Annotated in this window: 53 protein-coding genes and 2 pseudogenes (1 of these 55 running past the window's edge); 18 read left to right on the top strand and 37 right to left on the bottom strand. The window is 39.5% G+C overall.

Annotated elements, in window-relative coordinates; genetic code table 11:
* The 6 genes and pseudogenes from CU053_RS02335 to CU053_RS02360 all read left to right on the top strand — a co-directional run.
* Positions 1-274: pseudogene (locus CU053_RS02335) on the top strand (hypothetical protein); the annotation flags it as partial.
* A 5-nt stretch (positions 275-279) separates the two neighbouring features.
* A complete protein-coding gene (locus tag CU053_RS02340; protein WP_100550400.1) occupies positions 280-954 on the top strand; it encodes a PD-(D/E)XK nuclease domain-containing protein in 675 nt (224 codons plus the stop codon).
* Between the two features lie 513 nt (positions 955-1,467).
* On the top strand, positions 1,468-1,950 hold the full coding sequence (locus CU053_RS02345; protein ID WP_100550399.1) for a hypothetical protein: 483 nt from the start codon (positions 1,468-1,470) through the stop codon (positions 1,948-1,950).
* Positions 1,951-2,018: 68 nt separating this feature from the next.
* Positions 2,019-2,480: a hypothetical protein gene (locus CU053_RS02350; RefSeq protein ID WP_100550398.1), complete on the top strand. Its 462-nt coding sequence runs from the start codon at positions 2,019-2,021 to the stop codon at positions 2,478-2,480.
* A gap of 32 nt (positions 2,481-2,512) precedes the next feature.
* The gene (locus tag CU053_RS02355; protein WP_100550397.1) at positions 2,513-3,028 is read left to right on the top strand and encodes a hypothetical protein; all 516 of its coding nucleotides are present in this window, start codon (positions 2,513-2,515) and stop codon (positions 3,026-3,028) included.
* Between the two features lie 3 nt (positions 3,029-3,031).
* Positions 3,032-5,491 (top strand): TcfC E-set like domain-containing protein, encoded by a 2,460-nt coding sequence (locus CU053_RS02360; RefSeq protein ID WP_100550396.1) that lies wholly within the window; start codon positions 3,032-3,034, stop codon positions 5,489-5,491.
* Between the two features lie 247 nt (positions 5,492-5,738).
* Here the strand turns inward: CU053_RS02360 and CU053_RS02365 are convergent, their stop codons facing one another.
* Together CU053_RS02365 and CU053_RS02370 are read right to left on the bottom strand one after the other, a co-directional pair.
* Positions 5,739-6,512: a substrate-binding periplasmic protein gene (locus CU053_RS02365; RefSeq protein ID WP_100550395.1), complete on the bottom strand. Its 774-nt coding sequence runs from the start codon at positions 6,510-6,512 to the stop codon at positions 5,739-5,741.
* A gap of 66 nt (positions 6,513-6,578) precedes the next feature.
* Positions 6,579-7,343, bottom strand: a complete 765-nt coding sequence (locus CU053_RS02370) for a malonyl-ACP O-methyltransferase BioC (RefSeq protein ID WP_100550394.1) — start codon at positions 7,341-7,343, stop codon at positions 6,579-6,581.
* Positions 7,344-7,646: 303 nt separating this feature from the next.
* On the opposite strand from CU053_RS02370, the gene CU053_RS02375 reads away from it, so the two are divergent.
* Positions 7,647-8,978, top strand: a complete 1,332-nt coding sequence (locus tag CU053_RS02375; RefSeq protein ID WP_100550393.1) for a sensor histidine kinase — start codon at positions 7,647-7,649, stop codon at positions 8,976-8,978.
* Positions 8,979-9,326: 348 nt separating this feature from the next.
* Here the strand turns inward: CU053_RS02375 and CU053_RS02380 are convergent, their stop codons facing one another.
* The gene (locus CU053_RS02380) at positions 9,327-10,949 is read right to left on the bottom strand and encodes an alanine-zipper protein (protein WP_158106939.1); all 1,623 of its coding nucleotides are present in this window, start codon (positions 10,947-10,949) and stop codon (positions 9,327-9,329) included.
* A 98-nt stretch (positions 10,950-11,047) separates the two neighbouring features.
* Positions 11,048-11,836 carry a hypothetical protein gene (locus CU053_RS02385; RefSeq protein ID WP_158106940.1) on the bottom strand — a complete coding sequence of 263 codons (789 nt, stop codon included), beginning with the start codon at positions 11,834-11,836 and terminating at the stop codon, positions 11,048-11,050.
* Positions 11,837-12,129: 293 nt separating this feature from the next.
* Here CU053_RS02385 and CU053_RS02390 point away from each other — a divergent pair, with 293 nt between their 5' ends.
* Genes CU053_RS02390 through CU053_RS02400 form a run of 3 tightly spaced genes read left to right on the top strand, consistent with a single transcriptional unit; the run spans position 12,130 to position 14,609 of the window.
* On the top strand, positions 12,130-12,858 hold the full coding sequence (locus tag CU053_RS02390) for a helix-turn-helix domain-containing protein (RefSeq protein WP_158106941.1): 729 nt from the start codon (positions 12,130-12,132) through the stop codon (positions 12,856-12,858).
* A 44-nt stretch (positions 12,859-12,902) separates the two neighbouring features.
* Positions 12,903-13,760: a LuxR C-terminal-related transcriptional regulator gene (locus CU053_RS02395; protein WP_100550389.1), complete on the top strand. Its 858-nt coding sequence runs from the start codon at positions 12,903-12,905 to the stop codon at positions 13,758-13,760.
* A 27-nt stretch (positions 13,761-13,787) separates the two neighbouring features.
* On the top strand, positions 13,788-14,609 hold the full coding sequence (locus CU053_RS02400) for a helix-turn-helix transcriptional regulator (protein ID WP_158106942.1): 822 nt from the start codon (positions 13,788-13,790) through the stop codon (positions 14,607-14,609).
* A 72-nt stretch (positions 14,610-14,681) separates the two neighbouring features.
* Here CU053_RS02400 and CU053_RS02405 read toward each other — a convergent pair whose 3' ends face one another.
* The 10 genes from CU053_RS02405 to CU053_RS02445 form a co-directional block, all read right to left on the bottom strand.
* Positions 14,682-15,263, bottom strand: coding sequence for a hypothetical protein (locus tag CU053_RS02405; protein WP_100550387.1), 582 nt, complete (start codon positions 15,261-15,263; stop codon positions 14,682-14,684).
* Positions 15,247-16,332 carry a secretion/conjugation apparatus DotM-related subunit gene (locus CU053_RS02410; protein ID WP_100550386.1) on the bottom strand — a complete coding sequence of 362 codons (1,086 nt, stop codon included), beginning with the start codon at positions 16,330-16,332 and terminating at the stop codon, positions 15,247-15,249. Before CU053_RS02410 ends, CU053_RS02405 begins: the two co-directional genes overlap by 17 nt.
* The gene (locus tag CU053_RS02415) at positions 16,325-16,621 is read right to left on the bottom strand and encodes a hypothetical protein (protein WP_100550385.1); all 297 of its coding nucleotides are present in this window, start codon (positions 16,619-16,621) and stop codon (positions 16,325-16,327) included. The genes CU053_RS02410 and CU053_RS02415 overlap by 8 nt, the downstream gene beginning before the upstream one ends.
* The gene (locus tag CU053_RS02420) at positions 16,618-18,963 is read right to left on the bottom strand and encodes a type IV secretory system conjugative DNA transfer family protein (protein WP_100550384.1); all 2,346 of its coding nucleotides are present in this window, start codon (positions 18,961-18,963) and stop codon (positions 16,618-16,620) included. Before CU053_RS02420 ends, CU053_RS02415 begins: the two co-directional genes overlap by 4 nt.
* Entirely contained in the window at positions 18,956-19,213 is a 258-nt protein-coding gene (gene icmT, locus CU053_RS06465) for an IcmT/TraK family protein (protein ID WP_100550383.1), read from the bottom strand. Before icmT ends, CU053_RS02420 begins: the two co-directional genes overlap by 8 nt.
* Entirely contained in the window at positions 19,206-20,339 is a 1,134-nt protein-coding gene (locus tag CU053_RS02425) for a type IV pilus twitching motility protein PilT (RefSeq protein WP_100550382.1), read from the bottom strand. Before CU053_RS02425 ends, icmT begins: the two co-directional genes overlap by 8 nt.
* 6 nt (positions 20,340-20,345) lie before the next feature.
* Entirely contained in the window at positions 20,346-21,104 is a 759-nt protein-coding gene (locus tag CU053_RS02430) for a type IV secretory system conjugative DNA transfer family protein (RefSeq protein ID WP_100550381.1), read from the bottom strand.
* Between the two features lie 2 nt (positions 21,105-21,106).
* Positions 21,107-21,592, bottom strand: a complete 486-nt coding sequence (locus tag CU053_RS02435) for a DotD/TraH family lipoprotein (protein ID WP_100550380.1) — start codon at positions 21,590-21,592, stop codon at positions 21,107-21,109.
* Between the two features lie 56 nt (positions 21,593-21,648).
* On the bottom strand, positions 21,649-22,062 hold the full coding sequence (locus CU053_RS02440) for a hypothetical protein (RefSeq protein ID WP_233263318.1): 414 nt from the start codon (positions 22,060-22,062) through the stop codon (positions 21,649-21,651).
* Between the two features lie 174 nt (positions 22,063-22,236).
* Positions 22,237-22,848 (bottom strand): hypothetical protein, encoded by a 612-nt coding sequence (locus CU053_RS02445; RefSeq protein WP_199244185.1) that lies wholly within the window; start codon positions 22,846-22,848, stop codon positions 22,237-22,239.
* A gap of 242 nt (positions 22,849-23,090) precedes the next feature.
* Between CU053_RS02445 and CU053_RS02450 the strand changes: the two genes are divergently transcribed.
* Positions 23,091-23,693 (top strand): helix-turn-helix domain-containing protein, encoded by a 603-nt coding sequence (locus CU053_RS02450; protein ID WP_100550379.1) that lies wholly within the window; start codon positions 23,091-23,093, stop codon positions 23,691-23,693.
* A 5-nt stretch (positions 23,694-23,698) separates the two neighbouring features.
* Here CU053_RS02450 and CU053_RS02455 read toward each other — a convergent pair whose 3' ends face one another.
* The 15 genes from CU053_RS02455 to CU053_RS02525 form a co-directional block, all read right to left on the bottom strand.
* Positions 23,699-24,463 (bottom strand): response regulator, encoded by a 765-nt coding sequence (locus CU053_RS02455; protein ID WP_100550378.1) that lies wholly within the window; start codon positions 24,461-24,463, stop codon positions 23,699-23,701.
* Between the two features lie 360 nt (positions 24,464-24,823).
* Positions 24,824-25,642, bottom strand: coding sequence for a helix-turn-helix domain-containing protein (locus CU053_RS02460; protein ID WP_100550377.1), 819 nt, complete (start codon positions 25,640-25,642; stop codon positions 24,824-24,826).
* 102 nt (positions 25,643-25,744) lie between these two features.
* Positions 25,745-26,494 carry a hypothetical protein gene (locus CU053_RS02465; RefSeq protein ID WP_100550376.1) on the bottom strand — a complete coding sequence of 250 codons (750 nt, stop codon included), beginning with the start codon at positions 26,492-26,494 and terminating at the stop codon, positions 25,745-25,747.
* Between the two features lie 33 nt (positions 26,495-26,527).
* Complete coding sequence (locus CU053_RS02470) at positions 26,528-27,715, bottom strand: hypothetical protein (protein WP_100550375.1); 1,188 nt, start codon at positions 27,713-27,715, stop codon at positions 26,528-26,530.
* A 32-nt stretch (positions 27,716-27,747) separates the two neighbouring features.
* On the bottom strand, positions 27,748-28,044 hold the full coding sequence (locus CU053_RS02475; RefSeq protein ID WP_100550374.1) for a hypothetical protein: 297 nt from the start codon (positions 28,042-28,044) through the stop codon (positions 27,748-27,750).
* A 141-nt stretch (positions 28,045-28,185) separates the two neighbouring features.
* On the bottom strand, positions 28,186-28,992 hold the full coding sequence (locus CU053_RS02480; RefSeq protein ID WP_100550373.1) for a hypothetical protein: 807 nt from the start codon (positions 28,990-28,992) through the stop codon (positions 28,186-28,188).
* 61 nt (positions 28,993-29,053) lie between these two features.
* Positions 29,054-32,029, bottom strand: a complete 2,976-nt coding sequence (locus CU053_RS02485) for a DotA/TraY family protein (RefSeq protein WP_100550372.1) — start codon at positions 32,027-32,029, stop codon at positions 29,054-29,056.
* Complete coding sequence (locus CU053_RS02490; RefSeq protein WP_158106943.1) at positions 32,029-32,469, bottom strand: hypothetical protein; 441 nt, start codon at positions 32,467-32,469, stop codon at positions 32,029-32,031. Before CU053_RS02490 ends, CU053_RS02485 begins: the two co-directional genes overlap by 1 nt.
* A gap of 91 nt (positions 32,470-32,560) precedes the next feature.
* Entirely contained in the window at positions 32,561-33,190 is a 630-nt protein-coding gene (locus tag CU053_RS02495; protein WP_158106944.1) for a DotI/IcmL family type IV secretion protein, read from the bottom strand.
* Positions 33,180-33,650: a type IVB secretion system protein IcmW gene (locus CU053_RS02500; protein ID WP_100550369.1), complete on the bottom strand. Its 471-nt coding sequence runs from the start codon at positions 33,648-33,650 to the stop codon at positions 33,180-33,182. The genes CU053_RS02495 and CU053_RS02500 overlap by 11 nt, the downstream gene beginning before the upstream one ends.
* Positions 33,643-35,511, bottom strand: coding sequence for a hypothetical protein (locus tag CU053_RS02505; protein ID WP_100550368.1), 1,869 nt, complete (start codon positions 35,509-35,511; stop codon positions 33,643-33,645). Before CU053_RS02505 ends, CU053_RS02500 begins: the two co-directional genes overlap by 8 nt.
* 132 nt (positions 35,512-35,643) lie before the next feature.
* Positions 35,644-36,597 (bottom strand): hypothetical protein, encoded by a 954-nt coding sequence (locus tag CU053_RS02510; protein ID WP_233263319.1) that lies wholly within the window; start codon positions 36,595-36,597, stop codon positions 35,644-35,646.
* A gap of 15 nt (positions 36,598-36,612) precedes the next feature.
* On the bottom strand, positions 36,613-37,398 hold the full coding sequence (locus tag CU053_RS02515; protein ID WP_100550366.1) for a hypothetical protein: 786 nt from the start codon (positions 37,396-37,398) through the stop codon (positions 36,613-36,615).
* A gap of 162 nt (positions 37,399-37,560) precedes the next feature.
* Positions 37,561-38,736, bottom strand: a complete 1,176-nt coding sequence (locus CU053_RS02520) for a DotG/IcmE/VirB10 family protein (protein ID WP_100550365.1) — start codon at positions 38,734-38,736, stop codon at positions 37,561-37,563.
* Positions 38,729-39,592, bottom strand: a complete 864-nt coding sequence (locus CU053_RS02525) for a DotH/IcmK family type IV secretion protein (protein ID WP_233263320.1) — start codon at positions 39,590-39,592, stop codon at positions 38,729-38,731. Before CU053_RS02525 ends, CU053_RS02520 begins: the two co-directional genes overlap by 8 nt.
* Before the next feature lie 296 nt (positions 39,593-39,888).
* Between CU053_RS02525 and CU053_RS02530 the strand changes: the two genes are divergently transcribed.
* The 3 genes from CU053_RS02530 to CU053_RS02540 all read left to right on the top strand — a co-directional run bounded on the left by CU053_RS02530 (position 39,889) and on the right by CU053_RS02540 (position 42,640).
* Positions 39,889-40,350 carry a universal stress protein gene (locus tag CU053_RS02530; protein ID WP_158106946.1) on the top strand — a complete coding sequence of 154 codons (462 nt, stop codon included), beginning with the start codon at positions 39,889-39,891 and terminating at the stop codon, positions 40,348-40,350.
* Positions 40,351-40,688: 338 nt separating this feature from the next.
* Entirely contained in the window at positions 40,689-41,081 is a 393-nt protein-coding gene (locus CU053_RS02535; RefSeq protein WP_100550363.1) for a lipase family protein, read from the top strand.
* A 254-nt stretch (positions 41,082-41,335) separates the two neighbouring features.
* The gene (locus CU053_RS02540) at positions 41,336-42,640 is read left to right on the top strand and encodes a hypothetical protein (protein ID WP_100550362.1); all 1,305 of its coding nucleotides are present in this window, start codon (positions 41,336-41,338) and stop codon (positions 42,638-42,640) included.
* A 132-nt stretch (positions 42,641-42,772) separates the two neighbouring features.
* Here the strand turns inward: CU053_RS02540 and CU053_RS02545 are convergent, their stop codons facing one another.
* The 4 genes from CU053_RS02545 to CU053_RS02560 all read right to left on the bottom strand — a co-directional run bounded on the left by CU053_RS02545 (position 42,773) and on the right by CU053_RS02560 (position 48,545).
* The gene (locus tag CU053_RS02545; protein ID WP_100550361.1) at positions 42,773-43,537 is read right to left on the bottom strand and encodes a response regulator transcription factor; all 765 of its coding nucleotides are present in this window, start codon (positions 43,535-43,537) and stop codon (positions 42,773-42,775) included.
* A gap of 259 nt (positions 43,538-43,796) precedes the next feature.
* Positions 43,797-45,272, bottom strand: a complete 1,476-nt coding sequence (locus tag CU053_RS02550; protein ID WP_100550360.1) for a hypothetical protein — start codon at positions 45,270-45,272, stop codon at positions 43,797-43,799.
* Positions 45,273-45,372: 100 nt separating this feature from the next.
* Positions 45,373-48,303, bottom strand: a complete 2,931-nt coding sequence (locus CU053_RS02555; protein WP_100550359.1) for a hypothetical protein — start codon at positions 48,301-48,303, stop codon at positions 45,373-45,375.
* Positions 48,304-48,395: 92 nt separating this feature from the next.
* Entirely contained in the window at positions 48,396-48,545 is a 150-nt protein-coding gene (locus CU053_RS02560; RefSeq protein ID WP_158106947.1) for a hypothetical protein, read from the bottom strand.
* Positions 48,546-48,596: 51 nt separating this feature from the next.
* Between CU053_RS02560 and CU053_RS02565 the strand changes: the two genes are divergently transcribed.
* The 3 genes from CU053_RS02565 to CU053_RS02575 all read left to right on the top strand — a co-directional run bounded on the left by CU053_RS02565 (position 48,597) and on the right by CU053_RS02575 (position 52,397).
* Positions 48,597-49,802, top strand: coding sequence for a hypothetical protein (locus CU053_RS02565; protein WP_100550358.1), 1,206 nt, complete (start codon positions 48,597-48,599; stop codon positions 49,800-49,802).
* Between the two features lie 219 nt (positions 49,803-50,021).
* The gene (locus CU053_RS02570; RefSeq protein WP_158106948.1) at positions 50,022-51,740 is read left to right on the top strand and encodes an AAA family ATPase; all 1,719 of its coding nucleotides are present in this window, start codon (positions 50,022-50,024) and stop codon (positions 51,738-51,740) included.
* A gap of 225 nt (positions 51,741-51,965) precedes the next feature.
* Positions 51,966-52,397, top strand: coding sequence for an endonuclease domain-containing protein (locus CU053_RS02575; RefSeq protein ID WP_233263321.1), 432 nt, complete (start codon positions 51,966-51,968; stop codon positions 52,395-52,397).
* A gap of 480 nt (positions 52,398-52,877) precedes the next feature.
* Here CU053_RS02575 and CU053_RS02580 read toward each other — a convergent pair whose 3' ends face one another.
* From CU053_RS02580 to CU053_RS02595, 4 genes and pseudogenes are all read right to left on the bottom strand, one after another.
* The gene (locus CU053_RS02580; RefSeq protein WP_158106949.1) at positions 52,878-53,468 is read right to left on the bottom strand and encodes a hypothetical protein; all 591 of its coding nucleotides are present in this window, start codon (positions 53,466-53,468) and stop codon (positions 52,878-52,880) included.
* 14 nt (positions 53,469-53,482) lie between these two features.
* Positions 53,483-54,652: pseudogene (locus CU053_RS02585) on the bottom strand (hypothetical protein).
* Positions 54,653-55,200: 548 nt separating this feature from the next.
* Positions 55,201-56,241, bottom strand: a complete 1,041-nt coding sequence (locus CU053_RS02590; protein ID WP_158106950.1) for an Rpn family recombination-promoting nuclease/putative transposase — start codon at positions 56,239-56,241, stop codon at positions 55,201-55,203.
* Positions 56,242-56,342: 101 nt separating this feature from the next.
* A complete protein-coding gene (locus tag CU053_RS02595; protein ID WP_158106951.1) occupies positions 56,343-57,173 on the bottom strand; it encodes an Rpn family recombination-promoting nuclease/putative transposase in 831 nt (276 codons plus the stop codon).
* A gap of 258 nt (positions 57,174-57,431) precedes the next feature.
* On the opposite strand from CU053_RS02595, the gene CU053_RS02600 reads away from it, so the two are divergent.
* Positions 57,432-57,671, top strand: the 5' portion of a protein-coding gene (locus tag CU053_RS02600) for an aminotransferase class V-fold PLP-dependent enzyme (RefSeq protein ID WP_199244186.1). Its footprint extends 984 nt past the window's final position; only the first 240 of its 1,224 coding nucleotides appear in the window; it begins with the start codon at positions 57,432-57,434; the stop codon falls past the right edge of the window.

Raw genomic sequence — 57,671 nt, forward strand, 5'->3', positions numbered from 1 at the left:
TTATAGCGTGATTAAATCTCAGGATGTGAATGTCAAATTTGCGATGCTTACAGGTGTATCAAGATTCAGTAAAATCAGTATTTTCAGCGAGTTGAATAACTTAAAAGACCTTACCCTGGATAAGCGTTATGCCGATATTTGCGGCTATAACCAGGCAGAGTTGGAGCAGTCATTTGGATCCTACTTGAAAGAGGGGGAGGTTGATTTAGTCCAGCTTAAAAAATGGTATAACGGCTACAACTTTGCWGKSAGWSRRCRMCRSMAACCTTTTTAGTCAGGATGATTGAAAAGCATCGTTATTTTATTCCTGATTTGGAGGATATTGTTGTTGGGGAGCTGATGTTATCTAAGTTTGATATTGACAATATGCCGATTGAAACCTTGCTCTTTCAAACGGGCTATCTCACCATTAAAGAGGTGACCTCGCGTGGCAGTAGAATGGCGTATCGTTTGGGTTACCCAAATTATGAAGTCAAATGTAGTTTAGCTGATGCTTTAGCTTCCATTGCTTGCAATGACAGCGCAAAAAACCAAGTCATTGATCAGCTTGTCAAGGCTTTAGAGAACAATGATTTTAGACCCTTGGAGTTTGTGTTAAGTAGTCACTTCGCCTCTATCCCCAATGACTGGTATCGCAATAATCAAATTGAGAATTATGAGGGATTTTACGCGAGCATCGTTTATAGCTTTCTCACTGCCTTGGGATATGACACCATCCCTGAGGATGTGACCAATCACGGCAAAATCGATCTAACGATCATCATGCACGATAAGATCGTCATTATCGAGTTTAAACTCGCTAAGTTGGGGGATGCCAAGAGTGCTATTCAGCAGATTAAAGATAAAAAGTATGCAGAAAAGTACCTTAGCAGCAACAAGCCTGTTTATTTGATCGGTATCAGCTTCGACTCACAAGAACGTAATGTGATTGATTTAGTATCTGAGTCGTTTTGACGCGTAGGGGTGAAAAATATTTCGCCCTTACGCGTCATATTCTGGCGTGACCAGTAAGACAAGTTTAAAACCCGTTTGACATGGATCATCAGCCCTGTCAAGCACAGTATTTATGTTTTTTTACTTGTGCTCGCTTTACAACGCATAATAGGGTAAGGACAATAAAACATGATTGGCACGTTATGGTAGGAGAAATCATGTCCCACATGCGTGGTTTTCACACCTAATAACTTCCGTGAATTTGGCATTGGTCAATATCTTCACCCATGATGGCACATTGCGTAGGGGCGTACTGCATACGCCGCTGTAAAAGTGGGCAGTGACTTTGTCAAAACCGTAAATTTAAAGGAAAAAATGGCTTAGGACCAGATTTCCGCCCAAACAAAATACTGTCATTCCCGCGAAGGCGGGAATCCAGCTTTCAAACAACTCCAGCGACTTCGCGCAGGGTGACAGTGGACGGAAACATGGTCAGAGCAGGAAAAAATTAACTTAATGAATGGCAGGTGATTTATGAAGAAAGCTTTGATTCCCCTTTTAACAGTTGGCGTATTATTTTCCGCAATCAATTTCGCAGCCGAGTCAGGCAAAGCTGAAGTCATCGTTGAAGCTAAAAGCATTTTAGGTGATCTTAGCATGACTCAAAAAATTGTGATTTCAGCTGCTGATGTCACCGCGGGCAAAGATAAGATTTTTGAATTAGCCGAGTTCTGTACTTACACCAATAATAAAGATGGTAAAGTAACCATTGACATATCAACCAATGAGAAAAAATTTGCCGTTATTGGCACTAACAGCGAAGGCGAATTACCTTACACCTTAACCATTAACAAAACTGCGGTCAATTACGGTAAGAACCTGTTGTATGTAGATAGCAACGACCTGCCTTCAGGCTGCAAAACGAAAGAAATTGTTACCATGACATTCAAGGGCAGTGATATTCGTAATGCAAAAGCAGGAACTTATAACGCCTCATTGAATTTAAGTGTTGCGTAATTCCAAGTAACTTCAGAAATAAACCTAGGGAGTTAAAGCACCCTTATTGTTTTGGTCAGGAATAAAATATGAGATTATTACAAATTTTAACTGTAAGTTTTTCACTTATTAGTTTCTCTGCTACGACCTTTGCTGGCGCCGTTCTTGATATTGTCAACCCAGAGGTTAGTATTAATCAAAAGAGTCAGCGTGGCTACATTCCAATCACAAATATTGGTAATGAAAGTGGCACCTTCATTGTTCAAGTGAAAAACATTACAGATCCACAACATGTGATTACGTATAGCAACAAAGAACTTAAGTCATTACCTGTTATTATCAGCCCATTACTGATTCCTAATTTAGGCGCAGGCAATAACAAAAGGGTCTCTGTTCGCAAAAAGGGGAAGATTGAAACACCGATGAAACTGCAAATAGTGATCAGTGAATACAAGAAACCCGTTGATAATAACGGCGACATTGCTGATGATGCAGCTGGCATTGATATTCAAGGCTCCATCCATTACATTGCCAATATCGACGTAGCCTAGAGGCTAAAAGTTATTAACCAGAGGCATTTAAGATGCGCATAACAAATCTGACGTTCAGCCTTTGCATATGCCTGCTGGCACTCTTCCCACTTATCAGCTTTAGCGCTCAGTTTAGCAACAACTCTAAATATTTTGATCGCCAGGCTACAGATGAAAAAGAAGATCCTCGCTTTGTCATTGGAAACCTTTCGCTTAATGAGAAAATTGTCATCAGCGCCAGAATGATTACAGAAAACACAGATCAGGTTATTCCACTTGGAACTTTTTGTGCGTATCAAAAAGGTCATAATCCCTTTCCTTTGCGCATTACTACTAACGAAAATGGCTTTATAGCTAAAGGGTTAAATGGTCAAGGTAATCTCCCCTATCACATCCTTGTGAATAAAGTTGAGCTTAACTATAACCAAAAGCAAATGATTGAAACCAATAATTATGCTTTTGACGAATGTCAACTCTATGAGAACCTTGCCATAAAGTTCTCCAAATATACCATTCAAAATGCTAAGGCTGGTCGCTACGAGCTGTCACTTATTCTACAAAGCACATAGGCTATGATTCATAGCAAGAAAAAACGTTTATGTTTACTATTAGGTATCACAACACTATGCCCTTTGTTTTTACTAGGGTTCTCGCCCAAACTGAGTATTGCCTCTGATTTACCTCCTGGCTTTGAAGATTTTGTCGAAGAAGATGAAACCAGCCTGGTAACCATCATGTTTGGCAAGGAAAAGCTGCTAGAAACACCTGCCACATTTAATGACGATAAGATCACCTTTAACGAACCTGATCTAATTCTAAGCAAGCTTAAACCTTATATTTCTAAAACAGCACAGCACTTATTGCTTGAAGAAATAACACAAACCCAAAAAACCAATGCGGATCGCTTATGCACTAAGGGTCCAAATTGCGGCTTTGTCAGACCTCAGGTCTTCGGTGTGATTTTTGATCGCAATAACTACCGTGCGCATATTTTTATTAATCCTAAATACTTACTCGCACAAGATTCTGTTCCCGCTAAATTTTTGAAAGATTCAACCGCAGGATTTGGTGTACTTAATTTATTTCAGCTTGGAGCATCTGGCAATAATGATCAGAACCAATCTATGGCACTTAATCATAATGGTTATCTAGGCTATGGTAATTGGCACCTCGATTATAAAGATAACCTCACTTATTCGCTTACACCTGGACAGCCACCGATCAGGCAATTTCAATTTCGAGATTTTGATCTCAACTGGCGCCGTAAAGAATACCACTTATCCCTTGGCTTACAAGATACGGTTGGCACAATGATTATCCCAAGCTTACAGATTGTTGGAGCAAGCTTACAAACCAACCTTGAGCTTTTGACTAATTTAAATGAACAAATCGCAACACCCGTTGAAGTAAACATCATCGTACCAAGTTATGTGGATGTCTATCGTGGCAACACATTAATTGGCACACAATACTTTCCACCAGGCAATCATTTTTTGGACACGCAAAGCTTTCCATCTGGCGCTTATATACTCAGGCTTGAGACACGCACACTCACCAATCAGACCTCAAACAAACAGGTGTACTTCATTAAAACGAATGCACTGCCATTATTGACCCTGCCAAACTACGCTATAAGTTATGGGCGCTTGGCTGAGCCAACTTCTGATACGGTTTTTCCAACCCTGACTGATCTTGATGTTTTGACCCTGGAAGCCAAACAACGCCTGAACAATTTTTTTGGCATTGGTGAGCACTTAACCATGTTTGCTCAAAGAGAGGTGCTTAGCGAATTTATGTTGATGATGGAGTTGTCTCACTTGAGTTTTTATAACTCTTTTGCACTGAGCAACTTCGGTGACCTGGGTGTTGCGTTCTCGATAGCTGGGAATATTTCAGGCGTAACACTTAATACGTTTTTTCGTCAAATGTGGGTTAAGGAAAATAATAACCGCTATATCAACCAATATTTTGAAGATACACAGACAAGCAATACCAACCTTGGCACATCGCTATCCTTCAGATGGCATGACATTAATTTTATGACTTCATTAAGCTACGCCTATGTCGATAATAATTTTCAGCACGATTTTGGTTTTGATGTTTCAAAAACCTTTAGTTTGGCTGACAATAATGATTTGACACTTTCATTATCACTTGATCACTCTGAAAGCAATAAGAGTGCTTTTATACAGCTTAGCTGGAATTTTGGCACACCACGTGGCTGGTATGTGGCAGCGGAGCTTGAAGGTCAGTTCAGCCAACAGCCTGATCAGGGAACTCAAAGACAAGAAAACACCAAATTGAATATTGGCAAAGAATTCATCCATGCGGACTATCAAAATGATCTTGGTTTAAGCTCTGAGATAAATCATAACACGCAATATTATTCTCAATATGCAAGCACGAACAACCGCTATTTCAATACCCTGCAACAGTTGAATCTGGCACAGGCTAAAAACAATAAAGATGTGATCAGCTACAATATTCAAACTTCAACTTCATTTGCCTACGCACCCCTTAGTAATTGGGGAATAAGTAGCTCAGACAATCGCAGTGGTGTCATGATTTATGTTGCTGCTGATGTTCCTAGTAAGTACACCGTCTATGTCGATGGCAAGGAAAGCATTGTGATCAATAATAATCAAAGCTACTTTATATCTATGCCTATATATCAAGAACACAACATTCAAGTGCAGACACATGAGGTAACCCTCAGTGTGCCTAATAATGATCGCAATGTTATTCTTTATCCAGGTAACGTTGAAACCATCAGGCTAAACGCTAAACCTGCCATTTTAGTCATGGGAAATTTTATTAGCTCAACAGGAGAAATATTAAGCCATGCCAAAATCAGCGGAGGATTAGAACCTGGTGAAACTGACACGGATGGCTTTGCGCAAATCGACGTTCTAACGGGGGCTAAGCTTATTCTTGAAACGATGGATGGTCAAAAGTGTAGCGTCAACTCAGGTACCTTGGCGAGTGAAGATGGCATTGCATTTAAGGATGAGATTGTTTGCACAGTGGAATAGATAATTCAAGTCACCCTTATGAATCACTGGGGTTATACACTTTTGCTGGTCTTAAAGACTACCCCGTCTGCACGCCTGACCACTTTAAAGTGGTCAGGCGTGCAGCCACCCCTTCACTTGTGAAGGGGAATTTAGCAGGTCAATTGTTGATAGAATCAAGCCCCCAAGACCAACAGATTTAATTCCCCTTCACAAGTGAAGGGGTGGCAACCGAAGGTTGACGGGGTAGTCATAGCGTAAAAATCTACTAAGGATCAGCTGTATCAGTTAGGCTTAGGTTATCAAAAGCCTCACTTAACGCTTTTATGCTAGGGTATTGCGCATTTTTGAAGCTTGAGTTCTTAGAAAAAACGGTGTAATACGTCTTGCTAAAAATTGGCGTTGGATGAACGACTATTCCTTCCAGTTTAATATCTTGAGTCAAATGCTCCACCACTTCAGGAATAGCTGGAATAAGTTGAATCTTATTTATAATAAGCATTCTTAACGCCTGCTCTAAGGTGTTATAGGTTTCAATGCGCTCACTATTGTATGGCTTAGCCAAACAGCGTAATAGCGCGCTTGAGTAACTATTATCCTTAACAAGACCAATTTTGATGTTAAGTAAGCTGAGATTAGGGCACAGATCAAAATACTGTTTTTCATGATTTTTGTTGCTTATCCATACATAGTTCACTTGAGTCATTGAGCTTCGTGGATAGTATACATAAGACTCGCGTGCTGTTTTTTTTGAAACCATCAAGGCTCCATCCATCTTCCCTGTTTGCACAAGCTTCCAGCACTGTTGCCACGGCATAATATGTACTTGAAGTTCAAGTTTAAGTTGAGCAAACATTTTTCTATTACGCTCAACATCAGAGCCCAATAGGTTACCATCATGCTTGTAATCATAAGGTGGCCATGGTTCTGTGCAGAATTTTAGCATCGATCCATTTGCCTGAGCACCAACGACAGCTGGCACAATGAACCAGGTTAAACTGAGCAGTTTTAAATATGGATGCGTTTGCCTGTTTTTTCTCATTTAAATACTCCTCTGAATGAGCTTCAAGAGTTTAACAACTTAACCAAATGAAATCATCCAGTTGTCTTACGTCCTATTTTTAATTGCGCTTCTTAGCTGCTCAAAGCTGATTAGCGCCTCATTGGGTGTGAGCTTTCTTGCCATGCTTTCTTTAGCTTTATAACCATAGCCATAAAATATTTCATAACTTACCACTAAGCCTTTGGTATGAAGATTATTGCAGAAGTTTTTCCAGCGATTTTTTCCTGTTAATGTCTTACGCATTTTTGTATCACTCAAGGGCTCATTCAGCTCGCGAATATCCTGCCATAAAGTTTCAAGATCATCATACTGCAGGCTTAAGGTTTCGGCATCCATCACTGGCGTTTTAAACTGCTCCCTTACCAGCAAGTCCCCCACATCGCGCATGTCAAGCATTTGGTTAATATGAGGCATACCATCACTTAGCTGCCAGGCTTTTTTGAGCTCTTGCAAGCTCCCGCTGCCAAAACTGGTAAATACAACAATACCTTCTGGTCTTAGCCGCTTATGCCAATCTCTTAAGGTTTTGGCTAGACTCGTGGCTTGATGAATTTTGCAGTTTGATATGATCAAATCGCACTCTTCATCATCTACTAACCGATCGGTGAGTCTTGCATTTGGATACAACTGCCTAAGCTTTTCTTGCTCAGTTGAATCAACTCCCTCCAGAAAAATAAGCGCAGGGTCAACTTTGATAAAACTGAGCTTATCTAAAAGCCGCTGGGTAATTTCATTTTTGATAAAGCTTTGTGCTCTATATCGTTGCTTATGACGAGCAAGCAATTGTTTAAATAAGGGTTGATCAAACATGCTAAAAAGCTGCCTAAGTTTAAGATACACGCATTCTACCATTCACCGAGCATCTTAGTGGGTAAGTATCTGCCGAATTTTTTAAAAAAACCAGCCATTTCATTTCGGACAGTCTGTCCATTTAATACAATCTGGTACAATTTATAGTGAAATCATGTAGGTAAGCTCGCGTTTTTGTGCAAAGATAACGTCACAATCAGGTTGGATTACAAAAAATACTAAACAAATGCAAATTATACATGACACAGCTACAATGCGCTGCCAGATGGGAACTATCCTGCCTGAATTAAAGGGAGTAGGCTAATGGGGAAGCTTATCAGCAACGGCAAACACTATCTTCGATTTTGGGCTTTTCCTGCTTTACTGATTATGTTTGTGATCTTAAATCTATTTTTCATCGTGCTCTCGTACCAGCAATATCGATATCATCAATATCACAAGACGTTGTACTCGCTGACCAATACCACTTTTAAAGTCTATCTGCAGCAATACCATGCACAGCAGTTGAAGTTTGAAGCGATTGATCCTGTGCCCAGCTATATTACCTACGAATTTACTGCTAAGCCCACATTTTCCCCTGTCATTGAGCTCGACATACCAACCAAACAACAAAAAAACAGTCACCTTTTATACACTGAAATTAAAAATCAGATCAAAAATGAACTGGGGGAACTTCCCTTTTTCCATTCCAAACAGATTTCTATCTGTTACGTTGATCTTATGCAATGCGCAAACTTCACCATTGAATTGCCAAATCGCTATTATCTGTACTTTTTGCTGTTGACTTTTGCTATCTTTATGGTGCTCATTATCCCCTTGCACTTTCTATACAGTCAAAGACTGCTTCAACCATTTTTGCGCATGCAACAAATTGCAGACAAACTGGACATTAATAACAATCCCTCCGTAATACAGCCTTTTAACGTTAAAAATTTAGCGGATTTAATGGAACAAACCTGTCACAAACTCAATAAGCTAATGGATGAAAAAATATATACCATTAAGGCCATCTCTCATGATTTAAAAACACCTATAACGAAGGCCAAGTTATATACCTATAACCAGGTGCCTGAAAAACATCACCCTGAGCTTCTCAAATATTATGACGACATGGAATACTTGCTGACACAAATTGGTCATTATACAAAAAAGCAATACTTGAACGAAAAGCAACACAAAATTGACGTGGTCGACTTTAGTGAGTCGATATGTCATGAATATCAACTAAATGGCTTTGAGGTCAGCTTTTCAACCACACTGACAACAGCGCTGATCACCATTCAACATAAGGCATTTAAACGCGTTATGCAGAATCTGATCGACAACGCTTTAAAGTACGCAGGCAGCGTTACAGTCGTGCTGAAATACGATAATAATGAACTGTGCTTATTCTTTACGGACAAGGGTCCTGGCGTTGCAACGGAGCATTTAAGCAAACTATGTGATCCTTTTTATCGCGTCGATGCTGCTCGCAGTCATAACGTCTCAGGTTCAGGGCTTGGTCTTGCCATTGTCAAAGAGATTCTTGTACACAATCAAGCTAAATTAGTGATTTTCAACAATAACCCACCACCTGGGTTAAGCGTCAAAATCTCATTTAGTCATGTTATTTTGGTACAATCAATGGAAACATAATCTGGAATGCGCCTGTAAATCATCAACTTGCCCCACCTCTCCCCCTTGCGGGAAGCTCGGAAGGCGTAGCACTGGAAGCGCAATATATTTTGGATCTTAGGGGCTACACTTCTCCCTTTTGATGGGAGAAGTCGCCAAAGCGTATGCTTTGGCGGATGAGGGTGGCTTTATAAGTGCATTTCACCCATCACTCGTAAGGCTACTATCCCCGCACCTTCCTTGTGATCAAGTTCAGTCTTAATCTGTTCGGATAACTTGGATTTGTAAGATACGATTTTTAATATTCATCTGATTTAATTTCTCTTTACCCAGTGGATTTAAGACCGTACCCGTCCACCTACGCCACTGTTATCCTATTAGTTTCCCATTTTTTGTGTAGCTGGCAATAGCTGTAAAGCCTGGACAAAAACCGTCTGTTGAAAGTATTTCTTTATCAAAATCAGTTACAGTTTTCAGTATCTTTATATTTAATGGTATTAAACGCTCCTGCGAATAATCGTCATATTGGGTGCAAGATCCGATTTTATTTAATTCAGAATTATTAATTTCAATGTCATCTGAGTAAAGGAAAAAACCTAAATCTCTTGGGTAAAAATTCCAATTCTTTCCATGTAATAATAAGCCCTCTTTTGCTGTTACATTATTGAAATATAGCTTAAGTTTGGCTGTCTTATCAGTAAAAATTGTGTCCCTTAAAATAAACACGAAGTTATCTCCTTCTTTATCGGCATCTATCACAACGTGATTAAAATAAATTGGTTTTGGGGTTAGGTTTTCTGTCTTAACCCTAACCAAGCCGCGACCATAATCAGCTTTTTCAGCTACTAAAACTTTTAGGTTTTCAAAGCTATTCGCCTCTCCAATCATCAAATATCCATTAGGATAAAAGTGTAATATCGCTTGATTTTCACCTTGCATAACTAAACCAGCAGGGATCGTTACTTCACTTGTGATTCGATACTCAATTGGAGCAAGCTTAATCACAACAGGATGATCCGCATCCAGCTTGGGCGAAATATTTGGATCGTTTTGCGCAATAGCGATCAGATCCTGCAAACTTTGTCCTTTATGTCCATAAATCACACGATCTTGAATGGTAAATCCTTGTTTTGCCACCGTATCAACACGAGCTGAAAGATCTTTGACCTTGGTGTCATATTTTTGATCAAGCTCATTCACAAATTGCATGGCTTTGTCTGCAGCAGTACTTGCCTTATCTGCGGTGGTACTGGCTTTATCAGAAGCATTCCTGGCATCTTTTGCATTGCTTTCAGCGGTACTCAGTCTTTGATCAAACTGATCTACCTTATCAGCAGAAGCTTTAGCGCTATCCGCTGTTTGTTTGGCAGTATTTGCGGTCTCGGTGGCAGTAGTTGCAGCTTCGCTTGCTTTATCAGCGGCGGCTTTAGCCGCATCTGCGGTAGCTTTAATACCATCTGCCGTTTGTTTAGCCGTATCAGCTATTTGTTTTGCTTCGGTTGCCTTGCTCTCAGCAGCACTGACTCGGCTATCATAGCTATCTACCTTGGTGGAAGCCGTTTGTGCGGTTTGTGTGGCACCTTTAGCTTGCTCGTTGGCAGAGGACGCAATTTGTTTGGCAGAAGTAGCATCGCTTTCTGCATTAATAAGACGCGTATCAAAGCTTGCGACCTTTGTTGCTGCTTGCTGTGCGATGGTATTCGCATCATTAGCTGTTGTTATGGCAGTGTCGGCTTTATTGCTGGCTGTTTTTGCTGCCGTTTCCGCATTGTTAGCATGAGCTTCGGCATTGCTGGCATGGGTTTCTGCTTGAACAGTCTGAGCAGAAATCTCATCAATCGAATCTTCAATCGAATCTGCCCAGCCATAATTAAGTGCATCAATTAAGCTCTTAAGTGTTGGCAGATGTGTAGGATCAAGATAGGGAAGCTTAGCATTCCCCATAGAGGTCATTGCTAGAGCAATACCCCCGATAATAAGTTTTGTTTTCATTATTTCTCCTGTCGTTACTAATTTTTAATTCAACATTCAACATTCAACATTCAACATTCAACATTCAACATTCAACATTCAACATTCAACATTCAACATTAAAAATGATAACCAAGACTGAAGGACAGATTGAGCATATTGGGCACATAACTGCTGCCGTAATAAGGCGCATAAGTATTTTTTCCAAGACCAAAAATATATTGTGCCTCCAGCGCAAGACTTAGGGAGTATGGCAGTAAATATTGATAACCCAATGAAATAAATGGGCGGATATTGGTTTTATTCATTCCTTTTAATGCTGGATTGTGATAGGCGGGGATAGTGGTTGTAGGACTGAACTTGGAAAAAACAATGGCAGGTCCCGTGGATAACAAAATTTCACTATCGATACTGGCGATAGGAAAGTGCGCGGTCATTGATGGATTAATGCCAGAAAAAGCCATTTTAATTTCTCCATTGGAGAATATTGAGCCACCATTATCAAGATTAAATGAAGCTGTTGCGCTACTTGCATACCAATAGCGCACGCCAAAAGATAAATATTGCCATGGGCGAATACCAAACTCGGCAGCAAAGTAAGGAGAATAGCGTTTAGCGGGTTGGTAAACATCAGATGTACCCGCTCCAGGCAGCTCAACCGTTTGTTTTGACTGCGGAAAGCTTTTGTACGAAGCGCCACCGTAGACGCCAACATAAAACCAATCCTGGGCAGCCAGTGTTGTTCTTCGATCATCCTGAGCCAGAGTGATACGAATAGCAGTATCCAAATCGCTTGATCTTGCCGATGCTGGATTGCCTGCTGATTCCGAAATAATATCCGAATTTGCGTAAACAGTTCCATTTGTAACACTTAAAATGGGTAATAGTATCAAGTGAAGTTTTCTCATCATTAGCACCTTAGTTGCTTAAAACATGGGGGATGATAAAAATAAATCAAAGGGTGCGCGACATTAATTCAAAAAGATGGACAAAATGATGACTTTTGAGTGAAAAGATGCTTTTTACTGAAAATTTCCCTTCCTGCTAATCAAAAGAAAAAGAGTGGCTATTAAGGCAAAAATCAGTATAATTCGTGCTAAAAATGACTTCAATACACTCTAACTCAATGCCTGCAATTAAAGATGTACATAGATGGAGTTTCCCGAAGCATAAGAATGCGCTCAAGAGACTAATTAAACCAATGACTGATAAATTATGTGCAACTGGATTATCTTATACTCGGTTATTTGAAAATGGGCAGGTGATTGATTTACCCGTATTGGAGTGTGAGCTACATGGAGTATGGTTGGAAGGAAATCCCAACCAAGACCCTGCGTTTCTTTTAAACAATGTAACAAAAATTCCAAAAATGATGTGGTATCACGAATTAGGCTCTTTTTTGTGCACAGAAGATCAATCTCACTACGCCTTTATTGAAAATATGCGTCCATTTGACCCTTGCCTGTCGTACATTAAATATAACAAGGATAATTCGATTAGTCGCCTTTCCGTAATTACTTCATGCCCAATACTTGGATTTTTCAGTGATAAACATCATGTGCTGGATCAATGTATAACTTCGATTGAGTCTTATTTATTTGATCCTAAGACAAGATTTGCTCAAGATTTCGACATTTCTAATGACATTACCCCTATTGTTTTTAAGGGTGTTAAAGATAGTGTTATCCTTGATGTTTTATCTCAGTTTACAACTCAGGAACTGGCTTGTTTCAAATTAATTTACACAGGGCATTATGAGTCAAAAGAAATTGCATCGAAACTTCAAAAATCGCCAAGAACAATCGAAGGGATTATTGCACGACTTTTACATAAGCTAAATTGTAATAATAAGTATGAGCTGGCAGTAAAGATCAGCAAAATGCACGATGTAATGCGATTCGTGCTTGTAAGGGTAAGTGCTACCACATGACAATAGTTAAGTCAATACGTAACATTACGCTATTTTAAAGGCAAATGAGCAGGTACAATATTGATCAGTTTGTAGCAATTAAATACGGCAAACAACTCATGGAGGTTATGAATACAATGAATGGTTCAATACAAACCCGTCCTTTAGCGGATATATATAAACAGCAATGGAAAAAATATGAACACATCTTAACCAGGATAACTAAATCGCTTGATTTTCCTTTCCAAATTGAAGGTCTGGCTTATACCGAAACCTTTAAGTCGGGGATAGCAATTAGTATCCCGTTAAAATATTGCGACGCTTTTTCTGTCTGGACGCAGTCTGAGAGAGCTTACATATCCTCTTTTTCCGCCATAGCTAAGCGTCCCAAAGTGGTAACGCTGGACGAACTTCACGCCTACGCCAAAGACAAGCTCCCATACCACTTATCCCTCATCACGCAAGATCAGCTTATGCTATTGCCTATTCAGTACAACCACAATTCAAAGGGCTCGATTGCAAACTTATGTATATTTGTCAAAAAAAGTGAGTATTTTCATGCTTATGTCCGATATGCACATCTGGATGTGACCAGTTTAACCCAGCATGTAAGGCAATTGCTTCATCAGGAATATCAAAATGTGATTACTGAGTTTCTGGTAGATACCGCACCAGATTACAATGATTTAAAAGAGATTTCAGCGATAAACACGGTGGAATTGACTGCAGCAGAAAAATCATTTTTGCACGCCATCTACGACGGGAGCTATGAAACAAAGCAAATTGCAGAACGCCTAAACAAGTCAGTTAGAACGATTGAAGGAGTAATGGGGCGAGTCGTAGATAAACTTGAATGTAAAAATAGATATGATCTTTTTGTAAAAGTTAAAAACAATCATTCATTTTTAAGTTGTATTATTTAGATGTCTTGGGGTATGGAGCTGCCTTCAATGAATACAGTTCAAACAATTTATACGCATTCGTATAGGAAATATGAGCGAAAATTCAATACAATACTTAAAAATGCAGCATTCAACTTCAAAATTGAAGCAATGGCGTATCAGCGTTGTTATGCAGATGAGAAAGTGTTATCAGTACCGCTATTGGCAGACGATAGTTTAGATGGATACTATAACTCACCTAATGCAGACAAAGCGATTTTCCTTGATTTCAGAAATTTGCTGCTATCCCCTACCATTAATAGCATGTGTTATAAAAATGCGGTGTATCAACTTTATAACCAGTCCTTTTGTTTCGATCACATTATTTCTAATGAATCACGATCAGCTTTACCATGGCATTTGCATTATCACAACGATCATTCAATTAGCTTTCTTTGTGTTTTTGTCAACAAAACGGATGCTATTCTTGCTAACAAAGTATTTTATAGCGGATATTTTAATCGATTACATCAGGCGATTGAGCAGTCGGTTTTAGCAAATACACGGGAATTTGATTTAAATGATTTTATTTTCAATAACTCAAGTCCAACCGTACCATTGCTGTTGGAGTCTGTCCCCAAAGCACAATTCGCTGAGCTCAGCTATGCTGAGAATCTTTGTTTTTTAGCTATTTATCAAGGTCATTATGAAGTGAAAGAAATAGCAGGATATGTTAATCGCTCGCCAAGAACAATTGAGGGGCACATCGCTTCAATGATCCAAAAGTTAAAAGTCAATAACCGTTATGAGCTTTTTATCAAATTAGCTCAAGCACACGAGCATATGCGTTATTTAGCGCACTGGTTTTGGATAAAGAACTCCAGCAAATAATCAGTGTCACACTCGCACGTAGTGATAGGCTGAAATGTAGTCACAGCCACGATTCTTTTGTCTTTGTACTTTTCATCTGAACCATTGATCTGCCAGATTAAAGCTTCTCAAGAACTCAAAACTCGGCAGCCAGCGCAGATGTGATAGGAGTGAGTGGTTGTCGTCATACGGCTTAAGTAATAGCGCCAGTTGGTCTTTGAAACTGGTTTTAAAGCCAACGATTTCATCCAGTAGTTGAGAACGCTCGGCTAACTCTGAAATGGCTTCCTGAATAGCAAAAATATCTTGTTTTTGCTTAATCATTTTTTGCCAATGATGATAATGTTGATGAAGCCTTTGCTGAGACTCCGTTGGTAAATAAATAATATATTGTTCTGCTTGTGTGAGCTGAAAGTTAAAGTCCAGATGTTGCACATAAGTGCAAAAATCGCATGCAAGAACCATGTTTTTCAGGGCATTGTTGGTGTAATCATGATTAAGATTAATGATATGCAACGGGGTATTTTCATGCTGGCAAAAGTGACAACATGTTTGCTGTTCAAACATTTTTTGAAAACACTCACGATATTTCGGTGCACGCGTACGCTCTAAAAACAAGCGGCTATTATTGGGGATGGCTAAGATCTTTAGTGACATGTTAGGATTGATCATCATGTAATGACTCGTGAAGTTGATATTCATGCTGTAGCGCAGTTATAACATTATCAATCATGGCAGAAGAAAAAGACGCATTCAGGCTTTCTTCAAATTGCCAATGAGTAGTAATAGCGGCACCTTCGACAAAAAAGGTTTTTCTGCCGACATTGTTAAGTGCATACCATAAAGTACGATTAACAGTTTTAAGCCATAAAAATGAGGAAGAAGGAACTATTCCCCCTTTTCTTGCCGTACTTAATAAGGCACACAACAGTGTTGAGGTATAGTGATGTTTGCTCATAATTGTCTGGATTTCTGCATGAGCAATACATTCGCTTAAGTGTTTATTTAAAAAATGATTCAGCTTTTGTGTAGTAAAAAACTTTTTCACTCCATTGGTGTTACCATGACCAAACTCACTATTCAAATAGGTCAAAAGTTTATCTGCTTGCTTACGCTTGTCTAAAATACACAAGGGAAACACAGTAGCCAACCCATAAATTTCTACATCTTCTTTGGTTAATCCATTCAAAGCTCTGCCAAGCTGTTGAGTCAGATTCTCATAAAGAAGATTAAGATCAAGCTTGCCATTAGCGATTAAATGATGGTGTTGCAAATACTCAACAGGTGTTAATGCGGTCTCAAGTTTTACTTTGGACTGAGTTTGGCTGCTATTTGGCGTATAAACTTTGGTAAAATGGTGTGCAATAAATTGGGATAGACTCTGCATTGAAAAGGTTTTTCGGTATTTGCGATCAGGATGGAAGAAAAAAAGCACCAAAATAAAAACAACCCCAAGCACCCAGAATGAAGTTGTCAATGCTTCACTGGTATTGTATCCAAGATACTTGAGTTGCTTCAGTGTTACCGTTGAATCCAGGACATGGTTGCACCAATTCATTAGCATGCTGTAGTGACCATCCCATAGCATAATAATGGACAGCTCAAAACGCTTTATCATAAATATTGCTCTAATGAATTGGTTGTGAAATAGCCAGTAAAGCAAAAGTAATGTTAATAAAATAATGGCAACCATGTAGGTAGGTGCCATGCCATTATCATTACCAGTATTAGGTGAATTAGCCATGGTTATTCTCCCCCAATATTCTGTCAACATCGACGACATTGTCATCTGCCAGATTCAGTAATGCGTCGTAGATAAATAAAATTTGCATGAGATCATATTGGTGATTACTGCTGCTTTTTGTCAGTGAGCTATCAAAAACATAAAGATAATTTTTATCCGCATGGGCAATCAGTGTTTTAACCAGTAGATCAGTGAAGTTAAGCTGTGTGACATCTTTTTTTTGTTTATTCTCAATAAAGACGAGATCATGCTCATGGCATAAGTGTTTAATGATGCTGATTAATGTCATTTTGTACCCTTTTTAGAGGTGGTGTTGGCTTGAGGTGGTATTTGCTTAAACAGATCATTCAATGTATTTTCTGAGCTCTGTTGCAGGTATTGGTTTGAGAGGTTCTTTATGTGCCGTAATTTCTCAGTAATGAGCGCTTTATTTTCATTGAGTTTTAAACCTTGCATTGTATTTAACTGATAGAACAGCTTGTATAACTGTTCGCCATTAACCAGATGCAAGGCTAAAGCTGACTGAGTTAAATCAAAATATTCATTGTTCAATTTAGCTTCAAGCTCAATGGGATCAAATAGAACACTATCGGTTAAAAGCTCATTGCTTAGCGATGAATCCTGGTGATTTTGGGTTGAAGCATTGGCGTTTTGCTGCAAGTTGGCATCTGTACTACCATTCATCTCATGACTAACTAAGTCTGCATCTACCCCGTCTAAATAGTTGCTTGTTGTCATACCTTCCTGCAATAGGCTCGAGCTTAGGGGTAAAACATCCATTTTTTTATAGTCATGCTTTCCAAGGGCAATTTTAACGGAACGTACAAAAGCGATTCCATAAGGTTCTACCTTTAAAAGGTGGTTAATGGAGATGTGTTTGGTTTTTTTAGGCGCCGCATAAAAAGAGCGCATGCGTACGATATTTGATTTAAAGAAAACATGGGCCTCGCCTGGGAGCTGATCTTTTAGATCCATCAGATCAATTCTTGCACGTTTCTCAATACCTGCTTCTTTAGAATCTTTGTAACCTAAACTATTGCCATCCTGCCCCATGTTATAACTTCTAACGGTTGAAACATAAGCCTCTCCTGCTGTTTTGTTAAAAAAGTCCCAGGTTTCGGTGGGATCTTCAAGCTTCATGCACAACTTAATATTTGTATTTGCAAAAATTGAAGCTGCTTCTTCTTTCGATGCTTTTTGGAATGCGGGGATGTCTTGCCCTGCAAAGACAACAGAGAATCCAAGTGAGCGTGCCTGGGCAGGAACCACAGCAAACCCTTGTACAGCGTAGTAACCATATTCATCCAGGATACATAAAAATGGGGTGTCAGAATTAGAAGGTTTAGATTCAATGACTTTTTTGTACTCCCCTTGAATCTTTGAACCAAGACCCGCAGCAAGCATGGCTTTTAATGAGGCAATAATTAATTTCCCCAAGTTAGACAGCTCATCAGGTGATTTCTCCAGTGCAGGAAGTAAGACCACAAGAATACGCCGATTCAGGATGACATCGCTGAAATCAACATCCGCAAGATTAGTGCGCATGATGTGTGCATAAACATCAGCCAGTGAGCCAAATATGCGCGTTAATTGCATGGTGATATAACCATGTTGTTCGTAGGTTTTATCCGATTGTTTCCCGACGTTTTTCTGTTGATAGCCAGGCAGAGTTGCAAGGTAGTTATACATAGGATCGGTAACATCAGTAGGCAAGACCTCCTGAATCATTATTATGTTATTGTTATGATCCAACACCTTTTGCTTATGCAGCAGATCTTCAACAACGTCAAGAATAAAATATCTACGAATCGTGTTAGCCTCAAGTAACAGATAACCCTTGTCTCTCAGGTAAACCAACAGGCGCATCAAGGCTTCAACAAAAGAAATTGCTCGACCTTTCCACATATCGCCATCACCGCCTCCACTATCCGAAGAAGACATCATGCTGACAATCAATTGTGATAACATGCTTGAAGAACCCAAAGCGAAGGGATTTAAGGTATTGGATATCCTGTCTTTTTGGGGACCAATAATATCTTCAGCCCCCGTCATATAGTTGATAACTAACAGATCATCCTCTCGTCCCATATATTTAGCCATCGAAAAGACTTGTGCATAAAGAGAATTGTCCCCTTTCCCATCCACATAAATAAATCCCGATCCTTGTGAAAGCGCATTAAATGCGATAGACAGAAGCGTTTGAGTCTTACCAGAACCCGTTGAACCAAGAATAAGCGCATGAGTACGCATGTCTTCATCACTAAACCAGATTTCCTGATTAGTGCTGATGTCGTTACCAAAAAAGTAAAGACCCGATGGCTTTGAAATTTTCTTTTGTAGTAAGTTGCTATTTGATAAATCTGGGTGTTGCGCCCCTAGAGGAAGACGAAAGGGTAATATCGGAATTTGCCAAAATGCGTTCCAGAAAATTACTAATACAAATAAAAAGAGTAAGTCACTAATAAGGGGTAACCAGGTTAAGGCAAATAATGAGATTAAAATTAAACAGATGCTTCCTAAGCGCGAGGAAGCTAAGTCATAGATCTGAAAAATTAAACCACGCGTGTCACGGATGCTGTCATTTGGGCGCGCTTCTTGCGCGCGCGCAAGTCCTCGTAGACCTTTACTCATTTGAGCTCACTTTCTCCACTAGTTTTTCACGACCAAATAGCCATTCGCGCACATTCAATAAAAATACCCATAACGTTATCTGGTAACGGTTAAGGATAAATAAGAGAATGCACATTGCGATACACAAGCATAATGTCCATGGTCTGAAGTGAAATAAGCAGAGTAAGATAGGCAGGAACACCTGTGCTTCGATGATAAAAAATTTGGGCTTTCTGCCGGAGTCTCGCCAGTGAGTTTGACTGTTATGCATTCTGTTTCCCCTTAAACTGCGGCTGGCAATAAAGTTCAAAAGTTTGTGGGCTAATTAGTCCCTTTTGCAGTAAATGATTGGCATGGTGTTCAACAGAAGTGCTGTTTTGCTCCATGGCGTTATTGATCATATCTGCAGCATCATCAAGGGTAGATGACAACAGTTTTGCCCTAAGATGAGCATCAAGAATGATGTATTCTCTTAGGGCCGTGCGTTTCCCATCAGCACTTGGGATAAGGGTTTGCCAGATGATTGCTGAAACGCTACTGAAAAAATCGTAGTAGATGCGTTGCTTTTCCGCCTGAGGAAAAAGCATCAGCAATCGGTTGACTGCTTGAGTCACTGATTGACTGTGCAGTGTACTAAAAACGCTATGCCCCGTCAGTGCTGCTTCAATGACCGCCGAAATAGTTTCATTGTCACGTGACTCGCCAACCATGATGGCTGTTGGAGTTCGCCTAAGTGCATTTCTAATGGCATAGGCAAAGTTAGGCAGGCACCTTGGAACTTCAGATTGTGCTGCGATGGAATTTACGGTGTGTGATGGCAAAATATATTCTATAGGCGCTTCAAAGGTAATAATTTTCTCACCGGTGACACTTTTTTTTGCCCGTAATGTCAGCATTGAAGCAAGCAGTGTCGATTTCCCTGAGCCAGTTGCGCCGCATACCAGAACTATGCCTTTGTCGATAAAACTTAAATTAATGAGATCCTGTGGCAGTAATAAGGTGTCTATGGGGGGCGGAGTTGTACTTAGAATTCGCATGGAGACTTGAATACCAAGCTTTTCATATTGGTTAATTAAGCTCGCATTAACCCTAAATCTTAGTTTTTCACTTGTTGTCACATGATGGGTGTAGCTAAAATCTAAATCATTACCCGTTAATACTTTAGCAGAAGCGTTGCTGCCATAGAGCAAATTAATAAAATCTTCAATTTCATTGCTGCTAAGATTTCTACTGGTAAGCCTGATGTGCTGACCATAGCGCATGCCAAACACAGGGCTATCCGTTTGCGCAGTTAAATCGCTGATATTATTTCGTACCGCATAAGTTAGCAGCATGTCGTAATGACAATGTAGAAAATAAGGCGGTTCATGCTCAAACAGAGCGGATGCTAAAATCATAGTAACTCACTTATTTTTTACCACAGCGTTATCCAGGGGATCAAGCATGACTTGCCACAATTTGGTATTGTTTTGAAATTGTGGCTCAATAGTTAAGTTGATCTCATGATTATCAATCGCCAAGTTATGGCTGTCTGAAACAATCGATTTTATCTCTGTTGTGATATAAGGAGGAACAATCATATTACGGTTGATCAGTTCATAATACATAAGCATTCCACGAAAATCCCGATTTAATTCATGGACATGTTGCTTAAAGATATCAATAGCCTGCTCGACTCCTTGTTCCCAGCCGTAGTGAATTGCGATTTTCCAGATCTTTTGTTCTTGCTCATTCTGTGGCAGCACGGAACGATCAGGGAACTCAGGTTGAGAGAAATTTGTCACTAAGTAATCTCGCCACGTAGGAACGGTTGAGACAAAATAGGCTTGTTTTGTAATGTGATACAGCTGACCATTTAGGGTAATTTTACGATTGCCAGCATCAATGTTAGATCGATTATAACCAGTTTCAATGACCGGCGGCAAAATGTGGTCAGTGAGTAACAAGCCGTTGAAATTATAGGTTTGGTATAACATGGCTGATAATTTTTGCAGGCTTTGATTCAGCATGGTTTGACCCTCATATAATCCGCTTTGCGTCCCTAGTTCTAATGCCGCTTCTTTAATAGCTTTTTGCCGCATCGTCAGATGTGATTGGTCGTACTTAACGATGGGCGCATCGCTGTTTAGATTTGCTAGCTGATGTAAATCGATTGCGACCATGTTTACAAATACCTGACACTGATGACTTTAGCTTCTGGGTTAATGTTTACACTGGCTTGCTTTCCTGATTGAACAGCAATATCTCTTAGGAGATTTAGTGCTGTGTCGTTGACAGGAGTATCAAGCTGACCAATGATAACAATAATCGGGAATGGTGGTGTTTTGCCGAAATATTGGACTTTGTAATTTACTGCTGAGCCAATTTGAGTCAGCACATTTTCTAAAGGTCCATAATAGGTTAGTGACAACGTCTTTAAAAGCGCTTCATCTTTCACACTAGCAAATGGAATGTCAGGATTACCATAGCGAATTGTGTTAGAGCGATTAAGTGCATTAAGTGATTGTTGCACAGATTCACTGGAATCTTTCAGCTCATTAATGATCAAGCTGTTAATATACTCAGGCTGGTACTTTTCTGGTGGATTGTTACTGACGTGACTGCATGCACTAAGCAATAGCAGACTTAACAATAATAGATTCTTTTTCATGGGTGATATTTATCCAAGTGAAGATTGGTTAGGTTTATTGAAGATTGACACACGTATTATGATTTATCAAAAATATCTTTATCAATAGTAAACTCTTGAACCGAGTCACCTTTACCCATATTTTTGGAAATCGTTGATTGAAACATCTGAATTCCAGGGACTAAACAGGTCAGCAAAACGCCAAGTACCAGGTGACCCCCACCGTTTTTAATGTGTTCACCTTGCGATTGGGCGCCCTGGTTATGATGTTTTCTAAAAAGCTGAATAGCGCTATAAATAAACCACATCCCCACTAAAGTGGCGACAATTGAGATAAATGTCTTTATCTGACTAAAGAAGGTTATAATGCCTGTTGCCCAGGCCTTAAAATCCCCTGTTGTACCGTCAGCATAGCTTATTGTGCACGTCATGGCTAAGAAGAATATAACCGCCATGGTTTTTGTGATCGTCGATTTATTGATGTATTTCATGTTTTTCTCCGTTGGTTTGCTTATTGTAAATTTAACTATCAATCTTAATTTCAGTGATTAAACCTTGACTTTGACAATATTTTGTCCAAGTTAAAGTGTGCGTTGCTGGCGTACATTCAACCCTGATCACTCAGGGTAAATAATTTGCCCATACTTCAATTTCACAGATCCTCTTTATCCACCGTGAAGATATTTCTCAACATCGTAGATGTTGTTGATAATATCCAGACAAGCGGCAGCATTCATTCCAACAATTCCTGCAATCAGGTGACTGATCACCTGACCAATTCCCCCCTCTCTTTGCCCCTCAGAGACTTTAATCATGAGAAAAATGCCACGAATTAAAGAAATAAATCCTACAATTGCCAACAGCGAAAAAATCAAATATTTTTGCGCCACGTCAACATCCTGAGCCTTACTGGCTTCAGATGCGTAGGCACTGATGGCATTAATCGGGTCAAGCGCCATCTCTTTAGGGAATAAAGTAGTGGTTAGCATGTCCAAAAAACCAGTGATTGACAGTAAGACAACCCCTGCAAAAAACATAAGCACCGTAGTGGACGGTGCATAATAGCGAAACATTTGCTGAGTCTTTCCGTGTTTTGTTAAACGGATAAACGCCATAAACAAAATACAAAAACCGATGATGATACCGATCCCACGCACAAGATCAAACACGGTGTAGTCCATACCACCTGTACCCGTGCCCCCAAGTAAATTCTTGATGATATCGGTTATATATTGGATGATTTCGCTATCGTTTGTGCTACCAGCTATAAGTGGCATAGTGTTCATAGCCTTTGATTTAACCTAAGCCGCATTATTTGTCAGCATCATAGTTTTCTCAACAGATTTGGGATAACTTCATCATTTTGTCTTAAAGAAGTAATAGTTTTTCAATGAGCTGAAAAATTGCATACATTATGTTACGTAGTTTTACGGTTTTTTCTTTTTGGAAAATATTGTAATATTGCACCTGAATTAAACTGTAATAATATGTAAAATTCATTGCTAATTATGGGGAATATATGACGCAACATCAATTTGCCTTTTTTGAAAAGGATAAATACGGAAAATTAGTTAACATCAATAAACAATATTTAACTTACCTTGGAATTCAAGATGAAAAGGAGCTCTGTGGTAAAAGTGAGGTAGACATAGCTGAGCTTAAGCCATTTCATAAGATGTACTCAATTGGTGAACAGGAAGCTCGTTTGCTTAAGGGTGTATCAGTACAAAAAGAATTATTTTATTTTAGTGATAAGGGTCCTGAATCCATTATTACGACACGAACATATCTTAATCTGGATAAAGTCGAAATTAGAGGGTTCTTTTTTAAGATAGCAAAGACGCCAGTAACATGGGATGGTAAAAACCTCACTATATGGAATTATTTTAAACCTGTGAAATTACCCCTTTTGAAATTTTATGTGCTTACATTAAAATGTCGTGGACACAACAATCTTGAAATCGCCAATCGTACTTTCAGAGCAGAATCTACTATAAGAAACATCGTTCAGGACTTATATTGCGCATTTGAGGTGTACGACTTTGTCACGCTGGCTCGTTATTATGATTTAGGTGGCTGGCTAAATAAACTCACTATGCAATTATTGAGTGAAAGATTTTAGGCTTACTATTGTTCGTGCTCTTGCTCTTTTGCATGCTGCCACTGAACAGGGGCGCTAAACAGATACCCCACTCCATGGACAGTTTTTATTATCTGAGGATTTTTAGCATCAACCTCTATTTTGTTTCTGACTCTCATAACCATCATATCTACATTTCGATCAAATCCACTGTATTCTCTACCATACAACGTTTGAACAAGCATCTCTCTTGATAGAGGTTCTCCGTTATTTTCGATCAACAAATGCAGTATATCAAACTCTCTTGTTGTTAGCTCAACAGACATACCATTAGTGTGCACAAGTGAACGCTCCCTGGTGTTGAAGCACCAATCTTTGAAGTAGGCAAGATATGGGTGATGTGGTTCAAATTGTGAGGCTTCTGCTTTTAAAGTTGTTCTGCGTAGCACTGATTTGATTGTGGCAAGGAGAACCTTTGGATTAAATGGTTTTGTTACATAGTGGTCTGCACCTACCTCATAGGAAAGCACACGGTCAATATCGTCATCAGAGGCTGTTAGCATAATGGTTGGGATAGCGTGTTTAGTCTGTAGTCTTTTGCAAAACTCAATGCCATTTTCCATCGGTAAATTAATGTCCAGCAAAATCAAGCTTGGTTTTTGTAGATCAATCATTCTCGTTGCATCGCGCGTGTTGCTTGCAGTGATCACCTGGTAATTAGCTTCAGTTAAACTCTTGGACAGTAAGTTTCTTATTTCCCTATCATCATCAATAATTAGAATGATCGGTCGTGCAATAATATGTTGTGTCATTGTGTTTTCTCCCTGTTTTAGTTACATGCACACCTGGCACTTCTTTGTTAGGTAAAGTTCTCATCTGATAACTTAACAGCAACAGCTCAATCACTTGGTTTGTTGCTTATGGACTTAACTGAAGTAGTCAAGCATTTATATTGTCAGACAGTAAAACTGCTTAGGATACTTACCCATCGTAAATCATCCCCTTAAAGCAATACTGCAAGGTAGCGCCAGTATATACCGTAAGATAGGCTAATTCAAGGTGTTGAATTTCCTTGCGCGAAAAAGTGACTGGGGGAGGTAAGGTCTCAACCCTACCGTATTTTAACGTGGAGACGGATTAGAACCCGTCTCTACATTGCGCGCTACCCCGTGCTACATTAATAACCAATAGCGCTTCGCATAATCAAACAATTCATAGCTTTCGGCTAATCCAAGGACTTGTTTTAGGTGCTGTGTATAATTATCCACACTTCGACTAGAAACTTTCATCCGCTCTGCCAGTGTATTTTTTTCCGTGATCCCACGACCCAAGAGAGTAAAATACTGCATCTCCTTATCACTTAAGTTAAGGCTTAGCTGAATATTTTTATCCTTGGCTGTTTTTAGCCAGTGCGGTGGCAATGTTAGTGAAGTAAGTTGCTCTGAATATAGTGTAAATTCATCAAAATATTTTGTGATTAAAGGGGCAATATGAGAAATAAGTTTATTCAACATATGATACAAGTCACTCACGCGTAAATAGAGCGAAAGAATGTTGTGTATGCCCTCAAAGTACAATATAAAACGATGAATACTATTATCAAGCCAAAAGTAATAAGATATGGCATAACAATCACCATATTTGGAGTGCTCTGGGGTAAAAAGGTCTTGCCAGGCTTTGGCGTGCACCGCTATTTCAGACAAATGGCAAAAACGTGGTAATAATGCGATTAAATCATAGTTTAAATAAGGATCTTCATAACGGTACCGACTTTTGCCACCATGAAAGCGATAAGCATAAGGATGATGATGCAAAGGGGCACACCAGGTAAAAGATTCGTTTACCAGCGCGTAATCAAGACCGCAACAGTTAAACGCCCTCAAGATAACCTCAAGCTGATCATCTAAATGAAATTGATCAACGTTATGCAGATTATTGCTAATTTCGACACCATTTCCCTGAGTCGTTTTTCTTTTGTCATATGAGGTCATTGAATTGGAAATAGATCAAATTAAGGTGGACGGATATTACTTTACATTCAATAAAAATTCAACCTTAGAGATAGGTTAATCCCTTCCTGGCAAGTAGCACTATTAACAACCTTTCGTACTGCTGATCTGCTCTCTTTCCTGCGCCAATTCATGATTGTCGTGAAATATAAACACATCCTGCTGCAAATCTTCGCGTAACAATAAATCCGATAACTCACGCATATATTCCCGACAATTTTTATTTAACGTCTCATTGCGGCTCTTACAACACAGATTTAAGCCTATATTTTCTTCCAACCAATCACCGTTTAACATCTCGCGCACAATGGCAACCGCATTTTGCAAAGCATATTCCGTTAGCTCAAAGCATAAGACACAAGGACAACTACTATCTAGAGATTGGACAAACGAGGTAATCTGCTCATTGGTCATTTGACCGTCTTCTGGTATTTCTACTTTCGACGCATTCTCTGCAACCTCACTGTCCCATTTTTTAACCTGCGCATGATTATCTTGCTCTTGCTTTAATTGTGCTTCAAATATTTCCTGTTTAACTTCATATGCCACACTTAATTGGTGATAAAAACTCTCTATTTCCTCTAGCTTTCGATCCAAGTCTTTTTGAGTTTCTTCATTCAAAACCTCTTTGTAGCGGTGTGCATGCGCAGATGCCTTCAGGTATTGACGCAGTAATAACAAAAATGCGCCCAGTTTATCCTCTAGAGATTTAAGTTTTCCTTGCTCTTGCTGTAACTGATTTAAAAAATATAGCAGCGGTTTTTTAAACTCAAACTGTTGCCGTTGCTGCACCAATTGTTGTGACACCTGCTTGATTTCCTGCAATACAACCATAAAATCACCTCACCATTTCCTTATATTAATTAATTAGTTTATTTCTGCCGATATCTCTGTTGGATCAGCTTGAGTTTGAGGTCCCATATAATAATCACAAAATGTGTTAAGCACCTTTTCATCGCGCTTTGTTATATCAAAAATATCGCTTAATTTCTTGCGCGCGTCTTCTGAAAACACAAAATTTCCTTGTTCATCTTTTTGCTCAATCATCGGCTTGGCATTGATTAAATAACCTCTTTTAAACCAGTCATCTGCCATTTTTTCATATTTGGGATAATCTAAAAACTCATCATCTTTATTGTTGTCTTTCTTTTTATATATTGGCGCCAATTTGTCAAAAGTAACCTTAGGCGCTCCCCATTGTGGTCTACTTGGCTTTGTATTTTCTTTTTTCTTGGAGGATGGGCTGGTAGGTTGAGATACAGGTTGATTTTTATTGTCTGCCTGCTGTGTCTTTTGTGTCACAATACCTAACATTTGCTTTGCAATTTGGTATTTTTCTTCTGGAGTTTTAGCATCCTTTATCGCATCTACAACACTTGCTTTTAGGTTCGCTTTAGTATTGGCACGTAGTATATCAGCAGTCTCTAACAAGCGTTTTGAAAACTCCACAGCATCACCATCGGATGTAATATCGGTCGTACCGTCGTTGTTTTGTGTGAACGTGTACTTCGTTTGACCAGCTGCCAAGGTGTAAATCGTCGTGCTATTTTTGCTATCTTTCTTAAACTTTTTAAGCTCAAACGATTCTCTGGTATTATCTGCCGCATTTTCTTTTAAACGTGCATTTAAAACCTCAACAAATGATTTAGCTTCCTTTTCTGTGTTGATATGTTTGAAGTGAGTTAGCTTGGCAAAGTTATAATTCACATCCTCTTGAAACTCAATTTTATTTTCATCACTTTTCCAGCCATTCCCAAATATCGCTTTAAGTTCAGCTTCCGTCAACTGCAGCTTGACCAGCGTAAGCGTTTTATTTTCTTCTTTTAATAATTGCTGGCGATTTTTTTTATCTAACCCTGCAATATTAAGTAAATAAGCTTCCTTGTCCTTAAGATTCTGTTGAATATAGTTTTTGCCATAAAACTCGGTTGCTTTCACTACATGAATATCATACTTGCCCTCTACCCCTTTTACTTCTACTGCATATACGATAGCATTAGTTTTATCCATTGGCTTTTGATTTTTCACGGGCTGTACTTTGGAATTGCTTGGCATAGATATCCTCTTAAATAGTCTTTAACAAATTATTATTTTTTTGGCGTGTTAGTATTATCCTGCGCATCACCTGAATCAGTATTAAACATATTATCAGGATATGTTTTATTGCGGGCTATTTGGGCTTGGGATATTTGGGCTGGTGTCAGATTGTGCCAATTATTGCCTGACTGAGCGCTAAGACCATCTTGCACGAGACCAGAAGTACTTTTCAATGTCTCTTGTAATGCAACATAAGCCGCCATATCTGCTATGATATTGACCTGATATCGCTCATTTTCTTTTGCTGTTAACGCTGAAGCGTTTTTCTTTTCTTTATGTTCACTCACAATTTTCCCCTGGAGCGTTTTGATTTACTACATCACCATTATAAAAGCATTATGCCAAGGAGACTATAGCATTACCCTAGATTCATCAAATTGTTGAGTTTTTAATTAATCACTACAATTATTGTAACCTGTAGTTAATGATTAAAATGTGCCCTCTAAGATGGTACTGACTGAGTCAGTACCCACAGTCACCCAAGGGCAGGAGCTCGTGCCATAACCTTTGGATTGGCAAATAAAAACAATCGCAGCTTTGTCTTTGATATAGCGTGCTTCGGTACCCATATTGCAAGACAAAGAGCCAGCTTTGATCTCCATGCCGCTGTCCAATCTTAAACGGCATAAGTCAGGCGAATTTGCAAAGCCTATGCTTAAATAATTATCATCACCCCACTTACTGCATGGATTAGTATAATAGCCACCGCCTAAGCGTACTGCATGTTGATCACATGCCGTTATATTAAGACCTCCCAAACCCAATGAAATAAACTTGTAGGGGAAAAAATTTGTTTTCAATTTGACAACTACCGTTAACCTTTCAGGATCCCCCCTATCATCAATGCTATCTGAGACAGCCAGCAAATTATCATCTGAATTAGTTGATGAGCTAAATCCATAAACACCTGTGCTGGAATGTCGATCCATATTAAAATAGGCTGATGCTTGATACTTTGAAAACTGACTGCTTTGATAAATTACCTGTCCGCTAACACGTGTATCTCCTCCTGGTCCGCTTGCTGCATTTATTCTAATTGCTGGACTTTTTTTGTTTCCTGCAACACTGGCACTAAAGCCACTACTGTCAAATGAGCCACGAGACAAGTAGTATGAAACATAGTTTAAATCCCATGGGGTCTGATTATCAATGGTAATATAATAATCTGTTTTTGCAAAAACAATTACAGGTGGTACACAGAGTAAAGCACCAATCAATTTATTTATTCTTCTCATTATTCTTACCTTCCTATTTCGTAATTCTTAAAAAATTTAAACCAATTTGAAGTTTTGCTTTTTAATTACTTGGGTTGTTTGGGTTAACAGGGTTATTAAGGTGCGCGCCATTTCCGCCCTTTCCGCCGCCGCCTTTCTGGCTCTTATGATATTTGTAATTATCCACAGCACTGGCAACATGTCCAGCGCTAGATCCGAGGTTTTGCACTCCGTGCATTTGCTCTTGGCGACCTTGATTATGTTTCTCCACCGTTTGTGTACCCGCTTGTGCCATACCTTGAGCATGTTGCGTGGTTGATGATTTCATCTCCTGCATATCCTGCTCACCAGCACGCTCATTATGCGTGCCACCAACCCAATGGAGGATTTTATCAGGCAGAATATAAATCAATGAAAAGCATTTATAAAAAGCCAGGCTAATGAAGCTTGCATACATGAACACCAGCAAAATGTTTAAGGATCCAGTGACATAACTGTCACTGGATGTGCCGTAGACATTGCTGATTTGCGTTGCTACGGCATGGAAGCCTTTTGCCGAAATCGCAATCACCAAATAGGTTAAAATAATCCCCGTAATTAAGCCACATATCATAAGCACTGGTCTTAAGACGAGATTTAACATAATTTGAATCGCGGGCTCCGCTTTACCATACACCTCATGTCCTTCCGGATACACAAGTCCCAAAGCAACAACAGGAGCCGCGACTAGTGCTTCAATAATGAGTAACAACCAGGCAATTTTCCCCGCCCAAAATAGAATAAACGGCGTCATCGGAATAACAAGGGCAAATAAAACCGCATTGGTAAACAGGGTTACCAACACAAAAAACACCAGTGGTAACCATATTAATGACATGGTTAGATTCGTCATTGTGATAAAAGTTGCCAGTTGCGCACCAAAATCGCCAATCGAAGAAATCACACCAGGCAATCCAGGTGTAAAATAACTGAGAGCCGCAGCACCTAATGCTGCGCTTTTTGATACTCCTTGAATGGTACTCACCTCTATTACAACATCAGTTAACGCTTTATCTGCTTTTTTGGTAATAGCCGTCAAGGTATCCACAACCATTTTAATGAGTGACTGCCCCACTCCCTGGACCTGTCTTAATGCTGAAAACGCATTGGTCATCTCGGCACCAGGACTTGCTGACTCGCCAATATTATAAATCTGGCTTAAAACTCCACCTGCACTGGCATCAAGACTCATTTTTTGGAAAATACCATCAACAAAGCTCTCGGCAGGAGAGGCAATATCAGCAACGACTGCGCCTTCATGGAAAAAGCCTACGCTATTTAACTGAAACAGACGAACGAGCGCTAGAAATTGCGTGACATAGCTAAGCTTTGAGGTTGCTGTTGTTCCTGCTTTACTATTAGTAAGTGCTGTTTGAATCACCAAAAAGTATTTACCAATATCGGATGAAATCGACGAGGGAACAACAGCATCGATTAAATCCTTACAGCTAAAACCTTCGATAATATGCTTATCTGGACCAAAAAGAGACTGATATTGCGCTTTACACTTATCATCACCACTGCCATCCTTATTTGCTTCATAAAAAACATCGACCATCTGCTGCTTAAGCTGACTAAGATCTAACTGAATAAACTTATCTGTTTGATCTTTTTCGGTAAAATCTGCTAATGGAACCTCTTTTTTGTGCTGAGGATTTTTCTCATCCTCTGAAGTATCGGGGTAAATGCTGTATTTAAGAGAGTCATTAACCGCATTATCAACCAAACTGTTAAGGCTGTTACGATTTTCCAGATACTGTAGCGTCACTCCCACTTTAGAAATGCTGATCTGACTTTGCTGGTTGTTATACAGCAGGTCATCAAAGATCGCAAAAGAAGTGTGAAATGCCTTTAACACATCTTCAAAATTACCATCTAACTTAAAATACTTTTGATCTGCATTCCACCAATCATTTTCAGGCTTCTCTTTCTCCTCCTCTGTCTTGCTCTTTTCTGGATCAGGGTTTTTGACTGCTTTCTTTAATTCATTTTGAAATCCTCTAGCAATCGCCTGAGACAAGGTCGCAATGACGTTTGCATCGCCTGGCAAGTGGCTCGCAATACTCATACTATTGTTATAAATAGCCATAATACTATTGACCATGTCTGGACAAGAACGTGGCTGCGGTCCTTTATCCGTTTGTTCGACATAGCAGTAAGACCCCAACGCTTGAGATACTTTAGTCTGATCAGGTTCAGCAATAGGTAATCTAAAGACATAATGATTAATAATTTTATAAATATCATATTGGACATAGTCATCTTGCTCAATCAGCGACCATTGCCGCATACCCTGTTTAAGGCGCTCAATATTGCCCGTGTTAACCGTGGCTTTACCCTTATCATCTTTGGCAACATAAATATCGTCTAGCTGCCCTTTATCATCAATTATCTTTCGAATGTTGGTCTCGATTTTCATCGCTGCCTGCACTACAGACATCTGATCCAGCTTAGGAGTGTCATAGGCATCATATTTATCATTCCCTGCCGATTGTTGAGCCAGCGTTTTCAGCATATCTGCTGAAAATCCAGCTAAAAGGTACAAGGCAATATCCGTTTTTACCCCGTCTGCGATATCATAGCTCATCACAGGTGGCACCTTATCTTGATCCAGCATTGCATAGGTACCCTGCCACACATGATTTGCAAACTGAATACTGACAGATACCATTAAAAAAATCAGATATTGCGCCAGGCAAAAACCTGATTTTAACGGAATAGCAGCAGTTGAGCCCATAATAACCCGCAAAGGGATCCAGTAGGAACTCCAGTTCTTACCCAAAAAGGTACCATCTTTTGCCGTGTTAATTGTGCCAATCACCAGGATAAAAGCATAAATGGCAATTACCGCCATCAAAATGCCGCCATTAAAATAATAAATCAGCGACCTAAATGCCGCATCTGCCGTCGATCCAGACAAGGCTGCGGATGCTGACGTATTGCTATCGACAGGCGAAAGCGCAAAAAGCTGATTTAAAACCTGCCAGGCACTCCAGTTCTCGGTTATCCCCGTTGCCATTATTTGACTCCTCTCATTAAATCACTAAACCACTCTTTAAAGGTGCAACCTAATTTCTTCCTTAATAATTGATAGCGCCAAAAATGATATTTAAAGGCATTAGCCAGCAGCAGCAATAAAACTGATATTCCGACTAATCCAATTAAGATATACCCCTGAGTAAACAAATACAGTGCATAGAAATAATCAACTGCCGCGAGCAACAAACACATGCGTAATAAAAATGTAAATTTTTTAATGATATAAAGGCTTTGTGTATGATCAACCCCGATCTCTGCTAAATCTTCATAGGACATTTCACGCTTAGCTTTTTTTAGCCTAAACAGGTTTTTAAAACTATTGCCAATAAACTGGTGCTGTTTCTGAAATGCGTCCACCAGAAACATTTTTTTGGTGCGACGAAATCTGATTTTATTTTTCTTGTCTTTTATCTTTTTCATACCAGGCTTCTCAATCTTCATTTTTGTGTTTTAAATCTCAGTAATGGCACTAAGTTAAGCGATAACAACATCCCAACCACTGCTTGCGTAACTAATTCCCATCATTGAGTTGAATAATCTGTGCAATCCCAAAATACTGACCTTTTGCCAAATCTGTCATCCTGCTATTTTCTTGAACAGTTAATTTCAAAAGGATATGGTGATTGGCAATCTCTTGCCCCTTAGAAAAAGTCACCAGCATTGGGACTTGTATCTGCCAGCTCCTGACACCCGCAATATGCCCCACCGCCGTAATGACTGGCACACCGTCTAAAGCAGCCTTTGCCACCATTTTTTGTGCAACAACCTGATCCACCGTACCTTTGAACACTTCATTAAATGCCTGCCATCCCTGCTCAGTAAACAAATATTTAAGATTTAAAATTTCCTCTTTATAATTCAGAAAATCAAACTTATATAAATCTGCCACATTTTGACTCACCCAATTCACCAGCATGGTCTCGCTAACCACCACTTTTTTAGGCAAATTAAGCGCCTTAACGATGCCCTGATCATTCACAGCGAGAAAATATAACCGCTCCTCCTTATGGCTATACCATAAACCGACGACCAAAATAACATTTAATACCACGCTAAAAAGCAGGACTTTAATCATTAATCTAAAGTTACTTTTGTAAAATTCAGCCTTTTCGGTAATCACCTTTAACACATTAGTCTGCATAATCTTCATCCACCATTTTACTTAGCGTCGCCTCAATGCTTGATAAACGCGACTCACTACACACTCTTGCTAAAATCAAATTTTTTTCAAATGCCATACAACGTTTATGCAGTGCCACATAACCAGGATCGCTACTTAATTTTTGGTAAACCTGTTGAAATAAAGTACTGTTTTTTTTGTTGATATTTTGCATAAAGTACATCATCAGTGCTGTTGGTAATTTATTACACAAACGAATCAGCGCTTCCGTGTACTCATCTGTGGGAGACTCATGCTGATAAGCATCTACGCAAACCTCGTGAAACTCTGCGTAAAAAATATTTGACAGCTCAATCTGACTTGCCTCCTTTTCCTTAATGTCATATACCGTCAGCATATCAATGAGCTCACGCTTACCAAATCCATGCCAATAGTTAATAATTTCACTTCTAAAATGATGAAACTCACTGCCATTAGTCACTGTTGACGCTCCTATAATATTGTTCAATAAAGTTTACCACCAACCCATCAGCAATCTCTTTGACTGACTTATCCACCTGTAAATTCGATTGCGTTTCAAGATAAGCCTTGGCACTACCTGTTGGGAAATATTGTGCCAAAATGGACAAACCAGGCACGATCCCGATATGCCCTGATAACTTTTCCTTTAAATAGCAATCTTCTGCGGTTGTAGTAAATAACCATATTTCATAAGCGCTTAAACTCAAATTCAGTAACTGCGTATTGATCCCGCTGACCGTATGAAACTGCCCGATAAAATTCATGCCATCACTGCTTGGACCGTGTACTGAATATTTTAGTGCCGAAGCCTCCGTCTCATTTAGGCCAAAATGAGCGCTCGTTGCTTCCAATGTACTTTGGTTGCCACCGCTTAGAATAAAAATTGAAGTCGCAAATTCAAGCATGGTATGGCTAAAATCGCTTAAAGATTGCGAGGCTAAGGCAATTTGCACATTGTGCTTTCTTCCCTCACGCATATCAGTCAGCACTTGCCTTAAAATAGGCGCACAACCACGGGTCCGATGAAACTCATCAAACACAATGCGCTTAGGGATATTGTGTAACTCCTGGAGCTTTTGCTTGTGATAGCTTTGATAGCCTTCTGCCAGCTGCTCTAAATCCTGCAACTTAACAAAAAAGTAACTCGCCGTTAAATGACGCACCAACATATAGGCAATGACCGAAATTCGTGCATCATTGGCAGAAACCGCTGACATCACGGATGCTAAATCAAAGGCAACCACTTTCGCATCAACATCTAATTTTGTCACAAGATTTAATGAAGGAAGATTTTTAATTGTGGTTGTTATGTTGCGGCAAAAGTATTGGATATAGCTCTCGCTGCTTGCTAAATTTAGGCTCTTATACAGATCTGCAACAGCGGTTTGGTTGACTGCATTAATTAAATCAGATAACAATGGCATCGCATAATGCTGCGCCTTTTGTGCCGCTGTAAGCTCGTGTTGTGTAAACAATATATCGGTTATTTGCCACCAGGATTTGCCTTGTGTGTCGATATTCAACTGCTGGAGCACCTGATCAATTTGTTGATTAATCCCTGCTTGATAGAGCTTGGGCTGACGCGCATCACTCATGAGTTTATAAACCTCATCAATCACCAGACTCAGCATTGCCTCCATGCCATCTGGTAGTGAAGCTTCTATATTTTCCAGCAATAATGCACTCAAAAAATTCACTAGAAATGATTTATGTGCATGCCCTGGAAAACGGGCACCCAAGTGTGTATCAAAAGGGTTAATCGCATCGGCATGACTAAATGTAAACTGATAGTGCTCGGCAATGCTGTTACCGCCAACCTCCTTTAACAAATCAATAATACCCTTAGACGAAGCCCCAATATCTAAAATGGAAATATAGGGTAATGCTTCTAATCCTTGGCGCAAACAGGCAGATAAATTAAGTGAATTTAACAACACCGATTTACCTGAACCAGATCGCGCATAAATAAGCTCAATCCAGCTGACTTGTTTGGATGAACCGCTTTGATAAGGCCACAACTTACCATCGGGTGTGCGAAATAAGGCTGCTCCATGATCCCAGGAAATGGCAGGTCGAAAAAATGGCATAAGCTGGATCGCATCATTTAGTGGCGCTCCAACAGCACAAGGAAACCCTTGACGATTTAATGCCAGCAAACTTGACTGAACCACCTCAAATGGATCACCAAAGTTTTCTGTGGTTTGCGCACCACCCCAGGCTTGAACTGCCTTATGTAAAGCAGCTTTACGCTTCTGGAAGGTTGCAACGTCTGACTTGTGTGCCCAGGTCACTAAGTTGACAGATAGTCTGACCACGGGCATGTCCGTATTTGCCTGAATATGCTTTAATAAATCATGCGCATGACAAATGAGTTTATTTTCGTATGAACTAAAGGTTAAAAACTGCGCAAGAAGCGCCTTAACCTGACTGATTTTAATCCCGTTAGGCGCTAATCAGAAACAGATTTGCCAGGGAAGCTGATATTCTTTTAGGGTTTGAAACAAACTATAAAATGCTTGGATATGTTTAGGAAACAGACTGATTGTGATCGGTGCATAGCGATAATTTCCAAGCACACACTCAGACATATTGATATTAGTCCCTTGCTCGGTAAATAACTGATAACTTAAACTTGGCCATAGCCAGCTTGTCCAATCCGTATCCTCGCAGCCTAACTGCACTTTATCCCCTGGTAAGTGAGCCTGCCAGTCTTGTGAGGTTGTATCGGGTGAAATTTGTTTTTTAATAACGTTTAATAAAGGCTTTACCTGCATAAGTTTGACACTCAAACCCATAGCAAGGAAAGCCTCCATTAAAGTGGTCACTGAGGCGGCATGCTGTAGCCTTACTTCATTAATCACGTGTAAAAAATGCTGCACTTTTGCTGAGATCTTGACATTTTGATCTTTAAACCGTTCAGCTTTATTTTTGTATGCCTGTTTTTGCGCTGGTGCTGATAATAACTCAGATGAACTCCAGATACATAAGTAGCATTTTTCAAATACACAGACCTCTGCAAGCTTTGTTCTTTTGGCATCAAAGTAATCACCAAGAGCCAAGCCTAATCGTTTAGCGCTTGTTTTTGAAGGTAACAACAACTCATCGACTTCTTGCACTGTGTTTTGCGCATCATAGCGAAAAAAACACTTAATTTTTATCCCTTGTTTTTTTAACAAAGGAGTTAAGGTGTTTGTAATTTTTTCACATAGATAATGATATTCATCATTGCCGACCATATGTTTAACGCCATTGATTTCCAGCACAGAAACCAAACTGCCATCTGTAGTAATCAAACTATGCTCATCATCAGCACTTTCAAGTTCACAATAATTATAAATTGTCTTATTGCTGATGTTATTTAACCAAGCAAACAGCCCTTCAATAGTGTTATACAAAAAATTCATCATTCATCCATTGTTACTCTATTCAAACACAAACCCCGACGCGGTATATACTTTGTATGTCTGACTGTCTATTTTTAGTACTTTGCCATAACCTTCTAGTTGCGAACCTTCTTTTATCGTAAACGACCTGCCTTTCTTATCTTCAAGCCAGGCAATGCCATCGATAATAGCGGTTAGACGCAATTTTTCATTCATGTTGATCTCTTTGGCATTCATGTATTGCAATTGCCGTTGAAGCTCAGCGACAAGTGAAATCAAGGTTTTACTCTGATCGCTTTGTTTCATCTCAGCCAGTGCAGTCACCACACTCTGTATGGTTTTGAGGAGTTCATCCTGCTGAGACTCTAATTTTTTAATGTGCTGAGCAATTTCAATGCTTGTTTTCTCATAGCGCTTATTGGCATCACGCTGCTCTTGATTCCAGCTATTGAATTGTTTTTCCATTTCATTTAAACGCTTTATTGTTGACTCACCAGCAGCAGCACTAACCGCGGGCTGTTGTGTTTTAACAAATGCCGCATTCTCATTAAACACCGCTTTAGTTTGCGTCTTTATCTTGGCAGGTTCATTATCGCCCCCACCAAACAGTGTCCCCAGAACGAAGTAAGCACCAAATAGAAATATCAGTCCTGCAACCCCATACAGAAGATGAATTTTCTCAAATTTGATCTGCTTTAATTTTTGAGTTACTCCAGGTTGAGCTTTGTCGTCAATCCTGTCTGCTGAGACTTCATGCTCATCACGCTGCTGATCCTTTAACTGTTTATTTTGGTCTGTATCTTCAAAAAAATCATAATTACTCATGTACTTTTACCCTTTGCCTTATGTTTACTTTAATTAACTGGAACGTACTTTGGCTTGTGCAAATAATTCGCCCAAGCGTGTCAGTGTGAGTAATCAGTGTCACACTCACACTGACAACTCACACTTCGCAATGGGCGGAAATATGGCCCACCGCTCGTACCTTTACATTTCAATTGACGGTGTTTTAACATCCTGCATCATCAAAATCCCTATAGCACTACCTTGATCCAGGGTGACTGTCGGAGGCTTATCAAATTCTTTTGACATCGAACTACTCAATGCCGTACCAATCTGCCCCAACCCAGAGTATGCCGCTTTTTGTGCAGTCAGCTCGGCTTCACTACCCTGGCAAATCCAGCCGCTGCAAGAGTCTTGATAACACACGCGATTATTCTCCGCATTACTAAAGTAGGTACCAAATCCTTGCAAAAAGGATGATGCAAATAGACTGCCATAACGTAGCAGATAGTGATGATCCGCATCGCTAGCTAAGGCAGTTTGTGCAGTATTCTGGTCAATGGCATAAGCATTGATTGAGATACTGGCTGCTTGAGTGGGCATAGATAAGGTATTAAACTTCACAACAAGTTTATCCTCCTCCCTGACAAAACTACCCAATAGTTTTGCATGCTTATAAGGTCCCACGACAACATGCGCCAAAACAGGGGTGTTTGGTTGATCACTATTAACACTCGTATCAATAACCGCGATTAAAATATCACCTGCCTTAAACATTGCCACTGCCGCATTCTTATTCAAGGCCGCCTGACCTGTAAAACTATTATTAGCAAGGTCACTAAACTCAGCGTTCATTGCAGGAGACTTATTCCACGCCTTTAAAATAACTTCAAAGTTTTTTTGCACAGTTTTAGGGTCAAGTACAGCTTCATCCTGCGTGGCACTTAAATTTTCTGCCAAACCTTGTCCCCCTGCGCCAGAATCACCATTTTTTAACTTTTTCTGCTGGTGCTTATAATCATAAAACGCCACAGGATCCATCTGCTTTTGCACATTAGCACTGGGAGTCTCATTGTCCTCTGGTTGTTTTGCTGCCGAGGTAGCAAAAACGTCTTCAATATAGCTGCTACTACTTTCTTCAGCCTGATGAATCTGCTGTTTTCTTGCTTCTTCGAGCAGTTTTTGATGACTTCCATCCTGTATGGGATTTTTGGTAGTTGCTTCAATTTTTTGTTCTTTTATCTCAGATTTTAAATAAGTCTGATTGCTTTTAGAGCACGTCGATAACATCCCAACAGAAATACCAATAATCAGCACAAAAATAATCAACACTCGTATCCGAGGATGATTTTTCAAAAATTTCAACATCTCTTTACGCATCCTTTATATTAATTTTTTGCAAACCTGAATCATTTGAAATCATAACCACTGGAGTTGGGACAATCTCATATACGTTGGTTACTCCCATTGATTTATCTTCAATATGACTAACATAACTTGGGGAAATCAGCGTTCCAGAGGTTAAAATCAAATAGTGATTCTGATAAAGCCAAAACTGCGCTACATTTTCAGCACCAGAAGCGGATAATTTTTTAGCACCTGCAGGGACAATACCTGAGAGTAATGACAATAGATAAGAACTCTGCGTAACCCCATTTAACTGTGTATCGTCTTCAGGCTTAGCAACCCGGATATACAACTCATAGTCCCACTCTTTCTGCGTTGATTGCAGCATTAAAGTTATAGGGGTTGTACGCCCCTGCAACATCACAGCCATATTGGTATTGGCATACGGTTTTTTAGACTGAAGCATAATAATTCCGCCTTTTTTATCCCAATTTACCGCAAAATTCTCGGCATCGCCGATGACATAACTGGTTACTGGCCACACCATTCCTTGTGAATCGGTAAAAATAACCGAACTCACCACCCCGATGCCTAGTCGAACATTGGGAGGAGCGGTGACAAATCCTGGCTTGGTATTAGCAACAACGATGCGCGAAACACCATTCACGTCGCTCATTGCAGGCATAACGGCGGCAGCCTTTTGTCTTGAACTGATTTCGGTTTTCGATTGTTCAATATCACCAGGTGTCAGCGGAAACATGTTATTAACAATGCTATTCACCACGGCATGATCACTGCCACATGCCATATTCATCAGTAGCAATCCACCTATCCCCAACAGACCCTGCCAAGAAATTCGGGGAATACGCAAATAAGTTGCTGATTTCACAATATATTTAAACCAAGTATGATTTCAATGGCAGCTATACTAAAGCGCTATAAATAAATATTCTTCTTTATGGAATAAATCTCATCAAATTGATGAGCATGAACCTCAATCGTGCGTCTACATGAAACAAAGATTAACTTAACACATCAATAAGTGACATATAGGTACATAATTTAAATACAAATCACATTGTTTTTACTATAGAATCCACCTGTCGCTGGTTTTGGGTATTTTGTTGCAGAACGGGTTGCAGTACCGATAGCGTGGCGAGTTGAAACTAAATAGGAGAGTAAGCAATGGACAATATAGTAGATACCTTGATGGACACCTCGCGTAGGGTTCTGTACGCACTGGACTTCAATAAGAAAAATGGAAGTGTTATCAATGAGGCGCGTTTAAAGTTTTTTCCTTCAGATACGGTGTTTCACATCGTCACCGTCATTCCTAGGGTTCATGATGCAACAGGGATTCTACGAGATGTGATCGACGAGTGCAATGAAGAGCGTTTAAATATGTCTAGGAGCACTCTGAGAAACCTGGTAGAGCCACTAAGATCCGAGTATAGGCTACAAACGGCAGTTATTATCGACAATTCGACCAGCAATGCAATTAAAGAGTATGTTGAACAACATCGCATCGACTGTGTTATTTTAAACGGTCGAAAGCATGGGTTTTGGGGGCGTTATATCTCAGGTGAGCAAGAACGTATTATCAACGTACTCGACTGCGACGTGATCATCGCAAAAAAATCCTGTTGAAGCGATTAAGACAGTAGTTTGATGTGATGGCTGATGGCGTCGTATATACACTCTCGCAGGTTGTCTCTGACACCAATGGCATTCGTTAGGGTTGGACATTAGACTTCAAGTAAACATTCTGGCGAATATATATGCTTTGACGCGTCTGGTGGCGTGTCACATGCTCCTCGTAGATTGCTTCGAGGTTGCGCTTGCGCTGGCGATTAATCTGTTCAGCGAACTGAATTTTCTCTCCAAACTGATTACCTTTCAAATCTAAGCACTACCGTCTGTTTTAAAAACCTTATTTTAATAAACATCCATTTCCTTAATTGTACAATATCATTGACGCTAACAATATGGAAAATCAGCCACTAGAAATATTGGTTACTGGGCATAGCTTAGGTGGAGCACTTGCAACACTTGCTGCATATGATATTCAGAAAAATATATCGCCAACGGCGACGCTTAAGCTTGTCACTTTTAACTCACCAAGAGTCTTTAACATGGCKGCGGCTCAAGAATTTGAAACCCTACTTGGTAAAAACAGCCTTAGACTCTGGAGACATTATGACCCAGTGTCAGCTGTGCCCATGGGAAGGTTGGGGTATAAGCACGTTGGTAAGAGTTTGAAACTGCCTTATATGAGCTATTTTAACCCTGGTGAAAATCATAAAATGCAGTATACAATCGATGAGATCGCATCAGTATATACCATACGTCCTGATGAAGCCCACAAAGGGTGGTTTTAAATTATCTGTTTATTGATCTAGCCATTTTTACTCTCGACTTAGGCGAATAATTCGCGCCAAAGTGTATTAGTGTGAGTAATCAGCGTCACACTCACACTGGCTGCGCACACTTAGTGATGGGCAGAGATATAGTCACCATCCTTTTCTCGCATTGGATATCTAATGCAAATACAACTTATACGTAAATAACACAGGTCACTTGCTACCAGTACAGGGGGCAACTTTAGTGCTGCTTGCTTTTTGGGTTAGCGGTTATGCAGTTATCCAATGCAACTACATTTAATCTGCACTGCAGATATCTCTTTAATGATCTTAAGACTAAGGAGATAACAGAAGACGCTATAACTTATCACAAGTACTTTGAACCCAAAGATAGTGCTAAATCTATTAAATTATTTGATAAGCTTAGAGATCAAGAAATTTCAGTCTATGAATTTTCTAGATCAGATGCAGAAAACGCGTTAAAAATCTGTGATAAAAATTTTAATGACAACAACTTAACGCGTACATTGATTTCTTTTGAACCCAGGGTTGACGATGTCAGTAGCTTTATCTCAAATAACTCCGTGTCGTCAATGTTTTATAGTCTCACTAGCTCACTAAAAAACTTTGTAAAACAGGCTAACAAACCTGGCTTTCCTGTCGTGTTTAAAGATGATGATAATGATTATGTAAGGCTTGTTGAGTATATCGATTATGATGTTCTATTCTCTAATGAAGAGAAACTTCCTTTAGCAAAAATATACGAGTTTTTAAAAAAGGCAAAACAAGAAAACAGTGAAGATCTAATAATTAAAAGCTCAGTTAAATCCTTTGTTGATCGAGTGCTACAGAAGACCTATAGGCTCGTGACTGATAAAAATAAAGCAATGGAAGCATCCAAGTTTCTTCAGGCAGTTGACCTGTTCACTCAGGGCACATTGCAGGCAAAACTTGTCGGGAAAAACTTAGGTACGAAATTGTATGCGACTAGTAGCTTTAATTCTCAGAATACATATCTTATTGATCACATGAACCTATTCCCCATGGGATACTGGGGAACAAATGCGCAGGATATTGTTCAGAACCCATCTTCGCTTATAATCAATGAGTTAATGGAGGTTGACTTATCACAACCAAGTAAATCCTATAAATTTGTCACCAACCTGGTGGTTAATTCAGTATTTATGTCACACATTGTGCCTGTAACTATTGCCGTTGATACTCAAAACTCACGTATCAAAGTAAAGATCGTGGATTCTATGTTAACCTCTTTTAATAGTGAAAAAAAGACAATTGCTGAAGCTTTAGTTAATGCGCTCATCAGCGGATTACCTGCACTGAAAAACTATAAGATCGATATTAACGTCGTTTATAGTAAACTGCAGGTTGCAGGCACTGTTGATTGCGCCAGGTTTACTTCTATTGGAATGTTGGCTGAACTACTTGATATCGACTATGAAAACATGCCTCCACTTTTAGTATATAAGCTGTTGGATATGTATAGTCTGGATTCAAATAAAGAAAAAGGAGAAGTCTTGTACGGTGCCAAGACAGTGCTAACCATGTCAGGCAAGTAATACTCTCTTTAAATTGTAACTAAACTTCCACTACTACCTGCTAAAGCACGTAGCTTAGAACACACTTGAAAAGCGGATTGATTGCTGAAGCAACGTCAACTGCTACTCGCCTTAAGGGGCGTTAGCCTGATTTTAGTGTGGTGATACAGTGAAATTATCATTGGTATGATGCTGCTTCTGATTCTCGGTATGCTGTTGTGCCTGGCTTTCATTCAAATACTCAAGGCGTGCACGAAACATGTAACCTGCCCTATTAATCGTTGTAATCAGGGGCTCCTCCGTTGACTCTATTGGCAGCTTTTTTCTAAGCTTACTGATCAATACATCAACGGTTCTGTCGAGTCCGTCATAGGGGCGACCGTAAACATACCAACATAGCTCATCTCTTGAGACAACCTGGTATGGTTTATTGAGCAAAATACTTAGCGCTAAAAACTCAGACAATGTAAGCCGATGATGTTTACCTTTAATGTCCACTACACATTTACGCACTACATCTAAACAAAAACCATTAAAAAAAACAGACTGAGGGCTTTTGTTACTCTTTCGTTTTAACCTTATGAGTGTTGAGCGTATCTTTGCAGCAACAATTTTAATATCTACTTCGTGATGGATATAATCTGTAATGCCACATTCATACAGCTCTACTTCCCGATTTATATCGATTTTATCCCCAATGACCATGACGGTGATTACATACTTCTTATGGAGCTCTCTACACAAGTCAATGATTGAAATGCCTGAAATCTGGTAGGATAAAATCACAAAATCAATGGGTTGTACCATTAATGTCTTATCTAACTGCAAGGGATTGTAACACCTGATAAAATGACACTCTTGTAGATAACGACCTAATTGATCTATATACCTTTTATCAATGCCTAATGTTAAAATCAACTCCCAATTCCTAAATAAATAATAGCTAAAACTATGGGCTTCCCGATGACAAAAAATTTCACTATCTCTGCAACTTAGCCCATTGGGAGAAAACTCACACTTAGGGGGTTACCATCATGGATAGTGCATGAAATAGTCACTCTCCCCAGAGAGCATTCTAATGAAATTCTTATCAGAAGAATGCCGTCAATTGAAATCAATTGTAAAAATCTACAAGAATTTTCTGCACGGGTTTGGACAATAGCTTACCGTTACGCTTCTAACTTGACTCAAAACCTGCTTTGACAACCTTATCTAATAAATGTTGATTAGTTGATTTAAAAATTGATAGCTCAGGTGCGACAGACGTTACGGCACCCATGCCAACCGCGGCGGCAAGTGCTGCACCAGCGATTGTCCCAGGAATGCCACCAACGATTGTGCCAACAATAGCTCCAATAATCATCATGACTGCCGCAACGAGAAACTTTGCCATCTCTGCAGCAAAACTGCCAAAAACTGGAGAGCGTTTAGCATTGTTTTCATAATCATTAAGTGCCTTAATTTTATCCTCACGGGTTTTGCCTTGGTCACTCACTGCCGCGATAACCTCATTAAGCTCACGCAATGAGGTTATATAAGCATCTCCTAAATTATGAAGGTGCTCCCTTTTTTCTACAGCAACCACCAGTTTGTCGTGTAATACGTTACAAGCTTTTTGGAATTCAGAGCCTTCAGCTTCCTTACTTTTGCTCATAAGCTGTTTGAAACCGTTCTTAATAGCTTCAATCTGCTTTAATTTTTCCCACTGAGCTTGATTTAACGATTTATTTTTTTCCAGTTCCACAACCTGTTGCTGAAGGTTTGTATTATCTTTTAAATAGGACCAGGCATCTTGGTCAATATCCTTCATTAATCGACTAAAGATCTCGGTATTGTTTTTCCAATTTTTGACCATGTCAGCATGAGGAGCCTTGAATAATTTTTTCATCTTTAAGTCAATACAACATTCATTTTCACTTATCTGTAAATAAGTCTGTAAATCTTTGGGTAACTGCTGATGGAATTCACTCAGTTCAAGCACTTTGTTCGGCTCGCCTAATTGTCCTTGAGAGTCAATCGTGGGTCTTTTCCCAGGAAGGCTGTGTTCAAAAATACTAAGACGTGCGTCTTGTGACAAACAATTTTCAACATGAACCAGTGTCAAGCCATCAAGCTTTATTTGAGTTTTATCCTCATCCAGAGCTTCTGTATCAGCTGCAGGAGTGTAGTAAAGCGTAACCGCATTTAATTGACCATTTTCATTGATGTAGCTGTAGCTTAACCTGGTTTTTGCCAGAGTTTCTATCTGACTTTTACCCTGATTTTGCGCTATGATCAAATTAATACAAGTATCAAAGAACGCCTCAAAAAAGCGACCTTCAAATTTGCCCTGCAAAAAACCAGGTTTACCTTTGGACAAAGTATACTCGTACAGCATTTGTTCTAAGGCATTGGAATTGCCGTCATTTGCTTTACTTAAAAACTGAATTCTAGGAATATCTGTAAAAATATTCGCTTTTTGACTTTCATCTGATTTTGCATCATTTTGGTATATTCTTATGACCTCATTTTGATAGCCTGTTATAACACCTGAAAGCTCAGGTGAAATCATGTCACTCAACTTGTTGTCAAGGGCTGTAACCCCTACCCCATAATCGCTCAACAGATCTGCCATATCAGCATATTTAAGTCCTGTCTTGATAACGCTTGGCATTATTTTTCTCCTATGGTTAATGTTAATCTGAAGTGTAGAGTTTCTAACTGCGCGAAGTTGTTAGGGTAACGGTGGGCGGAAAGATAGTCATGACCGATTTTCATGACTGCTTTTTCTCAACTTGACTGACTCCTGGCTGCTCATTGAAGATAATTTCATAATCTTCATATGCACTGTCGTTGTCGTTATTGTCCTCTTCTGCTGAATAAAACACCTCATCATTTTCTCTTGCATCTTGATGATTATTAAGCTCAGACATATACGCAGTGTAATCAGCTGCGATTTTCTTAAGTTGCCCAAACTCAGCCTTATTAAGTTTTAGATCAGCTAAATCCTTGAAATCTTGCTCAGTGGGGTTAGCAAGCGTAAAAATAGCTTCTTCTAACTTATCAGAAATTGCAGACCCTTTTAGCTTTTGAAGGTTTTTAAGAATAGCCTTGGCTACCTTAATTTTATTGTTATCATTGTAGAGCGTGCCATGTTGGGATGTTTCGTATGTTTCCACCTGAGCAATTAATTTATCGATTAATTGATAATATTCAGGGTTAACATAGGTCATCTTTTGTGAACCCAGTTCTTTATCAATGACGGTCTTATAGTTTCCAAGTTCCGTTTGAGCCTTTTTCAATTCCACAAGGTATGGCTGCTCTTGATTATCATTTATATACTGATCAATACTCTTTAGCGTCTTTATAATTTCCTGTTGCACTTCGTATAGATAAACACCACAGGCTCCTGTCGCAACAAGAATGGGATTCTGCTTGATTTTTTCAACAAATTCAGCGGTTGAGGTAATGGTTTGCTTTAGCCTTTGCAGATACGCTTCTGATGCTTCAGGAATAAAATTAACCTCATCATCATGCAGGGCAAAAAGATGATTATTGATCTGATCTTTTACCTCTGCTTTAAGCAGCGCCTTAGGCGTATAATTTAGTTTTGAACAAGCAATGGCGCTACGAATCAATTCTCCCATATTGTCTAAGGTTGGTCTATTTCCGACTAATAATGCGTCCGTAAATGCGTGATTTAACAAGTCTTTAGGATCTACAGACAATTTTTCTTTAAGAAACAGGTTAATTGCCGCTTTAGTGTCGCCATCGAGCTTGTCATTGTTGGGGTCAACCAGAGCTGCCAGCTGTTTAAGCAGTAACGTATGATAAATACTGAATTCATCAGTGTACGTAAACACCTGATTAAGAGGGTTATCTGCATTTAAATTAATCTCTGGCTTTTTTAACAGCGAAAACATAAAGTGCATGGACTGCGTTAAGTATTGATTGATATTGTCCTTGTCGAGTTTTAGGTCTTTGCCACTGGCAGGTAAGTTCAAAAGATGACGTAAGCTGTTGTCACCTTTTAAAATAAATGCCTGATTCTCATTTTCTACTGTGCCAAAAATAACATTAAGGCTTTTTGCTGCACTCTTTAACTCGTTTTGAGTGGTAATCTCTCTGACTTGAACCAAATCATGCGCAACCCCACCAAGCGTATTAACATAGAAATCAGTGACATACTGAGGCAATGGCTTATTCTTAGGCAAGGCAGACACAATTTCGAATAGCTGATCTCTTATTTTTGTCTTGACATGAAATCTTTCAATAAACTCGCTATTGTTCCTATGATTCACATAATCTTGAGTTTTCTCAATACATGTTTTAAAAGCATTATCATTAATGTCTGTTGTTAATGCCTTAGTAAAATGACCTGTCTGACGTTGCGCAGTCGCAGCAATTGGTTTAATAGCTTTGTCGCCTAGATCCGTTTCAATCCGTTTACTGTGGCGATAACGGGCGGCATACTCTTCAAGCCATGATTTGCTGGAGCCCACCAAGATATACGCATTATATAACTTTCCATCACATTGACTGCTGACATAGTTTTGCAGGTTCTTAATATCAACATTTGAAGTTGCGACCACTTGTTGTGTGTGCATCCTAAGCTTGACAGCCTCATTATCAATGGCATCGGTAATTTTCTTAAGTGCCTCACGATTCTCCTGGCTTCGCTTGAATGTGAGAGAGTCAAAGTATGACGGTAAAAAATAAGCAGCAATACCTATTAATACTCCAGCAACCAGTGCGATGCTCACTGGGGCAATAGCAAATACCAAAGCCCCTGCAGCCAGTCCTGCAATACTTGCTACCAAATAGGGATGTCTAGCAAGAATAGTGGGTTCATCCATCTGTTTTGCCAAAAAGCCACTCACTTCAGATAAAAAACCTACCTGCAACTGCTGAGTGAACGTATCAGGATCAACATGACCAAAATAACGTTTTACAGTCCGCATAATTGCAGAACTGTTTTTATCATCCTGAATTTGCTCATTATGGATGGTATAAATCTCTTTAAATGTGTCGCGAAACACCTTATCAAGCTCGGTTAAAAAATAAGTTTCAACCGCAATCTTAAATTCGTCAGCACTTGAAGCATCTTTAAGATTGCCTTTAAATTCAGCACGCATATCAATAGGCATATCAGGCTGTTTTCCAAATAACAAAGACTCGCGATAATGGAAAAGTCTAATAAATTTATTGGTCAGATCTTTGCTCAATTCTAAGAATCCTGACTCATTAAGCTGTTTTTGAAACTCCTCTGAATCTATCGCAGGCTTTCTGACTTGACCTGAAACTCCAGGCCAGACATCATAAAAAGCTTTAGCTACTACACTACTAATTGCCACACTGATACCAGCTACTGCAAGATTTTTTCCAGGGATAAAGTCAGGAACAGGAATTGCATTACTAAGTGCCTGGTTTACTAACAGACCAGTGGCAGCGCCTGCCCCTACTGCTAGCACACCATTTTTGACTTTAGCTCCCATAGATAATCCTTCAAACATATGAGCTATCTGTGCTGTAAATTTAGGATATGACGTTTCCAATCGCATCATCAATAACTTTATTCTCTCCTCTGACTCTTTGGTCACTGACGTAGTTAAATTAAGCTGTGTCTTTATTGTTTTCTCAAGATAGTTCTGATGGTTCTTTTGAACGTTACCCATCATGTTTTGAACTGATTGGTTATTTGGCATAATTTTCTCCTATTACTCGATTTAATACTGATTTTTGCTCTTAATCAAAATTACTAAAATCAATGGCACCAAAATTTACTCTTCGATGCCCTTTAAGTTAAAAAATTAAACTCAACATTACAACATTTCATCTCTTTATCGGACAGATTGATCAAATACAAACAAACCACTTCATCATTTAAGGTAGTGCCATTAATTCCATCATTATGTCCATACTTGCGGTTTTCCATTGCCTTAGCCACTGTGGCTAGATATTTTCACGGTCATAAACTTCATTACCATAGACATTGATTATGCCGCTTTTCACTGATCTGCCCGAGAAATATCGCCGTAAGCCCACCCTTGATTTTTGGCCTTTTTCATATCAAGGCTCAGTGAACTTACATTGGGAACGTGCGCTGTTAGAACTGGAAAACTTACATGATTTATCCTTTGAATTTAAAGCCTTTCTACGCGCAAAATTCAACAGCAACAGTCAAACTGATATAAAGACGCTCAAAAAACTTGATCAACTTTTTCAATCAGCTTCCTTAGGAACAACAGAAAAAATTGTCCATACCTATAGCTATTGTGTGGACTGGCTTAACCTGTTTCGTAACACTTATGAAATTTTGGCATTAAGCATCAAACCACTGGCGTTGCAGTTACCCTTTATCGGCTTAGCCTGGCAGGTATTTGATGCAACTATACTAACCACCATGGCCATTTATACTCGCCAAAAAGATGACAAATGGGCAAGCAATCATTATTCGTATACCGCTTCTCAATTGCTCCTTTGTAGTGGTCTTGCGCTTAGTGCTTTAATACTTGCTACTTGTAGTCTATTAAGTATTATGAGCACATTGGTTACTGCCATCGGCGGGATTACTGCATTAATTATTTCATGGGCGTTAAGTGAACGTGCTGCCAAGCTTTGTGATGCACGCATTGACTATTTAATCCATGAAGAATTATCCATGCAAAAACTGCCGATCTTCACTGATGCTGACGCCGTATTAGAACTGCAAAATAGTTATCAAAAATGGCATGAAACAGTTCATAAAGCTCAAAATAGTGAAGCAAGTTATAGAGCATTAATGACTGCACTACAGCATGCTGAAAAGCATCTTGAAGCTAATAAAAATAACAAAAATAATTTAGACGAGTATCATCAGGCAAAGCTGACATTAAGCTTATGCAAAAATCAAATGAAAAAACGTGAGTTTCTCTATCGCCTGGAAACACCACTTAATTTCTTAGCTGTCGCAGCAGTAGCATTAAGTGTCTTAGCACTGGTGTTATTCATTATTGGAGCCAATATGGCGACTTTTGGACTTGCCAGTGCTATATTTTGCTCAGCCATCGTTATTTTTAGCAGCATCTATAATCTGCATCAAAAAAATAAACTTTCCCACGATGAAGCTCACAGCAGTCATGAACAGGCTTCCAAAACCATATACCCACACACATTATTCGACCCTCTGCCAAATAATATTTCACCAGCAGCTAACGTGACATGATCATATTCCCCGCCCATTCTATGGTGCTGAGTGAGTAGTGAGTAGGGTGGATAAGCGTAGCGCATCCACGCGGTAAAACAGATTGGCTGCGTGTTGGTGGATGTGCCTTTGGCTTATCCACCCTAACTAAGTTAAGTCGTACTCGAGTAATTGAATGGTAACTTTGCAACGATATTGCTACCATAGGCAGCACACTGTAATGTAAAAACAAAATAGCTTATGCCTAAGAAAATTTATATCGGTAGCTCAAACTTTGCCGAACTCATCACTGAAAACGCGGTTTTTGTTGATAAAAGCTTGCTTATCAGGGATATAATCGAAGATGCCAGTAAAGTGATATTAATCACGCGCCCCAGACGCTTTGGCAAGACCCTCAACATGTCCATGCTGAATCATTTCTTTGCCGCTAAAATTGGTTTTATTGAAACCCAGGGCTTGTTTGATCATCTCGCCATTGCCAGGGAAAATAATCGTTTTTACCTTAAGGAGTATCAGGGCAAATATCCCGTGATCTTTGTGAGCTTTAAAGACATTAAGGCGCGCAATTATCAGGAAGCACTTGGACAGTTATCGCTTTTAGTGCGAGGGATTTTCGGGACGAACTACGATCTATTGGAATCCAAGCGATTAAATGCCATCGACAAGGAAACTCTAAGCAACTATTTAAGGTTTGAAGTGCTTGATGCGTTCGAAATAGATATAGCCCTAAGAASCCTAAGCGAGCTGCTATATAAACACTACCAGCAGAAAGTAGTCATCTTAATCGACGAATATGACACCCCTCTCAATGCCGCTTATGTGGAGAATTATATTGAAGCATTAACCCCYTTGATGCGTAATCTAATGAGCAATACCTTTAAGGACAATGACGCRCTTYAYAAAGGTGTTATGACAGGCATTTTACGTGTCTCCAAAGACAGTATGCTCTCAGGCTTAAATAAYCTKGAAGTCTATACRATTTTRGATAAKGAATATCGCGAGTATTTTGGCTTCAGCAACAAAGAACTTGATGAATTATATCAGGATCAAGGTTTGATTGCGGATAGAGAAAATGCCAAAAAGTGGTATAACGGCTATAACTTTTCAGGACTTGCCATTTACAACCCCTGGTCGATTTTGAATTGTCTGCATAAAAAGGGAAAATTTGATGACTATTGGGTGCACACCTCCAACAACAAGATGATTGAAACCCTGCTGCTGAAATTCCGTGAAGATGTGCATCCTGCGGTGACRCAATTGATGGAATATAAGACGGCAGAAGTCATTATCGATCGCCATGTGACCTATGACACGCTGGATATTCAATCGAGCAGTTTATGGAGTTTGTTGCTRTTTGCAGGCTATCTCACTACCGAAAGCTGTGAGGCTACTGGGAAACTCCTGTATCGTTGCCAGGTTAAGCTCCCAAATATCGAAATYGTKCAYTTRCTKAATTATTACTTCGATATGTGGTTTAGCACACGTTTGGGCGTACAGTATCAATCGTTTTTAAATAATCTGGTTGAAGGCAAGGTGGAGAAGTTCAGTGAACAATTAAACACTTATCTCACTGAAGCCTTAAGTGTCAGAGACACAGGCTATACCGCCGAGAAGTTTTATCATGGWYTGGTGCTCGGTTTAATCGCGTCRTTAAGAGAGACTCATCTCATCCATTCAAATCGTGAATCAGGCGAGGGATATCCTGATGTGCTGATTTATCCATTGGCAGATAATCAAAAGCATGATTTGGGAATTGTAATGGAATTTAAGCATGGGAAGGAAGACGATAGCGAAAATCAGGAACTCCTGGCAGAGAAAGCCCTAAGCCAGATTGATACGAAAAATTATGTGGCAGAACTTAAMGCKCAATCGCAGGTMAAGCGTATTTTAAAACTRGGRCTGGCGTTTAACCACAAGCGGGTGGTTGTRAAGCATGCTTTAACGCAACCCCACCCTTAAGGGGTGATGTTAAATGCTTAATTTTTAATTTTGAATGTTAAATTTTGGCTCTGGACTATATTCCGCCCACTTGCATTAAATTCCCCTCTTTTCAAGAGGGGTGGACGCGAAGCGGACGGGGTGTTTACAAATATCTAGTAAGCAACGCCATTCATAAATCAGTTGTTTGAGAGAAACAGAACACTGCTTAAAATGGCACCATTATTCCTGCAAATTACTACACTCATGAGTAGGATAATTAAACCATTAAAATTTATGTATCCATGGGCGAGACTACCTCATAATGCCAAACTTAAACAGTTTGCACGTGAACTTAGGAAAGCAGGGAATTTGTCAGAAGTATTGCTCTGGCAACAACTAAAATCTCGAAAGCTACTTAACCTGAAGTTTGATCGGCAAACAATTATTGGTAATTATATTGTTGATTTTTATTGCTATGAATTGGGTGTTGTGATTGAAATAGATGGCTGCACACACGATTTTAAGACGGTTTATGATACAAGAAGAGATGGCTATTTGCAACAACATGGTCTGATGGTGATTCACTTGTTAGATCGTGATGTTAAGCAAAGCTTATCCGCTGCGGTAGCATACCTTGAAGGTGTGTTAATGAAGCGTCAAAAATGGCTGAGGGAGTATGGTGGCTGTTACCTTTAACACCCCGTCAACCTTTGGTTGACACCCCTCTTGGAAAGAGGGGAATTGCCATCTTTCCGCCCACCGCTACCCTGCGCGAAGTCGTTAGGGTTATTTGAAAACCGGATTCCCGCCTTCGCGGGAATGACAATGCCTATTTTGATTGGGCGGAAATTTCGTCTAAGCCGAAAAAAGAAACTGCCAAAAGCGATTTATCGCGGGCAGGTATTTAAACGATGCTGATACTATTGAAATCAACTTCCGCTGTATTTCGATAACGACTGCCACAATTTCGGATCATCCTTGAGATCAAATAATTTTGAATGTTGAATGTTGAACGTTGAATTTTTAACACTCAACATTCAACACGCACTAAGTGGAAATGCCAGATTTCAGAGTTGCCCCGCTGACGCAGTTTTTTTACACAATGGTTTTAACATTATGCAGAGAATATACCGCCTGGGTCACAGCCAACTATTTATCAGACCATATAGATTTACATCACCATTTTTTATCAAACGAAAAACTATCATCCAAGAGCTGAATGCTTTTATTCAGTTTGTTAGTATTGTCATTAAAAATATTAAAAGACTGAAAGCTCTGGTCAAAGTCCAACAACTTTTCCTGTTGTGAGTTTATATCACCATGATCAAGGACATTATTAAATTTAGTTTCATCAGATAATGCTGCCTTAAAATCTTCTGTTAGATATTTCTCACGAACCTTACCGGTTAAATCTTGTCTGGCAGCATTAATTTTGTCAGTAATAGTCTTATAGCTATTTTCCTCTGCCAAGTCTTGTTTGAGTCCATCAACTACTAACTGAGGATTTTTCTCAGTGGTTTCATATGCTTTTAGAACACAGTATGGAATATTTACTTTCATGGGGCTCTCGTCAACATTAACCTGTCCGCTGTAGTCAAAGAGACCAATACGGTTGTTGGTATTATCGCTTATAAATTTAAGCAAATTAGTTAATTTTTCTCCTACTGGTACTTCAAAGCCACTCAGATCCAATAGATTCGCATTTTTCTGCGTCAACTTACCCTCATCACTATGACCAAAATCAATCTCTTGTTGACTATCGTTCATATAGTGTTCAGATTTTAGGTTAGGCTCAGATTTGTGCCTAACATGCCCGTTGTTAAATGTTCCAGTCTTATTAAGAAAATCACCCTCTGTAAAACTATGGAATGCTGGCKTTCWTSYWTRSYTWKMTTKWTWGTCGCTTCGTTATTTAGGTTATTCTGATCGACTATGTTTAGACTGCTCTTTACCTCCTTCTCTAGCTTCGTCGCTATGTCCTTATAAAAATTCTGCTCACTTATCTGTTTAGCAATGTTTTGATATTCTCCATAACGTGCTGAAATTTTGCTATCGGCAGTTTTGTAGATGGCATTTGATGGATTAGTTATATCAGTTGTGACCTGAGTATTCAGATCTATTACCTGCTGCTTGAGCTCAAGACTCACCGTTTCCCCTTTATTGTTTAGAAAGTCAGTTAAGCTAAGCGGCTCATTCACACTGCGAATATAATACTCTTTTAATAACTCACCTGCCTCTCTGCCCATTTCATTTAGTACATGGTCATCCACCAAAGAACATTTTAAGTAAGTATCCTCACCCAATCCTTTTTTCATAAATAAATTCTCAAAAGTACGCTTAAACCAGCTAACTACTCTTGTTAACCAACCATCCACTTTATTCACTATCTCGTTTGACCAAGTTAATTCAACAGCATGCTTGGCTGCTTCATTCTTTAAATCGATCTTCCAGTTGACCTTCTCCCCTTTAAGCAAATTAATTGTAGCTGTCTCCATAGCCTTTTGCATAAGGTCCGTCGCCAATTTTTTGTGACCAGGATTTTCCCCTTCGACTTGGGTAAAAATCCCACCAAGCTCTGCTCTATTCTTTTCAAGCTCTGGCAAGATGTTATTGAGCTGTGTGTAAAGGTCGCTAAAGATCTTTCTATTTAGCTCGTTATCTTCAAGAATAACTTCGCTTTGTTCTGACGCTATATTTTTCCCCTTCAAATACTCTTTAACTGCCTCCATTAATATTGTGCCAGAAATATAATCTGGCTCGCTATACTCCCTAGAAGATACTTCACGTTCTAAATTTTTCCTATTATCAACATCTGGGTTTCTTACGTTTATAGTAGCATTCATACCCAAACGGTTGGCAAATAAACCTGTCAACCTAGTATTACCAATAAATATTTCACTAGGTTTCTCAGGATTTGTGTTATTCCTTAGTGTAATTTTTAAATCAGCCATATTCTTCTCCTAAAATTAATTTTTAATTGTTTTTAATTGTTTTTAATTGTTTTTACCGTTTTTTGTCAAAGCATCTGTATTGATGCCTGGCGCTAAAGTTACATTGATTAACTTTGAGTTACAATATTTGACGAGTTTATCGGACAGATTGATTGGTTTAAGCCACGATAAGGGGGRWGAATKWTWRATGTTAAATWTTGAATACTTAATTCTTAATTCAAAATTTAGGCTTGTGCAAATAATTCGCCCAAGCGTGTCGGTGTGAGTAATCAGTGTCACATTCACACTGACAACTCACACTTAGCAATGAGCGGAAATATAGTCCAGAGTCAAAATTTAACATTCAAAATTAAGCATTTAACATTTCACCTCGCCCCAGGAGGGGAATAATGCCCAATTACATAAATATATGCCCGCGATAAAATCGCTTTTGGCAGTTTCTTTTTTCCCGCAAAAAAGAAACCAAAAAGCTCGCCCTGACAGTTTTCTAAACGAGCAAAACATCGGGATTTTTGAAAACTCGTTTCACTCAGACAATTCAAAAATCTTCACCGAGGTTTTGCCCTGAAAACTGCAATGGGCAATTCCCCTCTTTCCAAGAGGGGAATATCCCTTCCGTCAATAGCTACAATGCTTTTAATTGCGCATCTGTTAAGCCAGTTGCCGCTATGATTCTTGGCATCATCTAAACCAAGTTGTTTTAAGTTTCGTGCGACTTCAAGTTTTTCTTCCATCCTGCCTTTTTCAATACCTTTCTCCATACCTTTCTCCATACCTTTCTCCATGCCTTTCTCCATACCTTTCTCCATGCCTTTCTCCATACCTTTCTCCATGCCTTTCTCCATGCCTTKCTCCATTCCTTCCGCTCTAGCCTCTGCTTTGGCAATCTCCATATTATTCACATAAGCATAATGCTCATCYTCGATTTTCTCATATGCCAAAAGTTCTTCTTCTGTCCAGTTAAATGACTTCATTTCATCTAAGGCTTCGTGAATCGTTACCTCTTGCATAAGRTGACTGGGGAAATGCTCRCCTTCTTCGGCATGTTTGAAAAAGTAAATCCATTTATCCAGAATGCTGGTGAGCTCATCCGCGGACTTATGGAATTTGTCCAGCTCGATAAAGGTATAACTAAAATCTTTAAGATAATTCTTATGGGTGGTTTGCTCAAGCATCACATGATAGGAAATATAGTGATTATGTTCTGGCAGAATGGTTTTGTTACAGATCGCGAGGAAAACCACTTCTTTCAAATCTTTATACTCGAGCTTTTTGACACGCTGCCCAATATAGGCACGTGAGGCATAGTACTGTGCGCGCTTGAGATACTCCAGAGTCGAAACCACCTGCATTTCGATGATAAATTTGTTGCCATTTTGATCCTGGCACATCACATCGACGATGCTTATGCGCTGTTCATGCACCTCAGGCAAGTAAATGGTGGGCAGAAACTCTACGCTTTCAATGCGGCTCGCGCGAGCCAGCACGTCATTTAAAAAATGAATCAGGATGCCCTTGTTTTTCTCGGTGCCAAATAAGCGCCTAAAGGCAATGTCGTTCTTAGGATCTAAATATTTCTGGATGGGCATGATCAACTACCTTTGGTTATAACTGTGCGGATTATAACATTACCCGATTGCCATCGGCAATTCCCCTCTTTCCAAGAGGGGAATATCCCTTCCGTCAATAGCTACAATRCTTTTAATTGCGCATCTGTTAAGCCAGTTGCTGCTATGATTCTGGCATCATCTAAACCGAGTTTCTTTAAGTTTCGTGCGACTTCAAGTTTTCCTATCTCAATTCCTTTTGCCTCGGCAAGCTCCATATTGCTGATATAGGCATAATGCTCATCTTCGATTTTCTCATATGCCAAAAGYTCTTCTTCTGTCCAGTTAAATGACTTCATTTCATCTAAGGCTTCGTGAATCGTTACCTCTTGCATAAGGTGACTGGGGAAATGCTCRCCTTCTTCGGCATGTTTGAAAAAGTAAATCCATTTATCCAGAATGCTGGTGAGCTCATCCGCGGACTTATGGAATTTGTCCAGCTCGATAAAGGTATARCTAAAATCTTTRAGATAATTCTTATGGGTGGTTTGCTCAAGCATCACATGATAGGAAATATAGTGATTATGTTCTGGCAGAATGGTTTTGTTACAGATCGCGAGGAAAACCACTTCTTTCAAATCTTTATACTCGAGCTTTTTGACACGCTGCCCAATATAGGCACGTGAGGCATAGTACTGTGCGCGCTTGAGATACTCCAGAGTCGAAACCACCTGCATTTCGATGATAAATTTGTTGCCATTTTGATCCTGGCACATCACATCGACGATGCTTATGCGCTGTTCATGCACCTCAGGCAAGTAAATGGTGGGCAGAAACTCTACGCTTTCAATGCGGCTCGCGCGAGCCAGCACGTCATTTAAAAAATGAATCAGGATGCCCTTGTTTTTCTCGGTGCCAAATAAGCGCCTAAAGGCAATATCGTTCTTAGGATCTAAATATTTCTGGATGGGCATGATCAACTACCTTTGGTTATAACTGTGCGGATTATAACATTACCCGATTGCCATCGGCAATTCCCCTCTTTCCAAGAGGGGGCGAAGCCTGTCTTGGAGAGCATAAACTGCTTTATGCTCTCAACGCTGAGCGCCATTAGAGCGGGTGGAAATATGGTCACCTCCCACCGCCGTGTCTAAAAAGTTGTACCACTTAACTTACAATCCTTAAAGTTTTCACTTACAATGATTTCCAGTTTAAGTTGATTAGGGATGCGGGTGTTGGATATTCAAAAAGTTCGCCAAGACTTTCCTTTTTTAAGGCAAACCATTCATGGTAAACCCGTGGTTTTCCTGGATACGGGGGCGTCAGCACAAAAACCTAACATCGTGATCGAAGCGGTAAGGGAAAGCTATACCAATGATTATGCCAATGTACATCGCGGCGTTTACTATCTAAGTGATCAAGCCACTGAAAAATATGAAGGCACGCGTAAAGTAGTACAGCATTTTATTGGC

The organism is Caedibacter taeniospiralis (genome assembly GCF_002803295.2).
GTDB classification, from domain to species: Bacteria; Pseudomonadota; Gammaproteobacteria; order Francisellales; family Francisellaceae; genus Caedibacter; species Caedibacter taeniospiralis.

What these genes read in the sequence shown, in the direction of transcription:
- CU053_RS02495 (WP_158106944.1), bottom strand. Translation starts at nt 33,190, where the DNA reads ATGCAGACTAATGTGTTAAAGGTGATTACCGAAAAGGCTGAATTTTAC.
- CU053_RS02435 (WP_100550380.1), bottom strand. Translation starts at nt 21,592, where the DNA reads ATGAAAAAGAATCTATTATTGTTAAGTCTGCTATTGCTTAGTGCATGC.
- CU053_RS02510 (WP_233263319.1), bottom strand. Translation starts at nt 36,597, where the DNA reads ATGATGAATTTTTTGTATAACACTATTGAAGGGCTGTTTGCTTGGTTA.
- CU053_RS02365 (WP_100550395.1), bottom strand. Translation starts at nt 6,512, where the DNA reads ATGAGAAAAAACAGGCAAACGCATCCATATTTAAAACTGCTCAGTTTA.
- CU053_RS02440 (WP_233263318.1), bottom strand. Translation starts at nt 22,062, where the DNA reads ATGAAATACATCAATAAATCGACGATCACAAAAACCATGGCGGTTATA.
- CU053_RS02430 (WP_100550381.1), bottom strand. Translation starts at nt 21,104, where the DNA reads ATGGTCGCAATCGATTTACATCAGCTAGCAAATCTAAACAGCGATGCG.
- CU053_RS02470 (WP_100550375.1), bottom strand. Translation starts at nt 27,715, where the DNA reads ATGCCAAGCAATTCCAAAGTACAGCCCGTGAAAAATCAAAAGCCAATG.
- CU053_RS02370 (WP_100550394.1), bottom strand. Translation starts at nt 7,343, where the DNA reads ATGTTTGATCAACCCTTATTTAAACAATTGCTTGCTCGTCATAAGCAA.
- CU053_RS02380 (WP_158106939.1), bottom strand. Translation starts at nt 10,949, where the DNA reads ATGAAAACAAAACTTATTATCGGGGGTATTGCTCTAGCAATGACCTCT.
- CU053_RS02400 (WP_158106942.1), top strand. Translation starts at nt 13,788, where the DNA reads ATGAATACAGTTCAAACAATTTATACGCATTCGTATAGGAAATATGAG.
- CU053_RS02540 (WP_100550362.1), top strand. Translation starts at nt 41,336, where the DNA reads ATGCAGTTATCCAATGCAACTACATTTAATCTGCACTGCAGATATCTC.
- CU053_RS02350 (WP_100550398.1), top strand. Translation starts at nt 2,019, where the DNA reads ATGAGATTATTACAAATTTTAACTGTAAGTTTTTCACTTATTAGTTTC.
- CU053_RS02490 (WP_158106943.1), bottom strand. Translation starts at nt 32,469, where the DNA reads ATGAAAAAGATAAAAGACAAGAAAAATAAAATCAGATTTCGTCGCACC.
- CU053_RS02390 (WP_158106941.1), top strand. Translation starts at nt 12,130, where the DNA reads ATGACTGATAAATTATGTGCAACTGGATTATCTTATACTCGGTTATTT.
- CU053_RS02530 (WP_158106946.1), top strand. Translation starts at nt 39,889, where the DNA reads ATGGACAATATAGTAGATACCTTGATGGACACCTCGCGTAGGGTTCTG.
- CU053_RS02375 (WP_100550393.1), top strand. Translation starts at nt 7,647, where the DNA reads ATGGGGAAGCTTATCAGCAACGGCAAACACTATCTTCGATTTTGGGCT.
- CU053_RS02360 (WP_100550396.1), top strand. Translation starts at nt 3,032, where the DNA reads ATGATTCATAGCAAGAAAAAACGTTTATGTTTACTATTAGGTATCACA.
- CU053_RS02515 (WP_100550366.1), bottom strand. Translation starts at nt 37,398, where the DNA reads ATGAGTAATTATGATTTTTTTGAAGATACAGACCAAAATAAACAGTTA.
- CU053_RS02395 (WP_100550389.1), top strand. Translation starts at nt 12,903, where the DNA reads ATGAGCAGGTACAATATTGATCAGTTTGTAGCAATTAAATACGGCAAA.
- CU053_RS02505 (WP_100550368.1), bottom strand. Translation starts at nt 35,511, where the DNA reads ATGCCCGTGGTCAGACTATCTGTCAACTTAGTGACCTGGGCACACAAG.
- CU053_RS02580 (WP_158106949.1), bottom strand. Translation starts at nt 53,468, where the DNA reads ATGAACGATAGTCAACAAGAGATTGATTTTGGTCATAGTGATGAGGGT.
- CU053_RS02340 (WP_100550400.1), top strand. Translation starts at nt 280, where the DNA reads ATGATTGAAAAGCATCGTTATTTTATTCCTGATTTGGAGGATATTGTT.
- CU053_RS02425 (WP_100550382.1), bottom strand. Translation starts at nt 20,339, where the DNA reads ATGATTTTAGCATCCGCTCTGTTTGAGCATGAACCGCCTTATTTTCTA.
- CU053_RS02355 (WP_100550397.1), top strand. Translation starts at nt 2,513, where the DNA reads ATGCGCATAACAAATCTGACGTTCAGCCTTTGCATATGCCTGCTGGCA.
- CU053_RS02420 (WP_100550384.1), bottom strand. Translation starts at nt 18,963, where the DNA reads ATGAGTAAAGGTCTACGAGGACTTGCGCGCGCGCAAGAAGCGCGCCCA.
- CU053_RS02385 (WP_158106940.1), bottom strand. Translation starts at nt 11,836, where the DNA reads ATGAGAAAACTTCACTTGATACTATTACCCATTTTAAGTGTTACAAAT.
- CU053_RS02575 (WP_233263321.1), top strand. Translation starts at nt 51,966, where the DNA reads ATGAGTAGGATAATTAAACCATTAAAATTTATGTATCCATGGGCGAGA.
- CU053_RS02410 (WP_100550386.1), bottom strand. Translation starts at nt 16,332, where the DNA reads ATGGCTAATTCACCTAATACTGGTAATGATAATGGCATGGCACCTACC.
- CU053_RS02455 (WP_100550378.1), bottom strand. Translation starts at nt 24,463, where the DNA reads ATGACACAACATATTATTGCACGACCGATCATTCTAATTATTGATGAT.
- CU053_RS02485 (WP_100550372.1), bottom strand. Translation starts at nt 32,029, where the DNA reads ATGGCAACGGGGATAACCGAGAACTGGAGTGCCTGGCAGGTTTTAAAT.
- CU053_RS02415 (WP_100550385.1), bottom strand. Translation starts at nt 16,621, where the DNA reads ATGACATTAATCAGCATCATTAAACACTTATGCCATGAGCATGATCTC.
- CU053_RS02480 (WP_100550373.1), bottom strand. Translation starts at nt 28,992, where the DNA reads ATGAGAAGAATAAATAAATTGATTGGTGCTTTACTCTGTGTACCACCT.
- CU053_RS02460 (WP_100550377.1), bottom strand. Translation starts at nt 25,642, where the DNA reads ATGACCTCATATGACAAAAGAAAAACGACTCAGGGAAATGGTGTCGAA.
- CU053_RS02405 (WP_100550387.1), bottom strand. Translation starts at nt 15,263, where the DNA reads ATGATGATCAATCCTAACATGTCACTAAAGATCTTAGCCATCCCCAAT.
- CU053_RS02555 (WP_100550359.1), bottom strand. Translation starts at nt 48,303, where the DNA reads ATGCCAAATAACCAATCAGTTCAAAACATGATGGGTAACGTTCAAAAG.
- CU053_RS02445 (WP_199244185.1), bottom strand. Translation starts at nt 22,848, where the DNA reads ATGCCACTTATAGCTGGTAGCACAAACGATAGCGAAATCATCCAATAT.
- CU053_RS02450 (WP_100550379.1), top strand. Translation starts at nt 23,091, where the DNA reads ATGACGCAACATCAATTTGCCTTTTTTGAAAAGGATAAATACGGAAAA.
- CU053_RS02520 (WP_100550365.1), bottom strand. Translation starts at nt 38,736, where the DNA reads ATGCGTAAAGAGATGTTGAAATTTTTGAAAAATCATCCTCGGATACGA.
- CU053_RS02345 (WP_100550399.1), top strand. Translation starts at nt 1,468, where the DNA reads ATGAAGAAAGCTTTGATTCCCCTTTTAACAGTTGGCGTATTATTTTCC.
- CU053_RS02550 (WP_100550360.1), bottom strand. Translation starts at nt 45,272, where the DNA reads ATGCCAAGCGTTATCAAGACAGGACTTAAATATGCTGATATGGCAGAT.
- icmT (WP_100550383.1), bottom strand. Translation starts at nt 19,213, where the DNA reads ATGCATAACAGTCAAACTCACTGGCGAGACTCCGGCAGAAAGCCCAAA.
- CU053_RS02565 (WP_100550358.1), top strand. Translation starts at nt 48,597, where the DNA reads ATGCCGCTTTTCACTGATCTGCCCGAGAAATATCGCCGTAAGCCCACC.
- CU053_RS02465 (WP_100550376.1), bottom strand. Translation starts at nt 26,494, where the DNA reads ATGGTTGTATTGCAGGAAATCAAGCAGGTGTCACAACAATTGGTGCAG.